General features: G+C 69.2%; 42 protein-coding genes and 1 pseudogene. 22 read left to right on the top strand and 21 right to left on the bottom strand.

Annotated elements, in window-relative coordinates; translation table 11 throughout:
- The coding region (locus RIF93_RS01970; protein WP_309087917.1) for a hypothetical protein at positions 1–1,466 on the top strand (1,466 nt) is incomplete at its 5' end.
- A gap of 65 nt (positions 1,467–1,531) precedes the next feature.
- On the opposite strand, the gene RIF93_RS01965 is transcribed toward RIF93_RS01970, so the two are convergent.
- Complete coding sequence (locus RIF93_RS01965; RefSeq protein WP_309087915.1) at positions 1,532–2,167, bottom strand: helix-turn-helix domain-containing protein; 636 nt, start codon at positions 2,165–2,167, stop codon at positions 1,532–1,534.
- 155 nt (positions 2,168–2,322) lie between these two features.
- On the opposite strand from RIF93_RS01965, the gene RIF93_RS01960 reads away from it, so the two are divergent.
- From RIF93_RS01960 to RIF93_RS01950, 3 genes and pseudogenes are all read left to right on the top strand, one after another.
- Positions 2,323–3,138 (top strand): UDP-2,3-diacylglucosamine diphosphatase, encoded by an 816-nt coding sequence (locus RIF93_RS01960; RefSeq protein ID WP_309087913.1) that lies wholly within the window; start codon positions 2,323–2,325, stop codon positions 3,136–3,138.
- A 44-nt stretch (positions 3,139–3,182) separates the two neighbouring features.
- Positions 3,183–3,365: pseudogene (locus tag RIF93_RS01955) on the top strand (TetR/AcrR family transcriptional regulator); the annotation flags it as partial.
- Between the two features lie 126 nt (positions 3,366–3,491).
- Entirely contained in the window at positions 3,492–4,589 is a 1,098-nt protein-coding gene (locus RIF93_RS01950) for a glycosyltransferase family 1 protein (protein WP_309087923.1), read from the top strand.
- Positions 4,590–4,615: 26 nt separating this feature from the next.
- Here RIF93_RS01950 and RIF93_RS01945 read toward each other — a convergent pair whose 3' ends face one another.
- Positions 4,616–5,818 (bottom strand): porin, encoded by a 1,203-nt coding sequence (locus tag RIF93_RS01945; RefSeq protein WP_309087911.1) that lies wholly within the window; start codon positions 5,816–5,818, stop codon positions 4,616–4,618.
- Positions 5,819–6,031: 213 nt separating this feature from the next.
- Here RIF93_RS01945 and RIF93_RS01940 point away from each other — a divergent pair, with 213 nt between their 5' ends.
- Genes RIF93_RS01940 through RIF93_RS01930 form a run of 3 tightly spaced genes read left to right on the top strand, consistent with a single transcriptional unit; the run spans position 6,032 to position 8,153 of the window.
- Positions 6,032–6,676: a DUF47 domain-containing protein gene (locus RIF93_RS01940; protein ID WP_309087909.1), complete on the top strand. Its 645-nt coding sequence runs from the start codon at positions 6,032–6,034 to the stop codon at positions 6,674–6,676.
- Between the two features lie 27 nt (positions 6,677–6,703).
- Complete coding sequence (locus tag RIF93_RS01935; RefSeq protein ID WP_309087907.1) at positions 6,704–7,705, top strand: anion permease; 1,002 nt, start codon at positions 6,704–6,706, stop codon at positions 7,703–7,705.
- Between the two features lies 1 nt (position 7,706).
- Positions 7,707–8,153, top strand: coding sequence for an NUDIX hydrolase (locus tag RIF93_RS01930; protein WP_309087905.1), 447 nt, complete (start codon positions 7,707–7,709; stop codon positions 8,151–8,153).
- A 10-nt stretch (positions 8,154–8,163) separates the two neighbouring features.
- Here RIF93_RS01930 and phnE read toward each other — a convergent pair whose 3' ends face one another.
- From phnE to phnC, 3 genes are read right to left on the bottom strand one after another with little or no spacing between them, the layout of a single operon-like run.
- On the bottom strand, positions 8,164–8,967 hold the full coding sequence (phnE, locus tag RIF93_RS01925; protein ID WP_309087903.1) for a phosphonate ABC transporter, permease protein PhnE: 804 nt from the start codon (positions 8,965–8,967) through the stop codon (positions 8,164–8,166).
- Positions 8,968–9,981, bottom strand: coding sequence for a phosphate/phosphite/phosphonate ABC transporter substrate-binding protein (gene phnD / locus RIF93_RS01920; protein ID WP_309087901.1), 1,014 nt, complete (start codon positions 9,979–9,981; stop codon positions 8,968–8,970). It lies immediately after the preceding gene.
- The gene (phnC, locus tag RIF93_RS01915) at positions 9,978–10,769 is read right to left on the bottom strand and encodes a phosphonate ABC transporter ATP-binding protein (protein ID WP_309087899.1); all 792 of its coding nucleotides are present in this window, start codon (positions 10,767–10,769) and stop codon (positions 9,978–9,980) included. Before phnC ends, phnD begins: the two co-directional genes overlap by 4 nt.
- Positions 10,770–11,196: 427 nt before the next feature.
- Between phnC and RIF93_RS01910 the strand changes: the two genes are divergently transcribed.
- Positions 11,197–12,468 carry a type III PLP-dependent enzyme gene (locus RIF93_RS01910; RefSeq protein WP_309087897.1) on the top strand — a complete coding sequence of 424 codons (1,272 nt, stop codon included), beginning with the start codon at positions 11,197–11,199 and terminating at the stop codon, positions 12,466–12,468.
- A gap of 99 nt (positions 12,469–12,567) precedes the next feature.
- Entirely contained in the window at positions 12,568–13,623 is a 1,056-nt protein-coding gene (locus RIF93_RS01905) for a deoxyhypusine synthase (RefSeq protein ID WP_309087895.1), read from the top strand.
- 39 nt (positions 13,624–13,662) lie between these two features.
- Here the strand turns inward: RIF93_RS01905 and RIF93_RS01900 are convergent, their stop codons facing one another.
- The gene (locus tag RIF93_RS01900; RefSeq protein WP_309087893.1) at positions 13,663–17,685 is read right to left on the bottom strand and encodes a Calx-beta domain-containing protein; all 4,023 of its coding nucleotides are present in this window, start codon (positions 17,683–17,685) and stop codon (positions 13,663–13,665) included.
- Between the two features lie 349 nt (positions 17,686–18,034).
- Between RIF93_RS01900 and RIF93_RS01895 the strand changes: the two genes are divergently transcribed.
- Positions 18,035–19,291 (top strand): type I secretion C-terminal target domain-containing protein, encoded by a 1,257-nt coding sequence (locus tag RIF93_RS01895; protein ID WP_309087892.1) that lies wholly within the window; start codon positions 18,035–18,037, stop codon positions 19,289–19,291.
- 4 nt (positions 19,292–19,295) lie between these two features.
- Here the strand turns inward: RIF93_RS01895 and RIF93_RS01890 are convergent, their stop codons facing one another.
- From RIF93_RS01890 to RIF93_RS01875, 4 genes are all read right to left on the bottom strand, one after another.
- The gene (locus tag RIF93_RS01890; RefSeq protein ID WP_309087890.1) at positions 19,296–19,607 is read right to left on the bottom strand and encodes an EthD family reductase; all 312 of its coding nucleotides are present in this window, start codon (positions 19,605–19,607) and stop codon (positions 19,296–19,298) included.
- A 61-nt stretch (positions 19,608–19,668) separates the two neighbouring features.
- Positions 19,669–20,091 (bottom strand): VOC family protein, encoded by a 423-nt coding sequence (locus RIF93_RS01885; protein ID WP_309087888.1) that lies wholly within the window; start codon positions 20,089–20,091, stop codon positions 19,669–19,671.
- A 10-nt stretch (positions 20,092–20,101) separates the two neighbouring features.
- Entirely contained in the window at positions 20,102–20,935 is an 834-nt protein-coding gene (locus RIF93_RS01880) for a TIGR00266 family protein (protein ID WP_309087886.1), read from the bottom strand.
- Between the two features lie 71 nt (positions 20,936–21,006).
- On the bottom strand, positions 21,007–21,420 hold the full coding sequence (locus tag RIF93_RS01875) for a MarR family transcriptional regulator (RefSeq protein ID WP_309087882.1): 414 nt from the start codon (positions 21,418–21,420) through the stop codon (positions 21,007–21,009).
- 180 nt (positions 21,421–21,600) lie between these two features.
- On the opposite strand from RIF93_RS01875, the gene RIF93_RS01870 reads away from it, so the two are divergent.
- Positions 21,601–22,161, top strand: coding sequence for a hypothetical protein (locus RIF93_RS01870; protein WP_309087880.1), 561 nt, complete (start codon positions 21,601–21,603; stop codon positions 22,159–22,161).
- Here RIF93_RS01870 and RIF93_RS01865 read toward each other — a convergent pair.
- On the bottom strand, positions 22,137–22,901 hold the full coding sequence (locus tag RIF93_RS01865) for a molybdopterin-binding protein (protein ID WP_309087878.1): 765 nt from the start codon (positions 22,899–22,901) through the stop codon (positions 22,137–22,139). The two genes, RIF93_RS01870 and RIF93_RS01865, sit on opposite strands and share 25 nt — an antisense overlap.
- Entirely contained in the window at positions 22,898–23,722 is an 825-nt protein-coding gene (locus RIF93_RS01860; RefSeq protein WP_309087876.1) for a cytochrome b/b6 domain-containing protein, read from the bottom strand. The genes RIF93_RS01865 and RIF93_RS01860 overlap by 4 nt, the downstream gene beginning before the upstream one ends.
- Before the next feature lie 103 nt (positions 23,723–23,825).
- Here RIF93_RS01860 and RIF93_RS01855 point away from each other — a divergent pair, with 103 nt between their 5' ends.
- Positions 23,826–24,083, top strand: a complete 258-nt coding sequence (locus RIF93_RS01855; RefSeq protein ID WP_309087874.1) for a hypothetical protein — start codon at positions 23,826–23,828, stop codon at positions 24,081–24,083.
- 57 nt (positions 24,084–24,140) lie between these two features.
- A complete protein-coding gene (locus tag RIF93_RS01850) occupies positions 24,141–25,058 on the top strand; it encodes a thioesterase family protein (protein WP_309087872.1) in 918 nt (305 codons plus the stop codon).
- Here RIF93_RS01850 and RIF93_RS01845 read toward each other — a convergent pair.
- Together RIF93_RS01845 and RIF93_RS01840 are read right to left on the bottom strand one after the other, a co-directional pair.
- The gene (locus tag RIF93_RS01845) at positions 25,039–25,905 is read right to left on the bottom strand and encodes an alpha/beta hydrolase (protein WP_309087870.1); all 867 of its coding nucleotides are present in this window, start codon (positions 25,903–25,905) and stop codon (positions 25,039–25,041) included. The genes RIF93_RS01850 and RIF93_RS01845 overlap by 20 nt on opposite strands.
- A 59-nt stretch (positions 25,906–25,964) precedes the next feature.
- The gene (locus tag RIF93_RS01840) at positions 25,965–27,200 is read right to left on the bottom strand and encodes an MFS transporter (protein WP_309087868.1); all 1,236 of its coding nucleotides are present in this window, start codon (positions 27,198–27,200) and stop codon (positions 25,965–25,967) included.
- Positions 27,201–27,347: 147 nt separating this feature from the next.
- On the opposite strand from RIF93_RS01840, the gene RIF93_RS01835 reads away from it, so the two are divergent.
- Together RIF93_RS01835 and RIF93_RS01830 are read left to right on the top strand one after the other, a co-directional pair.
- Positions 27,348–27,917 (top strand): helix-turn-helix domain-containing protein, encoded by a 570-nt coding sequence (locus RIF93_RS01835; protein WP_309087866.1) that lies wholly within the window; start codon positions 27,348–27,350, stop codon positions 27,915–27,917.
- On the top strand, positions 27,910–28,356 hold the full coding sequence (locus tag RIF93_RS01830; RefSeq protein ID WP_309087864.1) for a DUF488 domain-containing protein: 447 nt from the start codon (positions 27,910–27,912) through the stop codon (positions 28,354–28,356). Before RIF93_RS01835 ends, RIF93_RS01830 begins: the two co-directional genes overlap by 8 nt.
- Before the next feature lies 1 nt (position 28,357).
- Here RIF93_RS01830 and RIF93_RS01825 read toward each other — a convergent pair whose 3' ends face one another.
- From RIF93_RS01825 to RIF93_RS01815, 3 genes are all read right to left on the bottom strand, one after another.
- Entirely contained in the window at positions 28,358–29,572 is a 1,215-nt protein-coding gene (locus RIF93_RS01825; RefSeq protein ID WP_309087862.1) for a pentapeptide repeat-containing protein, read from the bottom strand.
- A gap of 67 nt (positions 29,573–29,639) precedes the next feature.
- Positions 29,640–30,590: a magnesium transporter CorA family protein gene (locus tag RIF93_RS01820; RefSeq protein WP_309087860.1), complete on the bottom strand. Its 951-nt coding sequence runs from the start codon at positions 30,588–30,590 to the stop codon at positions 29,640–29,642.
- Between the two features lie 51 nt (positions 30,591–30,641).
- Positions 30,642–31,316, bottom strand: a complete 675-nt coding sequence (locus tag RIF93_RS01815) for a CHAP domain-containing protein (RefSeq protein ID WP_309087858.1) — start codon at positions 31,314–31,316, stop codon at positions 30,642–30,644.
- Between the two features lie 481 nt (positions 31,317–31,797).
- Here RIF93_RS01815 and RIF93_RS01810 point away from each other — a divergent pair, with 481 nt between their 5' ends.
- Positions 31,798–32,595, top strand: a complete 798-nt coding sequence (locus tag RIF93_RS01810) for a TerC family protein (protein WP_309087856.1) — start codon at positions 31,798–31,800, stop codon at positions 32,593–32,595.
- A gap of 4 nt (positions 32,596–32,599) precedes the next feature.
- On the opposite strand, the gene RIF93_RS01805 is transcribed toward RIF93_RS01810, so the two are convergent.
- Positions 32,600–34,762: a primosomal protein N' gene (locus RIF93_RS01805; RefSeq protein ID WP_309087921.1), complete on the bottom strand. Its 2,163-nt coding sequence runs from the start codon at positions 34,760–34,762 to the stop codon at positions 32,600–32,602.
- A gap of 63 nt (positions 34,763–34,825) precedes the next feature.
- Between RIF93_RS01805 and fsa the strand changes: the two genes are divergently transcribed.
- From fsa to RIF93_RS01790, 3 genes are read left to right on the top strand one after another with little or no spacing between them, the layout of a single operon-like run.
- Positions 34,826–35,479, top strand: a complete 654-nt coding sequence (gene fsa / locus RIF93_RS01800) for a fructose-6-phosphate aldolase (protein ID WP_309087854.1) — start codon at positions 34,826–34,828, stop codon at positions 35,477–35,479.
- Positions 35,480–35,489: 10 nt separating this feature from the next.
- Positions 35,490–36,173, top strand: coding sequence for a DUF484 family protein (locus RIF93_RS01795; RefSeq protein ID WP_309087853.1), 684 nt, complete (start codon positions 35,490–35,492; stop codon positions 36,171–36,173).
- The gene (locus RIF93_RS01790; protein WP_309087851.1) at positions 36,158–37,084 is read left to right on the top strand and encodes a tyrosine recombinase XerC; all 927 of its coding nucleotides are present in this window, start codon (positions 36,158–36,160) and stop codon (positions 37,082–37,084) included. Before RIF93_RS01795 ends, RIF93_RS01790 begins: the two co-directional genes overlap by 16 nt.
- Positions 37,085–37,087: 3 nt before the next feature.
- Here RIF93_RS01790 and RIF93_RS01785 read toward each other — a convergent pair whose 3' ends face one another.
- The 3 genes from RIF93_RS01785 to lpdA are packed head-to-tail and all read right to left on the bottom strand — an operon-like array spanning position 37,088 to position 39,246.
- Positions 37,088–37,369 carry a hypothetical protein gene (locus tag RIF93_RS01785; protein ID WP_309087849.1) on the bottom strand — a complete coding sequence of 94 codons (282 nt, stop codon included), beginning with the start codon at positions 37,367–37,369 and terminating at the stop codon, positions 37,088–37,090.
- A gap of 60 nt (positions 37,370–37,429) precedes the next feature.
- Positions 37,430–37,858 carry a GNAT family N-acetyltransferase gene (locus tag RIF93_RS01780; protein WP_309087847.1) on the bottom strand — a complete coding sequence of 143 codons (429 nt, stop codon included), beginning with the start codon at positions 37,856–37,858 and terminating at the stop codon, positions 37,430–37,432.
- Positions 37,840–39,246: a dihydrolipoyl dehydrogenase gene (lpdA, locus tag RIF93_RS01775; protein WP_309087845.1), complete on the bottom strand. Its 1,407-nt coding sequence runs from the start codon at positions 39,244–39,246 to the stop codon at positions 37,840–37,842. Before lpdA ends, RIF93_RS01780 begins: the two co-directional genes overlap by 19 nt.
- Before the next feature lie 128 nt (positions 39,247–39,374).
- Here lpdA and RIF93_RS01770 point away from each other — a divergent pair, with 128 nt between their 5' ends.
- The 3 genes from RIF93_RS01770 to queG all read left to right on the top strand — a co-directional run bounded on the left by RIF93_RS01770 (position 39,375) and on the right by queG (position 42,201).
- Positions 39,375–40,313, top strand: coding sequence for a cation diffusion facilitator family transporter (locus RIF93_RS01770; protein ID WP_309087843.1), 939 nt, complete (start codon positions 39,375–39,377; stop codon positions 40,311–40,313).
- A 90-nt stretch (positions 40,314–40,403) separates the two neighbouring features.
- On the top strand, positions 40,404–41,093 hold the full coding sequence (locus RIF93_RS01765; protein WP_309087841.1) for a glutathione S-transferase family protein: 690 nt from the start codon (positions 40,404–40,406) through the stop codon (positions 41,091–41,093).
- Positions 41,074–42,201: a tRNA epoxyqueuosine(34) reductase QueG gene (gene queG / locus RIF93_RS01760; protein ID WP_309087839.1), complete on the top strand. Its 1,128-nt coding sequence runs from the start codon at positions 41,074–41,076 to the stop codon at positions 42,199–42,201. Before RIF93_RS01765 ends, queG begins: the two co-directional genes overlap by 20 nt.
- The last annotated feature ends 117 nt before the right edge of the window (positions 42,202–42,318 follow it).

Raw genomic sequence — 42,318 nt, 5'->3', positions numbered from 1 at the left:
CCGGCTGCCTGATCGACTTCCCCGAGCGGGCGAAGAAGGCCCAGCACGCGCAGATCTCGTACGCCCGCGACGTGGCGCCGATCCTCGAAAACAAGTGCGTCGGCTGCCACCAGCCCGGCTCGATCGGCCCCTTCGCGATGACCAGCTACGAGATGGTGAAGGGCTTCTCGCCGATGATCCGCGAGGTGATCCGCACCGATCGGATGCCGCCCTGGAACGCCTCGCCGCACGTGGGGCAGTTCAAGGACGACAAGAGCCTGACCAAGGACGAGATCAAGACGCTGGTTCACTGGATCGAAGCCGGCGCGCCGCGCGGCGCCGGTCCCGACCCGCTGGCCAAGGCGCGCGCGCCCCTGTCGGACTGGCCGTTGGGCAAGCCCGACCTGATCCTGGACATCCCGTCGTACAAGATTCCCGCGTCGGGCGTGGTCGAGTACCAGCGTCCGTGGGTGGCCAACCCGCTGACCGAGGGCAAGTGGATCAAGGCGTCGACCTACAAGATCGGCTCGCGCCAGGGCGTGCACCACTACCTCTCGGGGTATGTGAAGCCTGAGCACCTGCCGAAGCCTGGCGAGCAGGCGAACGAGATGCGCTGGGGCGCCGGCGTCGGCGGCTATGCGGTGGGCGCGGAGTCCACCTTCTGGCCGACCAATGTGGGCACGTATCTTCCGCCGGGCGGCGGCGTGGCCTTCCAGGCCCACTACACGCCCTACGGCAAGGAGGAGCTCGAGAAGTCTCAGATCGGGCTCTACTTCTACAAGGACAACGAACTGCCCGACCTGATGATGCGGAGCACCGTGGTGGTGGACAACACCATCGTGATCCCGCCGGGCGCCGCGCGTCACAAGGAAACGGCCTACGTCGAGTTCCCGAAGGAGGCGCTGCTCTATTCGGCCTTCCCGCACGCCCACTACCGCGGCTACGCCTCGGACCTGTGGATCGAGTATCCGGACGGCTCGAAGAAGATGCTGCTGTCGATGCCGCGGTACGACTTCAACTGGCAGCGCGAGTACGCCTTCGCCGAGCCGGTGAAGGTGCCGGCCGGCTCGAAGCTCGTCGCCCACTACTGGTACGACAACTCCAAGCGGAACCCGGCCAATCCGGATCCGACCAAGGAGATCGTCTGGGGCGACCAGTCCTTCGAGGAAATGTTCTACACCGCCCTGCGCTTCCGCTGGGTGGATGAGACGGCCAAGAAGCAGGTCAACTACGACGAGATCATGAACCAGACCCGCATGATGGGCATGCTGGACGACAACCTCGACGGCAAGCTGCAGAAGGCGGAGCTGAAGGGCCAGTTCGGCAAGCAGCTGGCGGGCTTCTTCGGCCAGGTCGACCGCGACTCCTCGGGGGCGATCGAGAAGACCGAGCTGGCCGCGGTGCAGCAGATGCTGTTCCAGCGCCGGCGCCAGGCCGAGATGCCGACGGGCGGCCAACAGGCTGCGGCTCCGGGCGGCCGCCGCTAAGGCCAATCGTGAACACTTGAGGGAGGGCCTCGCGGGCGACCGCGGGGCCCTTTTCCTTTGGCGCCCTACTCGGCCCAGATGTCGTGGATGTCGCCCTTGCGGTTCAACATCCGCACAGCCCGCTTCACCACCGCAATCAGGCGCTCGCGCCGAGCCGGCTCGTCATAGGTCATGGCCCCTTTGGCCAGACCCTCCAACAGGAAGCGGCCCAGGTCGCGGCTGGTCTGGAAGCGGGGATCTGCGCCGGCCTGGACCATCGCCCCGAAGCGATCGCCGCCCACCTGAGCGTGGTCGAAGGCGCTTTGGGCGGTGGCGAGGCGTTCGCGCAGCATCGGATCGGTCCGCGCCGCGGCCTCCAGCTCGGCGAAGGCGACGAACGGCGTCTCGTGCAGCAGGGCCCAGTAGCTGTCGATGGCGTGCTCGGCCGCATCGACGCCCGGCGGCGGCGAGGCCGCGGCCTGTTCCAGGAGGCGCGCGCGGCTCAGCTCGATATGGGTGATTGCCGCCTCCACCAACTCCTCGCGCGTGGCGAAATGGTAGAGCATGGCCCCGCGCGTGAGGCCGGCGGCGTCGGCGATCACCGCATTGGTGGCGGCGTGGTAGCCGATCTCGGCGAACAGCCGCATGGCCGCGTCGAGAATACGCGCGCGCGTGCGCTGCGACTTCGGCGTCGCCTTGGCCGGATAGTGTCGGGCGTCCATCGGACCCAATGTTTCGGCGACCTGGGGAGGGTCTGCTCAGCGGGGTAACCCCTAGCAGGACAAGGGAAACCTTCGCCAGGAATTCAAGGGGGTTCACAGGACTGACATGCAATCAGCCTAGCGGATGGGCGTTCCAAGGCCGAAGAGGGCTCAAGGTGAGCGACCCCGGGCTCCGCCGCTACCGCAGCGTCTTCCTCTCCGACATCCATCTGGGCACGCGCGGCTGCCAGGCCGAGCTGTTGCTGGACTTCATCCGCCATATGGACTGCGACCGCCTCTACCTGGTGGGCGACATCGTCGACGGCTGGAAGATGAAGAGCGGCTGGTACTGGCCCCAGAGCCACAACGACGTGGTGCAGAAGATCCTGCGCCTGGCGCGCAAGGGCGTGACCGTCACCTACATCCCGGGCAACCACGACGACCGCATCCGCGACTTCTGCGGCGTACACTTCGGCGGGGTGGTGGTGGCGCGCGATGCGATCCACGAGACGGCCGACGGCCGGCGCTTCCTGGTCACGCACGGGGACGAATTCGACGGCATCGTCCAACACGCCAAGTGGCTCGCCTTCGTCGGCGACTGGGCCTACCGCGCGATCCTGGCCGCGAACACGCTGACGAACCGGGTGCGCCGCCGGCTGGGCTTCGGCTACTGGAGCTTCTCGGCCTTCCTGAAGCAGCGGGTGAAGAGCTCGTTGCAGTTCATCCAGGACTTCGAGGCCGCCGTGGCCGCCGAGGCCCGGCGGCGCGGCGTGGACGGGGTGATCTGCGGGCACATCCACAAGGCCGAGATGCGGGACATCGACGGCATCGCCTACATCAACGACGGCGACTGGGTGGAAAGCTGCACCGCGCTCGTGGAGCATCCGGACGGTCGGCTCGAGATCCTGGAATGGGCCAAGCTGCGCTCATGGTCCGTCATCGATCGTCGCTTGCCGGCTCCTGAGCGCGCACCTGAGCCCCTGGCCGCCTGACCTTACGTTGACTTGCCCGCTCAACTCATGACAGTGGCCCTGCCATGAGGACGCCCGCCTCCAGCCAACGCGACCGCCAGCGGGAGGAGACGCGCGAGCAGATCCTGCGCGCCGTGGGCGCCCAGCTCGAGACCCGCTCGCTGGAAGACCTGAGCTTCGCCGAGATCGCTCGGGACGCCGGCGTCGGCGAGCGGACCGTCTATCGCCACTTCCCCACCAAGGAGGCGCTGCTGGGCGCCTTCTGGGCCTGGATGCAGACCCAGGCCATCGGCGAGGCCGAGCGGGTGAAGCCCGACCGGTCTGATCGGCGCCTGCGCGAGGCGATCACCGCGCCCCGGGACGCCCAGCGCCCGATGCGCATCCTGCTCGCCACCGACGCCTGGGAGCCGCAGGTGAACGGGGTGGTCCGCACGTTGACGCGGGTCGTGCAGGAGCTGCGCGAGATGGGCCACACGGTGGAGGTGATCCACCCCGGCCAGTTCAAGACCTTCCCGTTGCCGACCTATGCCGAGATCAAGGTGGCGATCGGCGTCTACGAGCCGGTGCAGGAGCGCTTCAAGGCCTTCGAGCCCGAGGCGATCCACATCGCCACCGAAGGCCCGATCGGCCTGGCCGCCCGGCGCATCTGCGTCGAATGGAAGCTGCCGTTCACGACCAGCTATCACACCCGGTTCCCGGAATACGTCTCCGCCCGCCTGCCTTTGCCGTTGGCGGCCGGCTACGCCTACATGAAGTGGTTCCACAAGCCGTCGGGGCGGCTGATGGTGGCGACGCCCACCATGCGCGACGAGCTGACCCGCCACGGCTTCCGCAACATCTCGTCGTGGTCGCGCGGCGTCGACACCCAGACCTTCCGCCCGCGGCAGGAGGGCGAGCCCGACGTGTTCGAAGGCCTGACGCGGCCGCTCTTCCTGTACGTCGGACGGGTCGCCGTCGAGAAGAACATCGAGGCGTTCCTCAGCCTGGACCTGCCGGGCACGAAGGTGGTGGTGGGCCCCGGGCCGCAGCTGGACGAGCTGAAGGCCAAGTACCCGAAGGCGGTGTTCACCGGCCCGAAGTCGGGCCAGGACCTCGCCTCGGCCTACGCCTGCGCCGACGTCTTCGTCTTCCCGTCGCTGACCGACACCTTCGGCCTGGTGATCCTGGAAGCCATGGCCTCGGGCACGCCGGTGGCGGCCTATCCGGCGCCGGGCCCCATCGATCTGATCCCCGGTTCGGGCGCGGGTGCGCTGGCGCCGTCGGCGACCGAAGGCCTCCGCGACGCCTGCCTCGAAGCGCTGAAGCTCGACCGCGCCCAGGTGCGCCGCTTCGCCGAAGGCTTCTCCTGGCGAGCCTGCGCCGAGGACTTCGTCCGCAACCTGCAGCCCTATCCCGAACCGCAGAAGACCCGCTTCTGGCGCCGCCTGCGAAGGCTCGCGCGCGTGCGCCGCCGCCGGCCCGAGATCGCCTAGACGGCCTCAGGCCAGCGGCCGCCCTCTTACCAGTCGAACTGGGCGCGGAGCTGGAAGGTCTTCACGTCGACGTCGGCGAAGGGAGCGCGCAGTTCGTTCTTCGAGGTCGTGTAGTTCGCCATTACCCGCATATGGGGGTGGAGGTACCAGTTGGCTCCGAAGGTCCAGCCGGAGTACTCGCCGGCGGCGGGCGTGCCGACGTCGCTGAGGTCGGCGCTGTCGTAGCGGACCGCCAGTTCCACAGCGCCCAGGCCGCCCTGGGTCACCGGGCGCTTCACCTTCACCCGCCCGAACTGGCCCTCATCGGCCTGGTAGCGGCGCGACTCGCCGGTGGGGAACCAGCTGGCGAACACGTACCAGACCCGCACGTCGTCCTCGGCGTCCAGGACGCGCTCGATGTGGACGTTGGCCCACTCGCCCTGCACCGACCAGTTCTTGTGCACGACCGCGCCTTCCAGACCGATCTGGGTGTCGCGGACGCCGACGCCGCCGGTGTTCACATACCGCGAGCCGAAGTTCGTGTTGTTGCGCGCGCCGTAGCTGTAGTTGGACTGGTCCGCCCGGTCGCGGCGGCGCACCCAGGCGCCGAGGTGGGCCTGGGTGGTGTCGGTGACGATCGGGGCGTAGGTGGCCCGTGCGCCGAAGCCGTATTGCTCCTGTGAGCCGGTCGGCCGGTCCGACGGCACGCTGGGATTGTTGATGTTGTCGCCCAGGACGAACGCCGAGGCGGTCCAGTTCTTGCCGTTCAGGCGACCCTGGACGTTGAGCGTGCGGCCGACGCCCAGCACGTCGGTGAACGGACCCCGCTCCATGAAGGTGGTGTAGGTGTCGGACGTCATGTTCTCGAGGGCGACGGTCTTGAAATGACCGGCCGTGAACGTCGCCCCGTCGGCGGGCGTGTACTCGACGTACACGTCCTCCCAGTTGGACTGCTCCAGCCCGAAGTCGCCTTCGACCACGAAGGAGAGCTTGTCGCCGTAGGAACCCTGGACGCCGATGCGGGCCATGCGGACGCGGCCGTCCTTCAGGTCCTCGTCGGCGCCGTTCTCGCGGTCGACCTCCTGCCAGACCTGGTCCAGGAAGATGCGGCCGCGCGGCTTGATGGTCAGCTCGCCGAACTCGAACTCGGGCGCGCCCTTGTAGGGCTTGGGCGCATCCTGAGCCGCGGCGGCTCCGGCCAGGCCGCAAGCCAGAAGCGTGGCAAGGCCAGCCTGTGAGAGTTTTCGCATTGTCGAAATCCCCGTCCCTCCAGGCCTCCGCCCGGCGCTAAAACCGTGGGGACCGCTTATCGTTCATCGATGACAATTCGACGACGGATCGACGACGCAGCCATGTCGGCTCGACGAAAGCGGCATGACGTGGTTCTGGCGGCGGCGGCCTGGCCAGTGTAGAGGCAGCCGTCCGTGTACGGCTTTTCGCCGCCGCTACCCGAGGGACGTCAGATGCTGAGCTGGTTCAACGCCATCATGCCCAAGGAGGCGGGGTTCTTCGACCTGTTCGAAGCCCACGCCAAGACGATCTGCGGCGGCGCGCGCTCGTTGCGCGAGTTGCTGGACGGCGGCGACCGGGTGCCCGAGCTGTGCGCCGAGGTCGCCCGCCACGAGCAGGCCGCGGACGATGTCGCACGCGAGGTCATGCTGGCCGTCCGCCGCACCTTCATCACGCCCTTCGACCGCAGCGACATCCGCAACCTGATCGGCTCGATGGACGACGCGGTCGACCAGATGCACAAGACCGCCAAGGCCGTCACGCTGTTCGACGTCCGCGCCTTCGAGCCCGACATGGTCCGGCTGGGTGACATCATCGTCCGCGCCGCCGACCTCACGTCCGAGGCGGTCCCGCTGCTGCGCCAGATGAAGTCGAACGCCTCGCGCCTGAACAGCATCACGGAAGAGATCACCCGCCTCGAGGAGCAGTCGGACCACCTCTACGACGACGGGATGCAGGCGCTGTTCCGCGGCCCGGCCCGCCAGGACCCGATGGCGTTCATCGTCGGCGGCGAGATCTACGACCACCTGGAGAAGGTGGTGGACCGGCTCGAGGATGTGGCCAACCGGATCAGCGGCGTGCTGATCGAACACCTTTAAGGGATCGGCCTCGTGGACATCGGCGGCATGAGCCTCGTCCTGATCCTGCTGATCGGGGTCGCGCTGGCGTTCGACTTCCTGAACGGCCTGCACGACGCGGCGAATTCCATCGCCACCATCGTCTCCACGCGCGTGCTTTCGGCGCGCTGGGCGGTGATCTGGGCCGCCTTCTTCAACTTCATCGCCTTCCTGTTCTTCGGCCTCCACGTGGCCAACACCATCGGCAAGGGCATCCTGGAGCCCGGGATCATCTCGGACGCGGTGATCTTCGGCGCCCTCGGCGGGGCGATCTTCTGGAACGTCTTCACCTGGCTCCTGGGAATTCCCTCCTCAAGTTCGCACGCCCTGATCGGCGGCCTGCTGGGCGCGGGCGTCGCCAAGGCAGGGCTCGATCCCATCGTATGGGCCGGCGTCATGAAGACGCTCTCAGGCATCATCATCTCGCCCGCGCTCGGCTTCGCCCTGGCGCTGGTGCTCGTCTTCCTGGCCTCCTGGGCCTTCGTGAAGGCCACGCCGGCGATGGCCGACGGGGTGTTCCGCAAGCTGCAGTTCGTCTCGGCGGCCCTGTTCTCTCTCGGCCACGGCGGCAACGACGCCCAGAAGACCATGGGGATCATCGCCGTCCTGCTCTATTCGCACGGGCACCTCGGCGCCGAGTTCCACGTGCCGTTCTGGGTGGTGATCACCTGCCAGGCGGCGCTGGGTCTTGGCACGCTCTTCGGCGGCTGGCGCATCGTGCACACCATGGGCTCGAAGATCACCAAGCTGACCCCGCAGCAGGGCTTCTGCGCCGAGACCGGCGGCGCGATCGCCCTCTTCTTCTTCACCAACCTCGGCATTCCGGTTTCGACGACGCACACCATCACCGGCTCGATCATCGGCGTCGGGGCCGCGCGCCGGGTGTCGGCGGTCCGCTGGGGCGTGGCCAAGAACATCGTCTGGGCTTGGGTCGTGACGATTCCCATGGCGGGCGCCACCGGCGCGCTGTTTTACTTCCTGGCCCGCTTCCTCGACCGGACCTTCGGGTGACATGGACAAGACCGCCGAGCGTCTGAGACCTGAACCGGATCGCGAGCCCAAGACCCAGTACGCCGCCCTGCCCTGGCGCCGGACGCCCGACGGCGTCGAGGTGCTGCTGATCACCTCGCGCGAGACCAAGCGGTGGGTGATCCCCAAGGGCTGGCCCATCAAAAAGCTCAAGCCGCCGGCGTCCGCCGCGCAAGAGGCGTTGGAAGAGGCCGGCGTCACCGGCGAGACGACGCGCAAGCCCCTGGGCCTCTATCACTACGAGAAGCGGCTGCGCAGCGGCCGGACCCAGCACGTCCGGGTGATGGTGTTCGGCCTCGAAGTCGCCGAGGAGCGGGACGAGTGGCCCGAGAAGGCGCAACGCGAGCGCCGCTGGACGACGCCCGCCGAGGCGGCCGAGCTGGTGGACGAGAAGGAGCTGAAGCGGCTGCTGGCCGCGTTCAGCCCCTGAAGCCCTGCCGCTAGAGCAGCCGGCTCCGCATCGCCTGCGACAGCAGGTCGATCAGCGACACGGCCACGATGATCACGATCACGATCGCCGAGAGCTGGTGGTAGGCGAAGCCGTTGATGCTGTCGAAGAGCAGCCGGCCGATGCCGCCGGCGCCGATCAGGCCCAGCACCGTCGCCGAGCGAGAGTTCGATTCGAAGCGGTACAGCGCATAGCTGGTCCACAGCGGGGCCACCTGCGGGATCACGCCCCAGACGATCTCGTGCAGCTTCCCGGCGCCGGTGGCGCGCACGCCCTCGACCGGCCCCTTGTCGATCGACTCGACCGCTTCAGAGAACAGCTTGGCCAGCACCGCGCCCGTGTTGATGGCGAGCGCCATGACGCCGGCGAATGGGCCTAGGCCGACGGCCACCAGGAACAGCGTGCCTAGCACCAGATCCGGGATCGAGCGCAGCAGGTTCATCAGGAGCCGCATCGGCTGCTGCAGCCACACCGGCGAGACGTTGCGCGAGCAGGCGAGGCCGAACGGCACCGCCACGATCACCGCGAGGAACGTGCCCCAGAGCGCGATCTGGATCGTCAGCCACATCTGGCCGACGTAGAGGCGCCACTCGGTGAAGTCGGGCCGCAGCAGGTCGGCGCCGTAGAGGCGCATGTTCTCGGAGTTGGTGAACAGGCGGGTGAAGTTGCCCACCTCCACCGGCTTGAAGCTGATCAGCAGCAGCAGGATCACCGCGCCCCAGACCAGGAGGTCGGGCGCGCGCTGCACCAGGCTGCGGGTGGGCGGCGGCGGGACCGCCGAGGAAGCTGCGGTCATCTAGGTCGCCGGAGCCTGGGCGCGGCGCTGGGCGGCCGCGGCGCTGACCTTGTCGAATTCGGCCTGGGCCTTGGCGATTTTGCCCTGGTCGCCCGCGCGGCGGGCGGCGGCCAGCGCCTCGGCGGCCTCCATCTCGCGCACGGGGTCGAGGTAGGAGTCGTCGGCCGGGCGGAAGCCGCCATAGGCCAGCCCCTGCAGCACCTTGCGCTGCTTCTCGGCCACGGCGTCCGTGCCGGTGCCGTAGGTCAGGAAGAACTGGCGGATCTTCTCCTTCAGCGCCGGGTCCAGGTCCTTACGGACGACGATCGAGGACTCCGGCAGCGGCGGCGATTCCCAGATCACCTGGATGCGATCGGCGATCTCGGGCTTCTGCCGGCGGTTGAACAGCAGGCCGACGGTGTTGTTGGTCGCCACGTCCAGGACGCCGGTGCCGACCGACAGGACGTTGGCCTCGTGGCTGGCCGAGCGGACCGCCTTGAAGCACTTCGCCGGATCAATGCCGCGAGGGGTGAAGAGATAGGCCATCGGCGCGAGCGTCCCCGAGGTGGACTGGGCGTCGCCAATGCCGAAGTTCAGGCTGCGGTCGCACTGCAGGACCTTGTCCAGCGTGATGCCGCTGCCTTTGCGGACGATGAGCACCGACTTGTAGGTGTCCTCGCCGCTCGCGTCGACGACGCGGCCCAGCACCTGCCCGTTGGCGCGTTCGGTCGCCCGCAGGGCCGGCGCGGCCGAGAACCAGCCCATCTGCACCTGGTTGAAGCGCATCGCCTCGACCATCGCGGTGTAGTTGGAGATGAAGAAGGGCTTCACCGGCACGCCCAGCTGGGCGGCCATGTCGTCCAGCAGCGGCTGCCACAGGGGCGCCATTGAGGCCTGGCCCTCGGCCGGCAGGATGGCGAAGGTCAGCTCCTTCGGCGTGCCGTCGACAGGCGTGGGCGCGTCCTTGTTCTCGCCGCAGCCGGCGAGGCCGAGCGTGGCGACCAGGGCTGCGCCGATCAGGTGGCGGCGGATCATTGGGGCGCTCCTTCCCAGAAGACGTCCTCGAATTCGGGGCCGTAGATTTCGATGAGGCGGGCCTTGTCCAGGCCGCCGGGCGGGCCGTCGTAGACGACCTTGCCGGCCTTGAGGGCGACCACGCGCTCGCAGTAGCGCAGGGCATAGTCCACCTGGTGCAGGGTCACGATGACGGTGAGGCCGTCGTTGGCGTTCAGCTCGCGCAGGATCTCCATGACTCGGCGGGCGGAGACCGGGTCCAGCGAGGCCACCGGCTCGTCGGCGAGGATGACCTTGGCCTTTTGGACCAGGGCGCGCGCGATGGCGCCCCGCTGTTGTTGGCCGCCCGAAAGCGTATTCGCCCGCTGACCGGCGTATTCGGCGAGGCCGAAGCGGTGCAGGGCGGCCATCACCGCGTGCTTGGTCTCCGCCGGCCACAGACCCAGCAGCCCCTGCACGCCGCCGATCCGGCCCAGCGAACCAAGGGCCACGTTCGAGAACAGCGTTAGCCGGCCCACCAGGTTGAATTGCTGGAAGATCATGCCGATGCGGGTGCGGAGCTTGCGCACGCCCGAGGCGACGCGGCCGTTGTCCTGCACGGGGGCGCCGAACGCCTGGATCGTCCCGCCCGAATCGATGGTCTGGAGCGCGCTGATCGAGCGCAACAGGGTCGACTTGCCCGAGCCGGAGGGCCCAATGAGGGCGATCATCTCACCCTTGCGAACGTCCAGGGAGACCCCGTCGAGCGCGCGGCGCTGACCGAAGGTCTTGGTGGCGTTCCGTATCGACAGAACGGCGGCTTCGGTCATCAGTCGGCAGCGCTTTCCCCGTGGCGTCGTCGCAAGGACGAAGAACCTCTGTGTTCGCCGCCGCTTGCGACGGCTTCATGACATGGCGGCGTGGCTCGGGTCCAGCGGGCAACGCATGCGACGACGCCGCAGCGGCGGCAGCTGGAACTCGAAGCCAGAGAGCGCAGCAGAAACAGCGGCCCTCCCGGTGGCGGGCGAGTCTAGCCACGTGTTGCGGCGCGCCTGTCCTTCCTCTCTACTGGAACTAAGGCGACGCACCGCCAAGGTTAAATACCGCTGTTCGGTATAGCGACGGGCGGTCGCACGTTCTTCGCACTTTACATTGGGGTCAGATGACCCTATTTGCGCGGCTTCCGGCGGACCCGAAGTCCTAAAAAGCGCTGCTAACGCCGGTCTGGGTTCAACAATCCGTTGGGGGTTGCGTGAGGTGCAGACGTACCATACGCCCCTGGACCTGGTCCGCGAGCGGTCCCCGGAGCGTCCTGTCGCCCTTGTGCGACCGGGCGTGGTGGCCGTAGCGGCGCGCTGGTTCCAGGACAATTTTCAAGGCGACGTTTTCTACGCTGTGAAGGCGAACCCTTCGCCGTGGGTTATCGAAACCCTCGCGCAGAGCGGCGTGAACGCGTTCGATGTGGCCTCGGTCCCCGAGATCGAGCTGGTGTCGCAGCACGCCCCGGGCTCGCGCATGGCCTTCATGCACCCGGTGAAGAGCCGGCGCGCCATCGCCCAGGCCTACTTCGACCACGGCGTGAAGACCTTTGCCCTCGACACCCATGAGGAGCTGCAGAAGATCCTCGACGCCACCGGCGGCGCCGACGACCTGTCGCTGATCGTCCGCCTCGGCGTGTCGGCGGAAGGCGCGTCCTACTCGCTGTCGGGCAAGTTCGGCGTGGACATGTGGGAGGCCCCGAGCCTGCTGCTTGCCGCGCGCCGCGCCACCCAGGACCGCATGGGCGTCAGCTTCCACGTCGGCAGCCAGTGCATGCGGCCCACGGCGTACCAGGCTGCGATGGCCCAGGCGAACCGCGCCATCGTGCGGGCGGGTGTTCTCGTCGATGTCGTGGACGTCGGCGGCGGCTTCCCGTCGGTCTACCCGGGTATGATCCCGCCGGACATGAGCGACTACGCCGACTCGATCCATCGCGGCTTTGCCGAGATGAGCGTCCACGAGGACACCGAGCTGTGGTGCGAACCCGGCCGGGCCCTGGTGGCCGAGGCGACCTCGATCCTGACCAAGGTGGAGCTCCGCAAGGGCGACGCGCTGTACCTCAACGACGGCAGCTACGGCTCGCTGTTCGATGCGGCGCACGTGAAGTGGCCCTTCCCGGTGAAGCTGTACCGCGGCGACGAGGGCGAGGCCCAGGAGGTGGAAGGTCCGCTGAAGCCCTACCGCTTCTACGGTCCCACCTGCGACAGCCTCGACCACATGCCAGGCCCGTTCTGGCTGCCTGAAGACATCCGCGAGGGCGATTACGTCGAGATCGGCATGCTGGGCGCCTATGGCATCGCCATGAACACCCGCTTCAACGGCTTCGGCGACGCCGAGACGGTCGAGGTGGGCGACGCCCCGATGGCCTCGATGTTCGGCCTGGCCGGCCGCTCCATCCGCCTGCCGCGCGAGCGCCAGGAAGAGGAGCGCAAGGTCGTGCGCCTGTCGCGTCCCAAGGGCGCGGCCGGCAAGAAGGGCCGCAAGCGGTAAAACCGCCATATTCGACGTGTTAAAGGCGCGGCCGGTCGCTCCGTCCCGGCCGCGCTTTCTGTTTTCGACGGGCGATCAAACCCAAAGGGAACTTTGAGAATGAACGCTCCCGTTCAGAACACGAACCGCAAGGCCGAACTGCTCGCCAACACCGTCGAGCACGTGGCCATCGATCAATACGACGCCCGCCCGATCATCGATTCCATGCGCAAGATGAGCTTCACGAGCCGCGACACGGCCCGTGCGGCCGACATCTGGCAGATGTCGCTCGAGGACCAGGACTGCTCGACCTGGCTGACGCTGGCCGGCTCCACCTCGGCCGGCGGCTGCATGCACATCTATCGCGACATGGTGAAGTACGGGATGATCGACGCGATCGTCGCGACCGGCGCCTCGATCGTCGACATGGACTTCTTCGAAGCGCTTGGCTTCAAGCACTACCAGGCCCAGTCCAACGTCGACGACCGCGACCTGCGCGATCTCTACATCGACCGCATCTACGACACCTACATCGACGAGGAAGAGCTGCAGGCCTGCGACGCGACGATCTACGAGATCGCCAACGCGCTCGAGCCGCGCCCCTACTCCAGCCGCGAGTTCATCTACGAGATGGGCAAGTGGCTGGCGGCGGGCAACGCCAAGAAGCCCGACAGCCTGATCGAGGTGGCCTACCGCGAAGGCGTGCCGATCTTCTGCCCGGCGTTCGTCGACAGCTCGGCCGGCTTCGGCCTCGTGAAGCACCAGGTCGAGCGCATGAAGGCGGGCAAGCCCTACCTGACGATCGACGCCATCGCGGACTTCCGCGAGCTGACCGAGATCAAGCTGAAGGCGGGCGCCACGGGCCTCTTCATGGTCGGCGGCGGCGTGCCCAAGAACTTCGCGCAGGACACGGTGGTCTGCGCCGAGATCCTCGGCCACGAGGTCGACATGCACAAGTACGCCATCCAGATCACGGTGGCCGACGTGCGTGACGGCGCCTGCTCGTCGTCGACGCTCAAGGAGGCCTGCTCCTGGGGCAAGGTCGACGTCACGTGGGAGCAGATGGTGTTCGCGGAGGCCACCACCGTGGTGCCGCTGATCGCCTCGAACGCCTGGCACCTCGGGGCCTGGAAGGCCCGCAAGCGCCGGCGCTGGAACGATCTGTTCACCGCCTAAAGAACGAAGGCCCCGGAGTGATCCGGGGCCCTTTTTTTCTTACTGGAAGATCCAGTCGGAAGCGCCGAGCTGGGACGGGGCGACCTTCTCCACCTGGAAGACGTAGTTGGGCCACTGCGGATTGCCGCCGGCCGCATCGCGGTCGAACAGAACCTTGGTCCCGCCGGCGCCGTCGTCGATCAGCTTCAGGTAGCCGGCTCCGAAGGGATCGGTCCCGGTGTAGCCGATGGCGTCCAGCATCCCGCGGATGTCGATCTTGTCGACGCCGTCCTCGAAGTCGGTGATCTGGGCCGGCGCCCAGTTCTCGGCCGGGAATGTGAAGTGGTCGGCCCCGCCGGCCCCGGTCAGCACGTCCTGGCCGCGGCTGGAGATCAGGGTGTCCGCGCCCGCCCCGCCCGTCAGCGTCGAGCCCGGCCCCGGCGAGGTGATCACCTGGCCGGTCGGCGGGGGCGTCGAGCTGTCGTCGTTCAGGATCGTGCCGGTCGCCGAGGAGACCTGGCCGAGCGTCGCATTGGTCGGCGTCGAAAGGCTGAAGACGAAGGACTCGTCCGGCTCGACGGTGGTGTCGCCCACCACGTTCACGGTCAGCGTCTTGCTGGTTTCGCCGGCGGCGAACGTCAGCGTGCCGCTGGTCGGCGTTCCGGGCGCGTAGTCCGAGCTGTTCGCCGGGTTGCCTCCAACGCCCGCCAGGGTCCAGGTCACTGAGGACGAACCCTCGGTCGATCCGCTGCGGCTGACCGTAAACGAGAATGCGGTCGTCCCGCTGTTGCCCTCGGCCAGGCTCAGTTGGCTGCTGGTGAAGGCGATCACCGGCGACGGCGGCGGGTTGGTCCCTCCGCCCCCCGACAGCTTGGCCCATGTGAGGCCGCTGGAGGACACGCCCTCCAGCTTGATGATGTAGTTGCCCCAATTCCCGCCGGGTCCGTCGCGGTCGAAGAGCACCAGCGTGTCGGCGTTCTGCTGCAGCAGGATGATCCGGCCGTCGGCGATGGGGTCCGATCCGGTGTAGCCCGCCTGCTGGAAGATCTTCGACAGGTCCAGCCGATCCGAGCCGGACGTGAAGTCCTTCACCGTCGCCGGCGCCCACGGCTCGGCGGCCCAGGCGAAGCTGTCGTTACCGCCCGCGCCTGTGAGGATGTCCGAGCCCTGGCTGGCGTTCAGGGTGTCATTCCCGGGACCGCCGGTGAGCGTCGAGCCCGGCCCTGGCGAGTTGATCACCTGACCGTCGCCGGTGGGCGGCGGCTCCTGGTCGTCGTTCCCGATGGACCCCGTCGCCGTCGCCTGTCCCAGGGTGGCTCCGCTGGCGTTCGAGAGCGTCAAGGTGAAGCCTTCATGGGGCTCGACCGTGGTGTCGCCGGCGACGTTGACGACGATCTCCTTGCGGGTCTCCCCTGCGTTGAAGGTGAGGGTGCCACCCGGGAATCCGCCGCCCGCGAAGTCGGTTCCGTTGGCGGGATTCGACCCCGAACCCGCCACCGACCACTGCACCGTCGAGGTTCCGGTCGTGGAGCCGGTGCGGTCGACGTAAAACGTGAAGGCGCTCGAGCCGCTGTTCCCCTCAGGCAGGCCCAGCTGGAGAGTGCTCATGCTGATGGTCGTCGACGGCGGCGGGCTTCCACCGCCGCCCGACAGCTTGGCCCAGGTCAGCCCGCTGGAAGACACCCCCTCCAGCTTGATGATGTAATTGCCCCAGTTGCCCCCGGGTCCGTCGCGGTCGAACAGGATCTGGGTGTCGGAGCCCGAGCTCAGCAGGATGATCCGCCCGTCGGCGATGGGGTCGGACCCGGTGTAGCCCGCGCTTTGGAAAATCTTCGACAGGTCCAGCCGATCCGAGCCGACGGCGAAGTCCTTCACCGTCGCCGGCGACCATGGCTCGGCCGCCCAGGCGAAGCTGTCGTTCCCCCCGGCGCCCGTCAGGATGTCGGAGCCCTGGCTGGCGTTCAGCGTGTCGTTGCCGGAGCCGCCGGTGAGCGTCGAGCCCGGCCCGGGAGAGTTGATGACTTGGCCGTCGCCCGTGGGAGGGCTGTCGTCGTTGGTGATTTGGCCGGTGGCGGTCGCCGTTCCGATCGTCGCGCCGCTCGCATTCGAGAGCGTGAGGGTGAAGCCCTCGTTGGGTTCGACCGCCGTGTCGCCGGCGACGTTCACGACGATCGTCTTCGATGTCTCGCCCGCTGCGAAGCTCAGCGAACCGCTCGGCAGGGTTCCGCCCGCGAAATCGGCCGCCGTCGCGGGGTTGGCCCCCGAGCCCGCCAGCGACCATTGGACGGTCGAGGATCCCGCCGTGGAGCCGCTGCGCGTGACGGTGAACTCAAAGGCGCTGGAGCCGCTGTTGCCCTCCGCCAGGGACAGCGTGGTCGTCGCGAAGCCCACGCTGGGGGGGCCGGGCGGCGGGCTGATCGAATTCGGGGTCAACATCTGCGTCGACGTGAAGCCGCTGCCGGTCACGCCCTCCAGCGTGGTGATGGCCTGCCCCGACGCCGAGCCGCTGTTGCCGTCGCGGTCGAACAGCACCTGGGTTCCGCCGCCCGAACTCACGAAGCGGATGTAGCCGTCCGCCACGGGATCCGAGCCGGAATAGCTCACCCCGGACAGGAGGGCGGCGACATCCAGCTTGTCCGCGCCCACCTTGAAGTCCGTGACGCGGCCCGCAGTCGCCGGCACGGCCGCGTAGACGAAGACGTCGGCGCTGAGGCCGCCGGTCAGGACGTCGGTCCCTGCGCCCCCGTCGAGGGTGTCCGAGCCATAGCCGCCGAAGAGCTGATCATCGCCGTCGCCACCCGACAGCTTGTCGGCCCCGTCGCCCGTCGCCTCGGTGGGCGTGAGGCGGAACAGGCGCCCGTCCACCGTCATGGCGTAGAGCCGGCCCGAACCGTCGACACCGAACGAGGTGGTGAGCCCGATGGTCGCCCAGCTGTCGTAGACCAGCGCATCGTTCAGGCTGACGAAGCTTTGAACCTGTCCTCCTTCGAAGCGGGCCGCCCAGACGTTCGGGTTCATGAAGTCGCCGAAGATGTACTGGCCCTGCGCTCCGCCCGGTCCGGCGTAGACGTAGCCGCCGGTGATCGAATTGCCGACCATTGGGCCGTCCCCGTGGGCGTACTCCAGCGCGGGGTCCGTGTACTTGGGATCGGTCGGCCCGATGGTGCCTTCCTTGGCGGCCCAGCCGAAGTTCTGGCCGCCTGCGGAGCCCGCGGGGATGATGTTCACTTCTTCGCGCGCGTCCTCGCCCACGTCGCCGATGTAGAGGTTGCCTGCGGCGTCGAAGCTCGCCCGCCACGGGTTGCGCAGGCCCATGGCGAAGACCTCATCGGCGCCGTCCTTACCGACGAAAGGATTGCTGGCGGGAATGGCGTAGTTGCGGGTGGCGTCGCCCGGGAAATCGTCGCCGCGCACGTCGATGCGCAGGATCTTGCCGAGCAAGGCGTTCGGATCCTGCGCGGGGTTGGTCGGGACCTGCCCCGCCTTGCCGTCGCCGGTCGCGATATAGAGGTTGCCGTCCGGCCCGAACTCCATCCAACCGCCGTAGTGCTGATTGGCCGGGTGCGGGACGCTCAGGATCAGCTTCTTGGAGGCCATGTCGGCCAGGCTCGGGTTGGCCGCCGAGCGGGTGTACTCGAAGACTTGGAACTCGCCCGTAGGCGCGGCCATGCTGATGTAGAACTTGCCGCTGGTCGCATAGTCGGGACTGAAGGCCAGGCCAAGAAGGCCCCGCTCGCCGCCGCTGCCGAGCTCCGTGGACGGAATGTCCAGGAACGGCGTGGCGGCCTTCTGTTCGGTGGCCAGATCGACGATCTGGATTTGGCCGGTGACCTCCACGACGAACAACTTGCCGGGCTGCCCGGGCGGGGAGACGGCGAAGACCGGCGTGTCCAGGGGGAACTGGAACTGATGGACATCGACGCGCCCTGAGGTGGGACTGCTGTCCGCCCCACCGAAACCATAGAGGATGTCGGGTCCCGCGCCGCCGGAAAGGGTGTCGCCACCCAGCCCGCCCGACAGGGTGTCGGCCGCCGAACCACCACTCAGCACATCGTTGGCGTTCCCACCGGTAAACGCTGCCATGTCCTTGGTCTCCGAGTCTGGCCGCGGCGCGCCTGCGCCATGGCGCTCGTCAACCTGCGCTCTGTCGGCGCTGTTCCGCCCGCCTTGAGCACAAAGTCGAGAGTGGCTTCGGCGCCACAGGCCCGTCTTGGGCCTGCGCCCGGTGGTCGCACAGGCGCGGTCGTCAACGGGCGGAATGGCGCAGCTCGTCGCGCCGCAATTTCAGGCGGTTGCCCGCTACGTCGGGTGCTCGACTGAACAGCAGGGCCGCCGCTCGGCGTCGGCATGCGTCCTTTTGGCGTCCCCGGCGGCGGACCCCTCTCACCTAGGTATCGCGTCACCGATACCGCATTCGAGGGACGCGCTCGCCATGCCGAACAACCACACTCCGGGCCTCGTGCTCACCTCCGCCCGCTACGCCGACGTGCTTGCGGGCGGCGCCGGCGACGATACGCTGAACGCCGGCCAAGGCCCCGACCGGTTGACCGGCGGCGCGGGCGCGGACGCCTTCACCTTCAGGGCCCTGCCCTGGAACGGCGTGCAGATCACCGACTTCGAGCTGGGCGTCGACCGCCTGGACATCTCGGCGATCTACCAGGGCGGCTTTGCAGGCACGGATCTGGTGGCCGCCGGTTACGTCCGCTTCGAGTCCAACGGCGCCGGCGGAACCAAGGTGATGCTGAACCCGGACGGAGCCGGCAGCGCCTCGCCGTGGGCCTATCACGTCGCCACCCTGGACGGCGTTTCGCCCGCGGGGCTGACATCCGCGCAGGTGTTCGGCGCCGCCGCCGCCGAGGTCGCGGGCATGCGTCTGGTGTCCGACCGTTATGCCGACGTGCTGACCGGCGGGGCAGGCGACGACACCCTGGTGGCCGGCCAGGGCCCCGACGAACTCACCGGCGGCGCGGGCGAGGACGTGTTCGTTTATGGATCCCGCCCCTGGAACGGCGGCGAGATCGCCGACTTCGAACTGAGTATCGATCGGCTCGACATCTCGGCGCTCTACCAGGGTGGCTATGCCGGGACCGATCCTGTGGCCGACGGCTACGTTCGGTTCGAGTCCGACGGCGCCGGGTCGACCAAGGTCATGCTGGACGCCGACGGCGCGGGCGCGGCGCACGGCTGGAGCTCCCTCGTCACGATCCTGAAGGGCGTCTCGCCCGGAGCCGCCACGGCCGGGAATGTGTTCGGGGCTTCCGCGTCCACTCCGCAGGCAGAGCCGCAACCGGGCGTCGCGCTGGTTTCGACCGGCTACGGGCAGGCCCTGCTGGGCGGGGCGGGCGCGGACACGCTGACCGCCGGCCGCGGCCCGGACGCGCTCACCGGCTCGGCGGGCGACGACCGCTTCGTCTTCGAGGCGCTGCCCTGGAACGCAGGCCACGTCCGGGACTTTGGCGACGGCGACGACGTACTGGACCTGCGCCCGCTGTTCGCCGACGCCGGCTATCTCGGGAGCAATCCCGTCGCCGATGGATATCTGCGCTTCGAGGCCGACGGCGCCGGCGGCACGCGGGTGATGTTCGATCCGGACGGGGCCGGGACCACGAACCCGTGGGCGTTCCACGTCACCACGCTGAACGGCGTCGCGCCAACCAGCCTGACCTCCGCGGACTGGCTCACGGCCTGACGGCTCAGCCCGCGGCGCTGACCTGTGTCAGGGGCGCTATGTCGGTGAAGTTGGCGATGTCGGCGAACACCTCGCCGGCCCGCGGCCCGGCGACGCTGGCCTGCAGGGCCGCCGGGCTCTCGAACGCCAGGTTCGCCATCATCACGAAAGGCGCCTTGCCACCGCCGCCGGCGGACAGGCCCTGAAGCACCTGCACGGACTTCAGCCCCGTCGACGTGAAGGCCTCCTTCACCAGCGGGATATGCGTGGCGTTGTAGTAGTCGGCGTCGAAACGGCCGCCGTCCTTGGCTGGGTACATCACGGTCAGCACGACCATCGAAGGCTCCTCCCGGTTCGCGCCGAGCTAACCAGCCTGCCCCGCCGGAAGGAAACCCCCGTCAGTCGTCGGGCAGGAGCTGCGGATTGTAGGCCACCTCCCATAGGTGACCGTCCGGGTCCTGGAAGACGCCGGTGTAGCCGCCCCAGAAGGCCTTCTGCGCCGGCTTCGTCACCACCGCACCCGCCGCGGCCGCCGTAGCCATCACTCGGTCGACCTCGGCCTCGCTGCGAACGTTGTGGGCCAGCATGAACTCCGACGGGCTGCGCGGCGTCACTGCGACGTTCGAGTCCTTCGCAAGCGATCGCCGCGGCCACAGCGCCAGCTTGAGGCCAGGCTGAAGGTCGAAGAAGGCTACGGCGCCGTCCTCGAACTCTTCGCCGACGATCCCCTCGGTCGCGAAGCCAAGCCCATCGCGATAGAAGCGAACGGCGGCGTCGAGGTCGTCGACGCCCAGGGTGATGAGGCTGACGCGGGGCCGCATGGGTCGAGCCCTAGCGGTTGCCGCCGATCAGGTCGCCCAGGTCGCCGAGGATAGAGCCCTCGCCGCGGTTCTGGCCGCCGGAGCCACCCGCCGCTGCGAGCATCCGGCCCGCCAGCCTGGAGAACGGCAGCGACTGGATCCACACCTTACCCGGGCCGGTGAGCCTGGCGAAGAACAGGCCCTCGCCGCCGAAGAAGACGCTCTTCACGCCGCCCGCCATGACGAGGTCGAAGTCGACGCTTGGCGTGTAGGCGGCCAGGCAGCCGGTATCGACGTGGATCTGCTCGCCGGGCGCGAGCTCGCGCTCGACCACCGTGCCGCCCATCTGAACGAAGACCCAGCCGTCGCCCTCCAGCCGCTGCATGATGAAGCCTTCGCCGCCGAACAGGCCGGTCATGACGCGGCGCTGGAACTGGACGCCGATCGAAACGCCCCGGGCCGCGGCCAGAAAGCTGTCCTTCTGGCAGATCAGGGTCCCGCCGATGTCGGCCAGGTGCAGCGGCAGGATGGCCCCGGGCGTTGGCGAGGCGAACGCCACCTTGGCCTTCCCCCCGCCCTGGTGGGTGAACACGGTGGTGAACAGGCTCTCGCCGGTGATCAGCCGCTTGCCGGCGCCCAGCAGCTTGCCCATGAAGCCCGCGCCCTGGCCGCCGGAGCCGTCGCCGAACACCGTCGTCATCTCGACCGTGGCGTCCTTCCAGACCAGCGCGCCGGCCTCAGCGATGGCGCTCTCGCCGGGGTCCAACTCGATTTCGACGAACTGCAGCTCCTGGCCCTTGATCTCGAAATCCACGTCGTCGGCGACGCTGGCGCTGCGGTGGTGGGTCCAGGGGCTGTTGGTCATGGCGGGCTCCGTCCAGGCGCGATTCGGCAGCCAATCTAGAGTCCTCGCCAGCGACGGGAAGAGGGCGCGCCTCAGATCAGGTCGATGATCCGCCGCGCGCCGGCGCGGTGGCCCACCAGCCGCTCCAGCAGATGCTCGCAAGCCTGCTCGGCGGCCGCCTTCGTCTCAGAGTCGAGACCCGCCAACAGTCGCTGATCCAGCTCCACCATGTGACTCAGCACCTCCTTGCGCAGGGCCTTGCCAGTCTCGGTGGGCGCGATCTCCGTCAAGCGCCGATCATGGGCGACATCCGTCCGCACGAGCAGGCCGTGCTCGACCAGGCGGTCCACCGCCCGTGACAGACCCGTGCGATCAAGCGCCAGGTAGTCAGCCACCTCGTTCATGGTGCGCGCCTTCATCCAGCCTGCGGCGAGCAGCACCCGCCACTGCGTCAAGGTCAGGCCGTGCGGCTTCAATATGCTCTCGACCGTCCGATCACGGCGCATTGCCACGTGGGTCAGAAGGTAGAAGAGCCGAGTCGAATCAGGGTTCGAGGTGTGGGTGGGCATCGGGCGCCCGGTTTACGGTAACGCAGGGGAAGGTGAAGCTGAAAAGAGCCCAAACTGGGCCGCCGCGATCTGCGATCTCCGACCCGTGATCCTTGAACGATGGTCACGCTTCCCCACTTGAGGGGCGCCGCGGAGGCCTATTCCTCCGCAGGGAAACGCTGCGCCTCCGGCAATGACGCGCAGCAGGAGCCGCCAATGGTCGCTGAAACTGAGGCCCTTCTTCGGGAGCGCTATCCTATCGTCGCCTCGCGCATGCTAGCGGCGTTCATCGAGCTTCTGAGCCAAGCGCGACGCGACCATGGCGACCTGGACCGGTTGATGATCCTGCTCAGTCTCGCCAACCGGGCGTATGGCGATCCTGCCGTCGCAAAGGCTCTGTTACGCGCCGACGCGGCCGCGCTGCCCGAAGGTATGCAGCCCCGCGCGACCAACACACTCTCGCTGGCGCAGACGCTGGGCTTGCCAAAGGAAACGGTAAGGCGGAAGCTGAACGAGTTGATCGACTGCGGCCTGGCCGAGCGCCGGTCGGATGGTGTGGCGATCACGCTCTCCGCGGTGAAGCACCTCGCGGGCCCTCGGGACTGGTTCATCCGCATGGCGGCGGTCCACTATGAGCGGATCGACGAGCTGCGCGAGCTGACGGACACCGCCCGTCAGATGCCGGCGTACCACTCGTAGCCGCGATCTTCCCAGAAGCCGCCCCTGCCGCCGGCGATATGGGCGAAGCTCTCCACCGCCTCGATCCGCATTACATATTTGGCGTGCTTGTAGCCCAGCTGCCGCTCGACCCGCAGCCGGACCGGGGCGCCGTGCGGCACGGGCAGCGGCGCGTCGTTCATCTCGTAAGCCAGGATCGTCTGCGGGTGGTAGGCGTCGACCAGGTCGATGCTCTCATAGTAGCGGCCGTGCGGCCCCTCGCCCAAGGTGTCGGCGCAGTGGAAGACGAGGTAGCGGGCCTGGGGCTTCAGGCCGGCCTGGTCCAGCAGCGGGCCGAGCTTCGCCCCGGTCCACTTGCCGATCGAGGACCAGCCCTCCACGCAGTCGTGGCGGGTGATCTGGGTCCGGGCCGGCTCGCCGCGCAGCTCGGCTAATGTCAGCGCGAGCGGCCGCTCCACGAGCCCATCGATGACCAGGCGGTAGTCGGCGAAGCCCGCGTCGCGAAGTGCGACATATTCCGGGTCGGCCGGACTGCGCGTGCCGTTCGGGCGGAAGTCCGGCGAGATCTCCGCCGGCGAGAATTCGCGGGCAAGGGCCGTGCGGTCGGTCACGAGGCGCTGGACCTGGCGGTTCAGGTTCTCGGCGCTGCCGATGAAACCCATGAACTGGGCGTTGCGCGTGAGCTGGTCGCAGGCCGCGAGCCACAGCCCGGCGAGCGAGGCGCCGGCGCCCTTCAGCCAGGCGCGACGATGCGGCCTCATGGACGGCGCTCCTCGATCTCGATGGCGTAGCGGCCGGTGATCATGGAGCGGATGTTGTTCCAGGCTCCCGAGGCCAGGACCATGGCCACATGGGCCACGACGAACAGGACGATCAGCCCGGCGCTGATGAAATGCACGCTCCGCGCGCCCTGCCGGCCTCCGAAGAGGTCGATCAGCCAGGGGACCGCTGCGTTGACGCCCGGCGACATGCAGAGGCCGGTGAACAGCATCAGCGGCAGCAGGAGCAGCACCACGGCCAGGTATGAGCTCTTCTGCAGCACGTTGTAGCGCCGGGCGGCCTCGCCCTTCGGGAACTTCAGGCGGGCGTGGGCCGCGACCTCGGCCAGGAGGTGGCGAGGGCGCAGCTCGGCCCCGGTTGGCAGCAGGTTGCGCCGCAGGTGGCCGCCGAGCAGGGCCGAGAGCAGATAGATTACGCCGTTGAGCACGAACACCCAGGCGAAGAAGAAATGCCAGCGCCGGCCGCTCGCCAGGTCGCGCCAGCTTGGGATCGTCGCCCAGCCGGGGAACGCCTGGTTGCGGCGGTCGCCCTCCAGCCCCGTCCAGCCGAGCAGCCCCGTCGTGTCGGCGAAACGGTCGCCCACGGTCGTGACGCCCCGCGGGCCGTCGGGCGTCTCGACCATGCGGATCGAGAGCCACGGCTGGGCGAAGGTCGACTTGTGCCCCCAGTAGAGCGCCGGGTGGGCGTTGAAGATCTGCAACCCGCTCATCAGCAACAGGATCAGCGCCAGCACATTGATCCAATGGGTGATGCGGACGACCGGCCCGTGGCGCGGGACCAGCACACGCGTCGTCTTCCCCATCGGCGCTCCCTCTGTCCGCACCAGTGTGCCATAGCGGCCGCGCCCGGAACATCGCCCGTGCGCCTGCGCTTTTTCCTCGAACGCCAACATCGAGGAGACCCCCATGGCCGGCGACGACAAGATCAACACCGAAGGGCGCCGCGACAACGCCGCCCAGCCGCTGAACGCATCCGACAACATGGGCGGCCCGGAGCGTTACCCCGCGGTCCGCCAGGACGATGCGGTCGAGGGCGAGACCCGCAGCTTCGAGAACACCGGCAATCCAGAGCCGAGGCAGGGCGCGGGCGACACGACGGTTCCGCCGTCGGCCAACGAGGGCCGTCTCGGCCCGGGCGCCGATCCGGTCGAGGGGAAGCGCTAGCCCGGCGACGCGGCGCTCCCTAAGCTTCCCCGCCTGAGCAGCGGGGGAGTTCCGGGCGTGGCGACCGAAGGCGTTGAGGTTTGGCGGGGCAGCGTGGCCGCGTGGGAATGCGACCACATGGGCCACCTGAACGTCGGCTTCTATGTGGCGAAGGCGATGGAAGGCTTGGCTGGCCTGGCTGCCGAAATCGGCATGCCGCACGCCTTCGCGCCCGACGCGCGCGCCACCCTGATCGTCCGCGATCAGCACATCCGTTTCCTGAAGGAAGCCCGCCCCGGCGCGCCGCTGACCATGTGCGGCGGGGTGGTCGCATTCGGCGACGACGACGCCAGGCTCCTGCTGCTGCTGCGCCACCAGGATGGCGCGCTGGCCGCCAGCTTCCAGACGGTGGTCGCCCACGTCACGGCGGGCGACGGACGACCGTTCCCCTGGCCTCCGCGAATCCGCGCCCGCCTCGAGGCGCTGCAGATGGACGTTCCCGAGGCCGCGGCGCCTCGGTCGATCCAGCTGGATCCCGTGGAGAGCCAAGCCAGCCTCGCTCGCGCCGAGGCGCTCGGCTTGAAGCGTACGGCCCTGGGCGCGGTCCGGACGGTGGACTGCGACGCGTTCGGGCGCATGCGGACGGAGCAGATGATGGCGCGCATCTCGGACGCCATCCCGCACTTCTTCGACGGGCAGCGGCCCGGCGCGGGCGACGGCCGCCGCATCGGAGGGGCCGCACTCGAATACCGCCTGCTGCACCTGGACTGGCCCCGCGCCGGGGACCGGGTGGAGCTGCGCTCCGCCTCGGCCGGCGGCGACGCCCGGTTCCGCCGCCTTGTGCACTGGCTGCTAAATCCGGACACCGGTCGCGCCTGGGGCTCGGCCGAGGCGATCGCCGTCTCGTTCGACCTCGAGACGCGCAAGATCATCAGCCTGTCAGACGAGGACCTCGCCCGCGTCGAGGCGAACGCCGTCAGGGGGCTTTCGCTGTAGCGTCCAGGAGCTCGCGCGCCAGGTCCGGGCGCTCCATCGGCAGGAAGTGGCTCGTCCGGGGGACGGTCTCGATCGCGATCCGGCCGGTGGCGAGCAGCTCGTCCTCATGGTGCTCGAGGCGCGCGGTGGACCCGAACTCGGCCATAAGGATGCGGATCGGACAGCGCGTCTGCCGGAAGGCCTGCCACGGATCGTAGTTGTGGGTGGCGAAGTTGGCGGCCTCCCACGCGGGCGCGCAGCTCAGGGTCACCTCGCCTGAGGCGGTCTCGCGGAAGCCGCTTTCGACATAGTCCGCCAGCTGCTCGGGCGCCCAGGTCTTGAAGGCGCCCCGCCCGAGGTAGCCCTCGTAGGCCGCGGCCTTGCTGGCGAACAGCGCCCGGCGGCGGAGCGCCCCCTGCACCAGCGGCGACTCGCCCGTGCCTTCCGACCGAATCGCGGCGTCGAAGAGCACAGGATCGATCAGGCCGAGGGCGCGGACGCGATCGGGCGCCGCCGCCGCGGCCAGCAGACTGGACGTCCCGCCCATGGAATGGCCCGCGAGGGCGACCGGCCCGTCCGCGACCGCCTCCAGGAAGGCCAGCAGGTCGTCCCGGAACATGCTCCAGCCGCCATGCTGCGCCGGATCGGCCGGCAGGGTGCTGTCGCCGTGACCGCGCAGGTCGATGGCCAAGATGCGGAGATCTTCGGCGAGCGGCGCCAGGATAGTGCGGTAGGTCCGGGCGTTGAAGCCGTTGGCGTGGGAGAAGACCAGGTCCACCGGCCGTTCGGCGGGACCGAAGTCCAGATAGGCCATCTCGCCCCCGCGGTCCGGCAACGGCTGCCGCCGCGACCGCGGCTGGGTTTCCACCTTCACGTCCATGAGCGACCTATAGCCGACCCGCGCCGCACGGAAACCGTGACGCGAGGTCAGGCGTGCGCGCCGGCGACGGACGGGTGAGCCCCGGGGCGGCGGATCCAGAGCGCGGCCGCCGCCGCGGCGAGGCCCAGGAAACCGGCCAGGACGAAGGCTTCCAGGTACCGGCCCTGCAGGTCGCGGAGGTAACCGCCGAGGAAGGCCGCGGTGGCCGCTCCGGTCTGGTGGCCCACGGCGACCCAGCCGAAGACGATCGGTGCGTTGCGCTCGCCGAAGTTCTCGTTGGCGAGCCGGACGGTGGGCGGCACGGTCGCCAGCCAGTCGAGGCCGTAGAAGACCGCGAAGATCGTCAGGCTCAGCACGTTGAAGTCGAGGAACGGCAGGGCCATCAGCGAGAGGCCGCGCAGGGCGTAGTAGACGAACAGCAGCTTGCGCGGGTCGTAGCGGTCGGTGAGCCAGCCCGAAGCGGTCGTGCCCACCATGTCGAAGAGACCCATCAGCGCCAGGAGCGCGCCGGCCTGGACGAGCGCCAGGCCCTTGTCGCCGCACAGCGAGATCAGATGCGTGCCGACAAGGCCGTTGGTCGTGAAGCCGCAGACGAAGAAGGTGGCGAACAGCAGCCAGAAGGCGGGCGTCCGCGCCGCCTGGACCAGCACGCCCAGGGCCAGCTTGACGCTGTCCACCGCCCGGCCGCGGGAGGCGTCGTCCGGATCCTCGGTTGCGCCATAAGGGCGCTGACCGATGTCCGACGGCCGTTCGGGCATCAACAGCAGCACCAGCGGGATCAGGGCCGCCGCAGTGACGGTGACGGCGATCACCACCGGCCGCCAGCCGCCGCTCTGCGCCAAGGCCGCCATGCCCGGGAGGAAGACCAGGGATCCGGTCGCGGTGCTGGCGGAAAGAAGGCCCATCACCAGGCCGCGGCGGGCGACGAACCAGCGGTTCACCACGGCCGCGCCAAGCACGAGAGCCACCGCCCCGCTGCCGAAGCCGGACAGCACGCCCCAAGTCAGCAGGAAGTGCCAGGGCTCGCTCATGAAGAGGCTGAGGCCGGTCGAGGCGCTCATCAGCGCAAGGCCGATCAGCAGCGTGCGCTTGAGGCCCAGCGTCTGCATCAGCGCCGCCGCGAAGGGCCCGACCAAGCCGTAGAGGAAGATGCCGGTGGCGGCGGCCACCGAGAGTTCGCCCCGTTCCCAGCCGAAACTGTCGTGCAGGGGCGTGAGCAGGACGCCCGGCGCCGAGCGCAGGCCTGCCGCCGCCAGCAGAGCCAGGAAGGTGACACCCGCCACCACCCATGCGTAGTTCTGGCCGAAAGGCCGTCGAGCCGCTAGCATGTTACAGACCGGTACGTTGCGATGCCTGAACGTACGTACCGATCGGTAACATCGTCAAGCCGGACCATGAGCAGATCGTCTGAAAACCCGTCGAAGAACGCTATGCGCGCCGCGGATCGCATCTTCGACACCGCCCGCGAGCTCTTCTATCGTGAGGGCACGCGCGCCGTCGGCGTGGACGAGATTGTCTCGCGGGCAGGCGCGACCAAGCCGACGCTTTACCGGAGCTTCGAGTCCAAGGACCAGCTGATCGCCGCCTACCTGCGCTACGAGGGGGACCACTTCTGGGACTATTTCGACGCCGCGGCCGAGGCCCACCCCGGCGACCCCAAGGCTCAGATCCTGGCCTACCTCGATGGCTTGGCGGCGCGCGCTGATCGGCCGGGCTACCGGGGCTGCGGCCTCACCAACGCTGCGGTGGAATATCCGGACCCGCAGCATCCCGGCCGGCAAGTGGCCGTGGAGCACAAGCAGGAGCTCCGCGAGCGGCTACGGGCCATGGCGCGGGTGATCGACGCGCGGAAACCGGATGAGCTGGCGGACGCTCTCCTGCTGCTGATTGAAGGCGTCTTCGTCTCGAGCCAGCTCTTTGGCCCCGGCGGACCGGCCACAGCGGTGCGGCCCGCCGCCGAGGCCCTGTTCGACGCCTACGCTCCCGGACGCGATGACTAAGAAGCCCCTCGCCACCATCGGCTACGAGGCCGCCCCCCAGGCGGCGGTGATCGACACTCTCAAGCAGGCGGGCGTCGAGGTGCTGATCGACGTCCGCGCCATTGCCGCCTCGCGGCGGGCGGGCTTCTCGAAGGGCCTGCTGTCGGCCAGCCTTGAGGACGCCGGCATCGAGTACGTCCACCTGCGGGCGCTGGGCACGCCCAAGCCGGGCCGTGACGCCGCGCGCAAGGGCCGCACGGCCGAGATGGCGGCGATCTTCGAGGAACACCTGAAGGAGCCGCAGGCGCAGCTCGAACTCGCCAAGGCCGTCGAGATCGCTTCGCGCCGGAAGGCGGCGCTGCTCTGCTACGAGGCCGAGGCCTGCGGCTGCCACCGGCGGATCGTCGCCGAGCGGATGTGCGAGGCCGTCGAGTTCGAGGTCGAGGACCTCAAGCCCTGACCTAGACTTCCATCTCCGCGCCGGTGAGATCGCAGCCGGCCATGCGAGTCCCCTTGAGGTCGGCCTCGAGGAAGCGCGCCTTCGTCGCCGAGGCGCCGCGCAGGTCGGCGGCCCGCAGGCAGGCGCGCGTCAGATCGGTCCGCACGAAGCGCCCCGGCGCGATCATCAACGGCCCAAGCTTCGCGCCGCGGAGATCCGCGCGCACCATCTGGGCGTCGGTCAGCTTGGCGCCCCGCAGATCGGCCTCGCGCAGGTTCGCGCCGCGCAGATCGCAGCCCGAAAGGTCCGCGCCCTGCAGTTGGGCGCCTTCCAGGTCCATGCCGAAGAAGATCGAGCCTGACGCGGACAAGGCCGTCAGCTTGCGGCGCTTCAGAGACCGCAGCGGCCGAAAATCGACCTGCTCCAGCTTCACGACCGCGCCGCGCGCCCCGTCGCTGTCGCAATAGGCCTCATGGTCGGCCAGGACCTCTTCCAGCGAGCGGTCGTCGACGTAGACGATCGGCGGCGGGGCGCGGAGCACCTCGGAGAGATCCACATCATCGAGACGCGCATGGTCAAGGTTCACGCCTGCGAGCACCGCCCGCTTCATCGAGGCGCCGGTGAGGTCCGCCCCGCCCAGGTCCGCGCCCGAAAGGTCCGCCCCGTCCAGCACGGCCCGGGTGAGACGCGCCCCCGCCAGCACGGCGCCGGCCAGGTTGGCGTCGGTGAAGTCGCTGGCGATGGCCAGGGTGCCGGCCATCTGGGCGCCCGCCAGGTTCGCGCCCGACAGCACGGCGTAGTTCAACTCGCCCGGCCGATGCTCGTGGCGCAGGATGCGGAAGCCGTCCAGCTTGTCCTGCAGGGCGATGCGGCCTTCGCGCAGATCGCAGCCGGCGAGCTCCGCGCCGGCAAGGTTCGCGCCCTTCAGGCATGCGCCGCGGAGGTCGGCGCGCTTAAGGTTGGCCCCGCGTAGGTCCGCCTCGCGGAGGTCGGCTCCGAACAGGATGGCGCGCGCCAGGTTCGCCCGCGAGAGCATCGCGCCCTCGAGCTTGGCGCCGGCGAGATCCGCGTCGCGCAGGTCGACGCCTTCGAGCGAACAGTTCGAGAGGTCCCCGTATGGTAGCGAGAAACGCCGTCCGCCCGAGCGACCCGCCAGATAGCGCTGATGCGCCTCCAGCGCCTCGCGCAGCGTCTGGGCGTCGATGGCCAGATGGTGCTGTTGGGCTTGGCTTTGCATGGGACCGTCCGGCGACCATGCCGGGCCCGCGCTTAAGGAACGGTTTCGCGACAACCCTAAGGGGTGGTTACAGCCAGCCCCGGCGCTTGAACCAGAGGATCGGCAGGACGGCCGAGGCGACCATCAGCACGATGGCGAACGGATAGCCGAACAGCCAGTGCAGCTCGGGCATGTGGTCGAAGTTCATGCCGTAGATCGAGGCCACCAGGGTGGGCGGCAGGAAGACCACCGCGACGACCGAGAAGAACTTGATGATGCCGTTCTGCTCGATGTTGATCAGGCCCAGCGCCGCATCCAGCAGGAACGAGATGTGGCTCGACTGGTAGCTGGCCTGCTCGGTGAGGGACTGGGCGTCCCGTTGCAGCGACTCCAAGTGCGTGCGGCATTCGGCGTCGTGGGCGATCTCGGACGCGAGGTTGGCGAAGCTCAGCAGGCGCGCCAGGCTGACGAGGCTGTTGCGGGTCAGCGAGGTCACCGACTGGGCGTGCGCGAGCTCGGTCAGGAGCGGTCGGAAGTTGCCGGCCTGGGGTCGCTCGAAGATCGCCGCGGAGCCCTGCTCGACCTCGTCGCCCGCGTCGCCGAGGATCTCGGCCAAGCGCTCGACGATCGCGTCCAGAAGCCCCAGGAAGGTTGAGACCGAGGTTTCGGCGCTCTCGGGCGCCCGGTCGCCGAAGACCTCGAAGGCCCGCAGGGTCTGGTAGCGCAGGGTGACGAGAACGCCTTTCCCGAGCACGAAGGTGACGGGCGTCGTCGTCGGCTTGGCCTCGGCGCTCTTGGCGAGCAGGGTCGCCGTCATGAACGTCGCGCCATCTTCCTGGTAGAGCCGGCTCGACGGCTCCAGGGCCTCCATTTCGTCGAGAGTTGGGAGGTCGAGACCGAGCGCGGCTTCCACCGCCAGCTCTTCCTCGCGGGTCGGGCTGCACAGATCGATCCAGACGGTGTCCGGTGGGGGCCGCCAGCCCTCGCGCACCGCGTCGTCCTGACAGGCCGGCGCGCCGCGCCGAAGCAGCCTCAGCATGCCGTCCTCCTGCGCCCCATGTGCGGGCGCCGCAGGCGGGCGTCAACCGGCTCAGTTGCCGGGCGTGTCGCCCCGGGCCGCCGCCGCGATCAGGGCGGCGATCTTGTCGGTGGAGTCGGCGGCCTGGCTCAGCACGCCCATGGGCCCGGCGCCCGGGCGCACGGCGGCGCCCATCTGGGTGGCGGCGGACTGGGCGACGGCGATCACGCCGTTCTGCACCTTGGCGATGCCGGAGGCGGCCAGCACCCGCGCCGTGGCGTCGGGATAGATGAAGCCGTGCGTGGGATAGGTCGAGCCGCCGAGATCCCGGCTGGGGTCGTACCAGACCTTCACCTGGCTCCAGTCGCCGTTCGGCGAGACGTCGATGACCGTGACGTCCTTCTCCACCTTGCCGCGCGAGCCTTCGATCGGCGACCAGTTGGCGTGGGTGATCTGGACGATGCGGTCGGTCAGCACCTGGCTGACCACGGCCACGTGGCCGAGGCGCATGCGCGATGTGGGCTTGAAGCACAGGACCGCGCCGGTGCGCGGTTGGAAACCGGTCTCGTAGCGGCCGGACGCCTGCTGCCACCACGTGCGCGCGTCGCCGAAGATCTGGATGCCCGAGATGAGGCGCGCGAAGGGCACGCACTGCCAATAGGTATCCGCAATAGCTCCCGCAGGCGCGAGGGCCATGACGGCCGCAGCGGCCAGGGAACCCACAAGGGTCCTCGTCCGTTTGCGCATGTTCCGGCTACTCCCCGACACTGGGCGAAGGGATAACCCTATCCACCCTTGAGTGAAAAGAGGGTTTACGGCCCTGCGACGCCATGCGCCGGCCACTTATCCACAGGCCGGCCGGAGGAGCGGATGGATGATGCCGCGGAACCCAAAGATTAGAGGGAATTCACTTCGTTCATCTTCATGAACTTAAGCATGATATGCGACCCGGTCGGCGGGTTCTTACGTATTTAAGCTCATCCTTTCCGGCCGTCGTCTTTGCTATTGCTTCGGCTCTTCCGGCGCTCACATCCCGTAACAAAAGGAAACAAGAGCTGGGCGGCGACGCCGGCCAGGTGTTCCGGTCTTCGCCAAGACGACCGCCGCGGCTTCACAAATCTGCGAAAACCCGCAGGCGTGCCGCCGACTCAGACGCCTCCAGTCCGGGACTAGGCGCGGCCGTTCGATGCGCTATCTAGCGTGACAGGAATTTCGGAGAGAGCATCGAATGGACATCGCCGCGCTGCTGAGCGACCCCGCCGCCTGGGCCGCCCTCGTCACCCTGATCGTGATGGAAGTGGTGCTGGGGATCGACAACCTGATCTTCATCTCGATCCTTTCGAACAAGCTGCCCGAGCATCAGCGCGCCAAGGCGCGGCGGATCGGCATCATCCTGGCGCTCGTGATGCGCCTGGCGCTGCTCTCGACCCTGGCCTTCATCGTCGGGCTGGTGCAGCCGATCTTCTCCCTGCCCTGGCAAGGGCCGCTGGATGCCCACGGCCAGCCCATGTGGGAGCTCAACTTCTCCTGGCGCGACCTGATCCTGATCGCCGGCGGCCTCTTCCTAGTTTGGAAGGCCACGACCGAGATCCACGAGAAGGTCGAGCCCGGCGACGGCCACGGCGTGATGGACACCGGGGGCAAGGTCGTCTCGAACTTGGGCGCCGCCATCTTCCAGATCATCCTGCTGGACCTGGTGTTCTCGATCGACTCGATCCTGACGGCGGTGGGCATGACCGATCACCTGCCCATCATGTTCGCCGCGGTGATCATCACCGTGATCCTGATGCTGGTGGCGGCCAATCCGCTGGCGAACTTCATCAACAACAACCCGACCGTCGTGATGCTCGCCCTGGGCTTCCTGCTGATGATTGGCGCGGTGCTGATCGCCGACGGCTTCGGCTTCCACGTGCCGAAGGGCTACATCTACGCGGCCATGGCGTTCTCGGCTGGCGTCGAGGCGCTGAACATGCTGGCGCGCAAGGCCGGCGCCAAGAAGGCGCCGCCCGGCGAGACGAAGCACTAAGCCGTCAGAGGAAGCTGTACGGGTCGATGTCGATGGCCGCCCGGACCTGTCCGGGCGGCCGCACCCGCGCGCGCCACGCCGCCATATAGGCCGAAAGGTCCACGCCGCGGTCGGCCCGCACCAGGAACCGCTTGCGCCGGCGCCCGCGCACCAGACTGAGCGGCGCGTCGGCGGGGCCGTAGACCTCGACCCCCGGCGTGTTCGGCGCGACACGCGCCATCTCCTGCATGAAGGCCTCCAACTGGGCCGCGTCGGGACCCGACGCGATCACCGCCGCCAGCCGGCCGAACGGCGGCAGGCCGGCGGCTTCCCGCTCGACCATCTCGGCCTCGACGAAGGCGTCCCGGTCCTGGGCCTTCAGCGCCTGCATCACCGGATGCTCGGGCGCATAGGTCTGCAGCAGGGCCCGCCCCGGCCGGTCCTTGCGCCCCGCGCGCCCCGTGGCCTGGGCCAGCAGCTGGTAGGTGCGCTCGGCCGCCCGCAGGTCGCCGCCGCGCAGGCCGAGATCGGCGTCGACCACGCCCACCAGGGTCAGCTTCGGGAAGTTGTGCCCCTTCGCGGCCGCCTGGGTGGCCACCAGGATATCGATCTGACCGTCGGCCATCGCCTCCACCAGCCGCCGCGCCTCGCGCGCGTCGAAGATGGTGTCCGACGAGAAGACGGCGACGCGGGCGTCCGGGAACAGGAAGCGGGCCTCCTCCTCGACCCGCTCCACGCCGGGGCCGATCGAGACCAGGCTGTCCTTGGCGCCGCAATGCGGACAGGCCGCCGGCTTCGGCATCGAGAAGCCCGTCAGGTGACAGACGAGGCGGCCGGTGTAGCGGTGCTCCACCAGCCAGCTGTCGGTGTCGGGAGCCGTCATCCTCCCGCCGCAGGCCTTGCACAGCACCAGGGGCGCATAGCCGCGCCGGTTCAGGAACAGCAGCGTCTGCTCGCCGCGGGCCCAGGTCTCGCCCATGGCGGTCACCAGCGGCGGCGACAGCCAGCGGCCGTGCTCAGGCGGGGTCTCGCGCAGGTCGATCAGCTCGATGTCCGGCAGCCGGGCGATCCCGTGCCGGGCCGACAGCCGCAGCCAGCGGTAGCGGCCGGTCTCGGCGTTGCGCAGGGTCTCGAGGGACGGCGTGGCCGAGGCCAGGATCACCGCCGCGCCCTCGATCTTGCCCCGCGCCACGGCCAGGTCGCGGGCGTGGTAGATGAAGCCGTCCTCCTGCTTGAACGAGCCGTCGTGCTCCTCGTCGACGACGACGAGCGCCAGCTTGCGGAAGGGCAGGAACAGCGCCGAGCGGGCGCCCACGACGATCCGGCAATCGCCGGAGGCCACGGCTTCCCAGACCCGCCGCCGCGCCGGCGGCGTCACGTCGGAGTGCCACTCGCCGGGCTGGGCGCCGAACCGGGTCCGCACGCGCCCGATCACCGCCTGGGTAAGCGCGATCTCGGGCAGCAGGATCAGCACCTGGGCCTGGGGATCGGCCGCCAGCGCCGCCGCGGCCGCTTCCAGATAGACCTCGGTCTTGCCCGAGCCGGTCACGCCGTCCAGCAGGGCGACGCCGAACTGGCCGGCGGCGGCCATCTCGGACAGGGCGGCGGCCGCCGCCGCCTGGCTGGCGTTGAGCTCAGACCCCTTGCGGGAGAGGTCGGGCGGGTCGAAGCCGATGTCGGCGGCGACAAGCCGCTCGGCCAGGCATCCCTCGTCCAGGAGCCCCTTGACGACGCCGGCCGAGACCCCGGCGGTGCGGGCGAGGTCGGCGGGGGTCATGGCTCCCGCGGCAGCGGCTTCCAGCACCTTGGCCCGCGCCGGCGTCGTGCGTCCCGGGGTCCGGCCGGTCGGTTCCAGCACCCGCACGGGCCGCGGCTTCGGGGCCCGGGCGCCCCTGAGCGCGATCGCCAGGGGCGCGCCGGGGGCGTCGACGGCGTATCGCGCAGCCCACTGCACGAACTCCAGCGCGCCCGGCGGCAGCCGCGGCTCGTCCAGCCGCTCGGCGACCGCCTTCAGCGGCCGGTTACCGCCGGTCCCGTCGCGGACGCCCGCCACCACGCCGCGGATCAGGCGCGGCCCCAGCGGCACCGCCACCTGGTCGCCGACAGCCAGCGTCATGCCGTCGGGCGCCTCGTAGTCGAAGGCCTCGGGCAACGGCATGGGAATGAGGACGGACGCGATGCGGCTCATCAGGGGTTCGCTCACGCCGTCATGGCGGCTACAAGCGGGCCGAACAAGCCCAAGGTCCCAAGAATGCAGCTCTTCCTCGACACCACCGACGTCGCCGTCCTGAAGGACCTCGCCGCCACCGGCCTGGTGGACGGCGTGACCACCAACCCCTCCCTGATCGCCAAGTCCGGCCGAAACATGCTGGAGGTGATCGCCGAGATCTGCGGCATCGTCGAGGGCCCGGTCAGCGCCGAGGTGGCCGCCGTCGACGTCGAGACCATGCTGGCCGAGGGCCGCAAGCTGGCCGGGGTGGCGCCGAACGTGGTGGTGAAGGTGCCCCTGACCCGCGAGGGCCTAGTCGCCACGGCCGAGTTCTGCGCCGAGGGCATCCAGACGAACGTCACGCTGTGCTTCTCGGCCGCCCAGGCGCTGCTCGCGGCCAAGGCCGGCGCCACCTACATCAGCCCGTTCATCGGTCGCCTGGACGACCACGGCGCCGAGGGCATGGACCTGATCTCGGAGATCCGGGCGATCTACGACAACTACGACTACGACACCGAGATCCTGGCTGCTTCGATCCGTACGCCCGCGCACGTGAAGGAAGCGGCGCTCGCCGGCGCCGACTGCGCGACCATTCCGCCGGAGGTGTTCCTGGCGCTCTTCAAGCACCCGTTAACCGAAAAGGGGCTTCAACAATTCCTCGCGGATTGGGCCAAGACGGGCCAATCGATTCTCTGAGGGGTTAACCATGGACGGTTCGCAGGGCGATATGTTCGGAGCGCCCCTGGAGCCGTCCGCCGTCCGGCGCTTCCTGGCCGACAATCCCGACTTCATCCGCGAGGACGACGGCCTGCTGGCGGAACTCGGCCTGAAGGTGGCGGGAGGCAACGTCGTGGACTTCGGCCCCGCGGCGCTGGCGCGGGTGCACGCGGCGCATCAGCGCGAAGCCGAGATGCGCCAGCTGCTGGAAGAGACGGCGCGCGCCAACTTCTCCGCCCAGGCGCAAACCCACGGCGCGGTCGTCGACCTGCTGGACGCCCGCAACCACTCCGACCTCGCCTGGCGCGTGGACGAGCTGGCGCGCACGCGCTTCGGCCTGGCTGCGGGCGTGATCGCGCTGGAGAGCGAAGGCAACCCGCCGGCCGGCTGGAAGCATCTGGTCGAAGGCCAGGTGGACATGATCCTGGATGGGCCGCAGCGGCTGGCCCGTATGGGCTTCGCGCCGACCGCGCTCGGCCTGTTCGGCGAGACCTCCGACGAGGTCCGCTCGATGGCCATGGTCCGGATGGCGATCTGGGAGCCGTCGCGCCAGGGTCTGCTGGCGTTCGCCTCGACCGACCCGGAGGGCTTCACGCCCGACATGGGCTCCGAACTCGTGGCCTTCCTGGCTCGCGTGGTCGAACGGACCGCCGAGCGATGGCCGCTCCTGTAACCGCCGCCGAAGCCAGGACCGCCTGGCTCGAGCACCTGGCGCAGGAGCGGCGCGCGTCGCCGAGGACCCTGGAGGCCTATGGCTTCGCCGCCGCGCGCTACATCGCCTTTCTGGAACACCACCGCGGGGAAAGTCTGTCGGCGAAGAGCCTGGGGACCATCACCGCCGGCGAGGTCCGCGCCTGGCTCGCGCATCTGCGCTCCGGCGAGACGCCACTGTCGCCGCGCTCGCTCAGCCAGGCGCTGTCGGCCATCAGGACCTTCCACCGGTTCCTCGACCGCCGGCTGGACACGCCGAACGCGGCGATCGCCCTGGTCCGCGGTCCGCGGGTGAAGCCCGGCGCGCCCAGACCGGTGACCGAGGACCAGGCGCTGGGCCTGATCGCCGAACCGGCGCTGGACCCGGACCGTGAGGACTGGGAGGTCGCCCGCGACCAGGCGGTGCTGACCCTGCTCTACGGCTGCGGTCTGCGGATTTCGGAAGCGCTGTCGCTGAGGCGCTCGGACGCGCCCATCCCCGAGCAGCTGCGCATCACCGGCAAGGGGTCGAAGACCCGGATCGTGCCGACGCTGCCGGCGGTGCGCGAGGCGGTCGACGCCTACCTGGCCCAGGTTCCCTTCGCCCTCGGCCCAGACCAGCCGCTGTTCCGCGCCAAGCGGGGCGGAGCGCTCAGTCCGCGGCACGTGCAAGCGACAGTGCAGAACCTGCGGAGCCGGCTCGGCCTCCCGGCCAGCGCCACGCCGCACGCGCTGCGCCATTCGTTCGCCACCCACCTGCTGGGCGCCGGCGCGGACTTGCGGTCGATCCAGGAGCTCTTGGGCCACGCGTCCCTATCGACGACGCAGCGCTATACAGAGGTGGACGCCGCGGCCCTGCTCAGCGCCTACGCCAGCGCGCACCCGCGAGCCTGAGTCTCAGTCGCGGGGCTTGGCGAAACGGCCGTCGCCGCTGACGTTCTCGCGCACGATCACGGCTTTAGAGCAGCCGTTCTCGTCGGCCCGCAGCACCGTCAGCTCCAGGTTCGGACGGGGCAGTTCGCCCAGCTTCTGGGCGGCTGGGGCGTCAGGGGCGCGACGCGCCACCGGCTCGGCCAGCCAGTAGCCGCAGCGCTCCGGTGCGCGCGCGTCGCGAAGAACGGTGACGGCGGGGGTCGACGAGCTGGCGGCAACGGCCGCGGCGGCGAGAAGTGCGAGCATTCCAGCCTCCTTCGTGTGGCTCGAAGCTGCCACCACAACCGAAGGACGCCAAGTTAAGTTTCAGCCACGCACGAAGCGCAGCCAGGCCACACCGTCGTCGGAACCGGCTTCTGTGCACCGGAAGCCCTCGCGGCGGTAGAAGTCCTGCGCGCGAAGGTTCTTGGCCTGGCACTTCAGCGAGACCGGCCCGTCGGCCACCCGGCACACGTGGTCAAGCAGCGCCTTGCCGACGCCCCCGCCGCGTTCGTCCACATAGAGCGAGTGCAGGAAGTTTTGCGGCCGGTAGAAGGCCGCAAGGCCCACGATGCGTTCGCCGCGGGCGGCGACGTAGACCTCCTCGACCTGCGCCGCGCGCAGGAAGTCGGACGCCTTGTGCCGCTCGGGCGAGACCCAGGTGAAGGTCTCCCGAAGCACGCGGACGTAGAGATCGGCGCAGGCGCCGAGCTCGCTCGCCCGCGCGCGGCGGACGATCAGGCCTGCATCGTCCATCCTTCGACGCCCATGGCGGCCTGGCGCAGGGCCTCGGACCGGGTCGGGTGAGGATGGCAGGTCCGCGCCACGTCCTCGGACGCCGCGCGGAACGCCATGGCCACGCAGTATTCGCCGATCATCTCCGATACCGAGGGGCCGATGGCGTGGGCCCCCAGGATCTCGTCGGTGGCGGCGTCGGCCAGCACCTTCACGAAGCCCTCAGTCTCGTGGTTGATCTTGGCCCGGCTGTTCGCTGTGAAGGGGAACTTGCCGACCTTGTAGGCGCGGCCCTCTTCCTTCAGCTGCTCCTCGGTCTTGCCGACCCAGGCCACTTCGGGGCTCGTGTAGACGACGCTTGGGACCAGGTTGTAGTCCACGTGGCCGTAGCCGCGGGCGATGGTCTCGATGACCGCGACGGCGTCTTCCTCGGCCTTGTGGGCGAGCATCGGGCCGTGGGTGACGTCGCCGATGGCCCAGACGCCGGCCGCGCTGGTCTTGAAGTGGTCGGTTTCGATGAAGCCGCGCTTGTCGGGGGTGACGCCCACCGTCTCCAGGCCGAGGCCCTCGGTGTAGGGTCGCCGGCCGATGGCCAGGAGGACGTAGTCGCCCTCGATCGTCTCGGCCTCGCCGCCGGCGACCGGTTCGAAGGTAAGCGTGACGCCATTCTTCGACGGCTTGGCGCCGGTGACCTTGGCGCCCAGCTTGAACTCCATGCCCTGCTTGGCCAGCGAGCGCTGGAAGGTCTTGGCGAGCTCGGCGTCCATGCCGGGCGTGATGCGGTCCAGGTACTCGATGATGGTGACGTTGGCGCCCAGACGACGCCACACCGAGCCCAGTTCCAGGCCGATGATGCCGGCGCCGATCACCACCAGGTGCTCGGGCACTTCCGGCAGCGACAGGGCGCCGGTGGAATCGACGATGCGCTTCTGGTCGACCTCGACGCCCGCCAGGCCCGACGGCTCCGAGCCGGTGGCGATGATGATGTTCTTGGCTTCCAGGGTGGTGACGGCGCCGCCCTCGGCGGTCACCTCGACCTTGCCGGGACCGGCGATGCGGCCCTTGCCCTTCACCCAGTCGACCTTGTTCTTCTTGAACAGGAACTCGATGCCCTTGGTCAGCTGACCGACGCTGTCGGCCTTCTGCTTCATCATCTGGCCGAGGTTCAGCTTGGGGCTGACCTCGATGCCGAGGGTGGCGAACTCGCCCTGGGCGGCGGCGTACAGCTCCGAGGCGTGCAGCAGCGCCTTCGAGGGCATGCAGCCGACATTCAGGCAGGTGCCGCCCAGCGTTCCGCGGCTTTCCACGCACGCCGCCTTCAGGCCCAGCTGGCCCGCCCGGATCGCGGCGTTGTAGCCGCCGGGGCCGCCCCCGATGATCACGACGTCGTAGGTGGTGGTCTCAGCCATGGTCCGCTCGGTCCTCAAAAATGGCCCGGAAAATGGGCGCGCACCCTAGGCCCGGATCGCCCAAGGTCAACCGCACAAGCGCAGCCTTCACGCTTCGCAGCCGCGCTCGCCCCAGATATGGGTCTTCCATGAGCGGCATTCACGGGGCAGCGCGGGCGGAAACGGCGGCGCTCACGCGCAGGATCACCGCGCTGTCGGTCGGCGTGGCCGCGGTGCTGGTGGCCATCAAGGCGTTCGCCTGGACCGCATCGAGTTCGGCGGCGCTGCTGGCCTCGCTTGCCGACTCGGCTCTGGACCTGCTGGCCTCGCTCGTCACGTTCTTCGCAGTCCGCTACGCCGTCGTCCCGCCCGACGCAGAGCACCGGTTCGGCCACGGCAAGGCCGAGGCGTTCGCGAGCCTGCTCCAGGCGGGCCTGGTCTTCGCCTCCGCCGCCCTCGTGGCGCGCGAGGCGGCCGCGCGCCTGGCGGATCCTCGCCCTCTGGAGAACGGCGCCTGGGCCGTCGCCGTGATGCTCATCTCGATCATGTTGACCGGTCTGCTCATCGCCGCGCAGACGCGCGCGCTCCGGCAGACGGCGTCGGTGGCGGTGTCGGGCGACCGGGCCCATTTCGCCACCGACCTCGGCTCGAACCTGGCGGCCCTGATCGGCATCGCCGGCGCGGCCTGGCTGGGTTTTCCCATTCTCGACGCCGTGGCCGCCATCCTGGTGGCCGCGCTGCTGCTGTGGGGCGCGATCGGCGTGTTCCGCGAGGCGGGCGCCCAACTCATGGACCGTGAGCTGTCCGACGAGGACCGGGACATGATCCTGGCGGCGGCGGCCGGCCGCGACCCGCGTGTCCTGGGCGTCCATGGCCTGCGGACCCGAGCGTCCGGCCCCTTTGTGCATATCCAGCTGCACCTCGACCTCGACCCGCAGCTGACCCTCGAAGCGGCCCACGAGGTGCTTATCGGGGCCGAGAGGCGGATCCTGGCGATCTTCCCGGCCGCCGACATTCTGATCCATCCCAACCCGCGCGGGCGCGCCGCGCCACACGGCGGGCCGTTCGCGGAAGCTGACCCCGCGTAGCGTAGTAAACGGCTGCTTAAGGCGAATGGCGGCAGTTGGGCGTTTGAGCGATTCGCCGAAGGCAACGGCGGTCGTGGTGGCCCGAAGAACATGAGCGTCCAACGCACCCTGCACCACTTCCCCCTTGACCCGGCCTCGCGCCAGGTCCGCCTCGTGCTGGGCGAGAAGCGGCTGCCGTTCTCGGAAGTCCAGGTGCGCTACTGGGAGCGGCCGAAGGAGCTGACCCGGCTCAATCCGTCGGGCCTGATCCCGGTGCTGATCGAGACCGCCGACGGCGGCGCCCGGCTGACGCTGTGCGAGGGCCGCGCCATCCTGGACCATCTGGAAGAGACCGCGCCCGAGCCTTCGCTCCTGGGCCGCGAAGCCGCCGAGCGGGCCGAGGCGCGCCGCCTGCTGTCGTGGTTCGACCGAAAGTTCGAGTTCGAGGCCGGCGGGTACATCCTGCACGAGAAGATGGAAAAGCGCCTGCTGGGCCTGGGCGCGCCCGAACTCGCCAACCTGCGCCAGGGCCGCGAAGGGCTGAAGAACCACTTGCACTATATGGAAGGCCTGCTCGAGACGCGCGAGTGGCTCGCGGGCAAGCGCCTGTCGCTGGCGGATTTCGCGGGCGCGGCGCACCTGTCGGTGATCGATTATTTCGGCGACGTGCCGTGGGGCGACTTCCCCGGCGTGAAGACGTGGTACATGAAGCTCAAATCCCGGCCGTGTTTCCGGCCGCTGCTCACGGACCGCTGGCCGGGCCTGACGCCCGCCAGGCACTATGACGACCTCGACTTCTGACCGACCTGAAGACCTGATCCGCGCGGAAGCCGCCGCGCTGGGGTTCGACCTCTGCCGCTTCACCGATATCGACGAGGCCTGGCCCGCTGCCGCGCGGCTCGCGGAGTACGTGGACGCGGGCCGTCACGGCGACATGGCCTGGATGGCCGAGACCCTGGAGCGCCGCTCGCATCCGCGGGCGATGTGGGCCGACGCCCGCTCGGCCGTGCTGCTGGGCGTGAACTACGGGCCAGCGCACGATCCGCTGGAGGTGCTGGGCCAGCCGGACCGGGCGGCGATCAGCGTCTACGCCCAGGGCGACGACTACCACGACCTGATCAAGAAGAAGCTCAAGCGGCTGGCCAGCTGGATGCAGCAGCGGTTCGGCGGCGAGGTGAAGGTGTTCGTCGACACCGCGCCCCTGATGGAGAAGCCGCTGGCGGAGCGCGCCGGCGTGGGCTGGCAGGGCCGGCACACCAACCTGGTCAGCCGCGAATTCGGCTCGTGGCTGTTCCTGGGCTCGGTGCTGACGACGCTGGAGCTGGGGCCCGACGCCCCCGAGCCCGTCCACTGCGGCTCGTGTCAGGCCTGCCTCGAGGTCTGCCCCACCGACGCCTTCCCGGCGCCGTTCCAGCTCGATGCCCGGCGCTGCATCTCGTACCTAACCATTGAGCTCAAAGGGCCGATCCCGCGGGAATTCCGCGCCGCCCTCGGCAACCGCATCTACGGCTGCGACGATTGCCTGGCCGTCTGTCCCTGGAACAAGTTCGCGCAAGCTTCGCGGGAGCAGAAGCTGGCGGCGCGGGAGCACCTCGTCGCGCCCAGCCTGGCCGAGCTCGTGCGGCTCGACGACGCCGCCTTCCGCGCCCTCTTCACCAAGAGCCCCGTCAAGCGCATCGGCCGCGACCGCTTCGTCCGCAACGTGCTCTACGCGATCGGCAACTCCGGCGACGCGGCCCTGGCGCACGAGGCGGCGCGGTTGCTGGACGATCCCTCGCCGCTGGTGCGCGGGGCGGCGGTCTGGGCCCTTTCGCACCTGTTGCCGGCCGCGGACTTCGAGGCGGCACGATCAGCGCGGCTGCCGACCGAGGCCGAGGTGGACGTGCGCGAGGAGTGGCTCGCGGCCTAGAAGCTGACCGGCCCCAGGTCCTTCAGGCGGGGCAGCACCTTGTCCTTGTCGGACAGAACCGGCTCACCCTCGAGCGGCCAGGCGATGCCCAGGTCGGGATCGTCCCAGGCCAGCCCG

This window comes from Phenylobacterium sp. (assembly GCF_031181185.1).
In the GTDB taxonomy this organism is placed as follows: domain Bacteria; phylum Pseudomonadota; class Alphaproteobacteria; order Caulobacterales; family Caulobacteraceae; genus Phenylobacterium.
The sequence above is the reverse complement of the archived record's forward strand: the minus strand, read 5'-3'. Positions and strand labels throughout refer to the sequence as shown.

Bases quoted from the DNA above. Each gene is read 5' to 3' on its own strand.
- RIF93_RS01825 (WP_309087862.1), bottom strand. From the start codon at position 29,572: ATGCAAAGCCAAGCCCAACAGCACCATCTGGCCATCGACGCCCAGACG.
- RIF93_RS01795 (WP_309087853.1), top strand. From the start codon at position 35,490: ATGGACGGTTCGCAGGGCGATATGTTCGGAGCGCCCCTGGAGCCGTCC.
- RIF93_RS01770 (WP_309087843.1), top strand. From the start codon at position 39,375: ATGAGCGGCATTCACGGGGCAGCGCGGGCGGAAACGGCGGCGCTCACG.
- RIF93_RS01820 (WP_309087860.1), bottom strand. From the start codon at position 30,590: ATGCTGAGGCTGCTTCGGCGCGGCGCGCCGGCCTGTCAGGACGACGCG.
- RIF93_RS01810 (WP_309087856.1), top strand. From the start codon at position 31,798: ATGGACATCGCCGCGCTGCTGAGCGACCCCGCCGCCTGGGCCGCCCTC.
- RIF93_RS01875 (WP_309087882.1), bottom strand. From the start codon at position 21,420: ATGCGCCGTGATCGGACGGTCGAGAGCATATTGAAGCCGCACGGCCTG.
- queG (WP_309087839.1), top strand. From the start codon at position 41,074: ATGACGACCTCGACTTCTGACCGACCTGAAGACCTGATCCGCGCGGAA.
- phnE (WP_309087903.1), bottom strand. From the start codon at position 8,967: ATGACCGCAGCTTCCTCGGCGGTCCCGCCGCCGCCCACCCGCAGCCTG.
- RIF93_RS01890 (WP_309087890.1), bottom strand. From the start codon at position 19,607: ATGGTCGTGCTGACCGTGATGTACCCAGCCAAGGACGGCGGCCGTTTC.
- fsa (WP_309087854.1), top strand. From the start codon at position 34,826: ATGCAGCTCTTCCTCGACACCACCGACGTCGCCGTCCTGAAGGACCTC.
- phnC (WP_309087899.1), bottom strand. From the start codon at position 10,769: ATGACCGAAGCCGCCGTTCTGTCGATACGGAACGCCACCAAGACCTTC.
- RIF93_RS01785 (WP_309087849.1), bottom strand. From the start codon at position 37,369: ATGCTCGCACTTCTCGCCGCCGCGGCCGTTGCCGCCAGCTCGTCGACC.
- RIF93_RS01790 (WP_309087851.1), top strand. From the start codon at position 36,158: ATGGCCGCTCCTGTAACCGCCGCCGAAGCCAGGACCGCCTGGCTCGAG.
- RIF93_RS01950 (WP_309087923.1), top strand. From the start codon at position 3,492: ATGCGCATCCTGCTCGCCACCGACGCCTGGGAGCCGCAGGTGAACGGG.
- RIF93_RS01830 (WP_309087864.1), top strand. From the start codon at position 27,910: ATGACTAAGAAGCCCCTCGCCACCATCGGCTACGAGGCCGCCCCCCAG.
- RIF93_RS01905 (WP_309087895.1), top strand. From the start codon at position 12,568: ATGAACGCTCCCGTTCAGAACACGAACCGCAAGGCCGAACTGCTCGCC.
- RIF93_RS01895 (WP_309087892.1), top strand. From the start codon at position 18,035: ATGCCGAACAACCACACTCCGGGCCTCGTGCTCACCTCCGCCCGCTAC.
- RIF93_RS01930 (WP_309087905.1), top strand. From the start codon at position 7,707: ATGGACAAGACCGCCGAGCGTCTGAGACCTGAACCGGATCGCGAGCCC.
- RIF93_RS01865 (WP_309087878.1), bottom strand. From the start codon at position 22,901: ATGAGGCCGCATCGTCGCGCCTGGCTGAAGGGCGCCGGCGCCTCGCTC.
- RIF93_RS01815 (WP_309087858.1), bottom strand. From the start codon at position 31,316: ATGCGCAAACGGACGAGGACCCTTGTGGGTTCCCTGGCCGCTGCGGCC.
- RIF93_RS01835 (WP_309087866.1), top strand. From the start codon at position 27,348: ATGCGCGCCGCGGATCGCATCTTCGACACCGCCCGCGAGCTCTTCTAT.
- RIF93_RS01805 (WP_309087921.1), bottom strand. From the start codon at position 34,762: ATGAGCCGCATCGCGTCCGTCCTCATTCCCATGCCGTTGCCCGAGGCC.
- RIF93_RS01860 (WP_309087876.1), bottom strand. From the start codon at position 23,722: ATGGGGAAGACGACGCGTGTGCTGGTCCCGCGCCACGGGCCGGTCGTC.
- RIF93_RS01880 (WP_309087886.1), bottom strand. From the start codon at position 20,935: ATGACCAACAGCCCCTGGACCCACCACCGCAGCGCCAGCGTCGCCGAC.
- RIF93_RS01900 (WP_309087893.1), bottom strand. From the start codon at position 17,685: ATGGCAGCGTTTACCGGTGGGAACGCCAACGATGTGCTGAGTGGTGGT.
- RIF93_RS01885 (WP_309087888.1), bottom strand. From the start codon at position 20,091: ATGCGGCCCCGCGTCAGCCTCATCACCCTGGGCGTCGACGACCTCGAC.
- lpdA (WP_309087845.1), bottom strand. From the start codon at position 39,246: ATGGCTGAGACCACCACCTACGACGTCGTGATCATCGGGGGCGGCCCC.
- RIF93_RS01935 (WP_309087907.1), top strand. From the start codon at position 6,704: ATGAGCCTCGTCCTGATCCTGCTGATCGGGGTCGCGCTGGCGTTCGAC.
- RIF93_RS01855 (WP_309087874.1), top strand. From the start codon at position 23,826: ATGGCCGGCGACGACAAGATCAACACCGAAGGGCGCCGCGACAACGCC.
- RIF93_RS01965 (WP_309087915.1), bottom strand. From the start codon at position 2,167: ATGGACGCCCGACACTATCCGGCCAAGGCGACGCCGAAGTCGCAGCGC.
- RIF93_RS01765 (WP_309087841.1), top strand. From the start codon at position 40,404: ATGAGCGTCCAACGCACCCTGCACCACTTCCCCCTTGACCCGGCCTCG.
- RIF93_RS01940 (WP_309087909.1), top strand. From the start codon at position 6,032: ATGCTGAGCTGGTTCAACGCCATCATGCCCAAGGAGGCGGGGTTCTTC.
- RIF93_RS01945 (WP_309087911.1), bottom strand. From the start codon at position 5,818: ATGCGAAAACTCTCACAGGCTGGCCTTGCCACGCTTCTGGCTTGCGGC.
- RIF93_RS01780 (WP_309087847.1), bottom strand. From the start codon at position 37,858: ATGGACGATGCAGGCCTGATCGTCCGCCGCGCGCGGGCGAGCGAGCTC.
- phnD (WP_309087901.1), bottom strand. From the start codon at position 9,981: ATGATCCGCCGCCACCTGATCGGCGCAGCCCTGGTCGCCACGCTCGGC.